Source organism: Mesorhizobium sp. CO1-1-11, from assembly GCF_020164995.1.
GTDB classification, from domain to species: Bacteria; Pseudomonadota; Alphaproteobacteria; order Rhizobiales; family Rhizobiaceae; genus Mesorhizobium; species Mesorhizobium australicum.
This window is the reverse complement of sequence record NZ_JAIUHE010000015.1, coordinates 115344-171465: the sequence shown is the minus strand read 5'-3', so window position 1 is coordinate 171465 and position 56122 is coordinate 115344. Positions and strand designations below refer to the sequence as shown.

Here is a 56122-nt window from a genome sequence, read left to right as displayed (position 1 = left end):
CCTCCGACCAGGCGGCGTCCTGCTGTTCGAGGTGGGGCTTGGTCAGGACCGCCAGGTCATAAGTCTTCTGGAGCGCAGCAAGGGCTACGCGCAGATACGCACCTTCGCCAACCATGCCGGTGAAGTGCGGGTGGTCCTGGCAGAGGCCAGGCGGCAGGCATGATTGCGTTCGGCCGGTACTGGGCTGACCGTCCAGATCATTGCTTCTTGCGCCAGATCATTTCTTCTTGCGAACGATGAACCGCGCGATTCCTTGAATCGAATCGAGGTTTTCCGGCAGGAGTTCACTGTCTTCCACTGTGATGCCGAAAGTCTCTTCGATGAACCCGATCACCTCGAGCACTCCGGTCGAGTCGACGATCCCCTGATCGAGCAATGATGCGGTGAGGGATAGCGCCTTGACGTCCGCGATGTAGAAATTCGAGGCCAGGAAGCTGCGGATCTGGTTGATATGAATGTCGTCGCTTTCCGCGGCCGATATCATGGAATCCATCTAATCCATCCTCCGTTGCAAAGGCGACTTGCGATCGCGCTTCTGAAACAATCTACGACAGGGCCGCTTTCTTGAGTTTTCCGGTATCGGTCATCGGCAGGCTGGGCACGATGACGATGGTCTTTGGCACCATGAAATTCTCCAGCCGTTTCCGGCACTCCATCAGGAGCTGCCTTTCGCCGACAATTCTTCCCTGCTCGATGACGACGAATGCTTTGACCGCTTGCCCGAGGAGGTCGTCGGGGACACCGATAACTGCGGCTTCCTTCACCCCAGGGACGTCCATAAGCACGCTTTCCACCTCTTTGGGAGCGACCTTTTCGCCTCGTGATTTTATGATCTCGTCACCACGGCCGACGAAGTACAAATAGCCTTCAGCGTCCATCCGGCAGTAGTCGCCCGTGTAGAGGACCTGCTCGCCCGGCAGCGGCCCCGGCTTCAGCTTCCTTGCCGTGGCCTCTGGCTTGCCCCAATAGCCTTTCATCACCGTTGCGCCGCGGACTACAAGTTGGCCAACGACGCCCGGACCGACCCGCCTGCCACTCTCGTCGACGATCCACACTTCTGTGTTGGGAATGGCAATGCCTACGCTGAGGGGCTTTCGCCCGAGATCGTCGGGCGGCAGATAGCTGCAGCGTTTGCATTCGGTGAGGCCGTACATGGAATAGATGCGTGCGCCCGAAAACAGCTCCCTGAGCATGGCAATCTGCTTGAGCGGCAGGGCGGCCGCCGTATTGGTGACATAGCGGATGCTCGCGAAATCGTTGCTCTTCAGCGATCTGAGCTCCGCAAGCGCCGCGAAGATCGTGGGCACGCCCGGAAAGCCTGTGATCTGCTCGTCCTTGATCACCTGAAGGATCTGCGCCGGAAAAGCGAAGGAGCGTTCGAGGACGAGCCGTGCGCCGGTGCGAATGGCCATGATCATTTGATAGAGCCCGTAGTCGAAGGCGAGGGGCAGGACGTTTAGGATCACCTCATCTTCACGCAGTTCCAGGTAGGAGGCGATCGATGCGCACGCGGCAGTCATGTTGCCGTGCGTCAACATGACCCCCTTGGGTTCCCCGGTGGATCCGGAGGTGTAGACGATGGCGGCGAGATCGATGTCGATCGATTTGCGCGGCGGCGCAACAGAGGGTCTTTCGACGATCGTGTCCCAGCGCACGGCGTGCGGCAATCGGTTGAACTCGGCCTCGTCGACCGGCCCAGAGACAACCACCGCCCGCAGCGAGTGACAGTCGCGCGACGGCTGGGAGAATATCGAGTGCAGATGGCTGTCCGTGATCAGCGCCGCTGGCAGGCAATCGTTGAGCAGGTAATGAAGCTTCTCGCTTTTCGTAAGCGGGTTGACGATGCAGACCACGGCGTTCGCCTTGAGGACCGCCCAGAAGCTGACGACGGTTTCGACCGTATTGTCGGCGAAGATCATGACGCGGTCGCCGCGCTCGACGCCGGCCGCGGCCAGGAAATGCGCGATCCTGTCGGAGCGCTCATCGATCTCCGCGTAGGTGACGCGTTGCTTGCCGGCCACCAACGCGACCTTGCCGCCAAGCCGGCCGGCGGAATGGATGAGGTAGTCCTGCAGGAGTGGTACGGCGCCGTGGATCATGCCAGGACCCTTTCCCGCTGTTCGTGATCAACGTCGATCCTGAGCTCGGCTTTGTCCGCTCCGCGTGGGCGGCTCGCGATGAACTGCTGATGCAGAAGCTGGGTCGACAACACGCCGACCAGTGCCATGTTGTCGGAGTTGGAGAGATCGCCGTCGCCGGCCTTGGACCGGCACTTTCCAAGCAGGAAAGCCACCGATTTCGGATCGAAGACATTTGCCGCGCGCAATGCCGTGTCCGACAGTGCTTCGCGAATGTAATCTGGTGCATCATGACCAACGAAACTAAGCGCGTTTGGCGCCCTGTAGGGCTGCTTCGTGCGGGCAACGACTTGCGGTGGCACGATCGGCTGCGCCACTCGCTTGAGCACGTGCTTTTCGTCGAGGACGCGCAGCTTGTAAGCATCCGGAAGCGAATTCGCGAGCGCCACGACATCGTCGTCGAGATAGGGGAAGCGCCCCTCGACCGAGTGTGCCATCAGCATCCTGTCGCCCTGCGAGGAGAGCAGGTAGCCCGACATCAGCGTTCGGATTTCGAGATACTGGTCCTGGGCAAGGAAGCTCCATCGCGAAAATTCGGCGGGGAGAGGGGCGAGCAGTTCGGAGACCGCATTGCGGTGCTGCGAGGCGCCGCGCATGTCGGGGCAGAATAGGCGCTTGATGGCGCTTGTGGTGCGCCAGCGCGTGTCATGTGCAAAGCCGGGCCTGTCGCAGGCATGAAGATCGCGCCCGAAGAACTGTCGCGCCATGGCCTGTTGGTGCACCGGTGAGCGCGACAGATAGGGGTAGAGACGCTCGAGCAGTCGCGCACGCCGGCTCGAAGCAGGTTGACGCCCCCAGAAGCGGCGAACCTTGCCTTCGCGGAAAAGGTCGTAGCCGGCGAACATCTCGTCGGCGCCTTCCCCTGTCAGCACAACCTTGATGCCGCGCTCGCGGACCAACTTGGACAGAAGGAAGAGCGGTGCCGGGGCCGTCCTCAGGATTGGCCGCTCGGTATGGTAGACGACCTCGGGAAAAACCGCTGCAATGTCGCGGCGGGAAATCACCACCTCGTGGTGCTCGCTCGCGGTCGCGGCGGCAACCAGGCGCTGGAAATAGGTCTCGTCGTATTCCTCGTCGGCAAAACGCAAGGAGAATGTCTGGAAGCGCTCCCCCGCGAAACGTCTCCCAAGCGCCGCGACAAGTGAGCTGTCGAGCCCACCGGACAAATAGCAACCCACCGGCACGTCGGCCTGCACCATCCGCAGCGCCGTCGCGGCTTCGAGCGCACCGCGGATCGCCTCGACGGCATCGTCGCACGAGCCGGTGAACCATTCAGGCTCGGAACCGGAAATTCGCGGATAATGCGGCTCCCAGAAAGCCGTCTCCCGGGCCACGCCACCCTCATAGAGCCGGATATGTCCAGGCTGCAGTTCCTTGACGCCTTCGAAGACGCTCTGCGGCGGGATCACCGTCCAGAATGTAAACGTCTGATCGATTCCTGTCGGATCAAAGGCGCGAGGAATCGCTGTTTCCGCAGCGAAAATGGCTTTGACTTCGCTTGCAAAGAAGACGCGGCCGCCGTGCTCGCAATAATACAGCGGGCAGATGCCGTAGCGGTCACGCGACAGGATCAGGCGGCCGGCAGCAGAGTCCCATATCGCGACTGCCCATTGACCATTCATCCGCCCAAAGGCGGCCTGGCCCCAGGCCTGGTAAGCATGGAGCACGACTTCCGTGTCGCTATGCGTGCGGAAGCGGTGACCAAGCGCGATCAACTTGTCGCGCAATTCGACGTAGTTGAAGATTTCACCGTTGAAGACGATCCATGTCAGGCCGCTCACGTCGGCGAGTGGCTGCTGGCCGTGCAGCAGGTCGACCACGGACAGGCGGGCATGCGCCAAACCCGCACGTCGGTCGCGGTACAGCCCCCGCTCGTCGGGTCCGCGGTGTGCGAGCGCGCCCACCATACGCAACAGCGCTTCCCGCGAAGGAGGTGGGGCAGTGGCGCTCAGCGCGACAATTCCGGCGATCCCGCACATCCGTCAGTCCACCGTCATTGGCACCGAAGGCAAAGGCTGGGCGTGCAGATAGCGCGCCGCTCGACGCTTGGCTTCGATATCCTTGAAGACCTTCTGGACCTCGTCTGGTGACAACCCGGCAACATCAGCGACTTCATCGGCGCAGATGCCATGGTTCACGCCGTAGAGGCATAGGTCCGTCTGATGATAGGGCAGGGCGAAGTAGAACTCCTCCTGGCTCTGCGCCATGGAGAAGGTGTCGGTCGTCGGCGGCCTGCGCCGGATCTCCCCGTCCACACCGAGATATTCCGCCAGTTGATAGACCTGCGTCTTGTAGAGGTGGACGATCGGCATCAGGTCAGCGATTCCGTCGCCTTGCTTGACGAAAAAACCCTGATCATATTCGAGCCGGTTAGGCGTGCCCGCCACCGCATAGCCGAGACGGTCCGCGTGATAGTACTCAGTCATCTTGCGAATGCGCTGCTTGTAATTGGTCGCGGCCACTATCTGCAGATAGGCCGCTCCTGACAGGCGCACGGTATCGATCTTCCCCTGGGGATCCTGAACGGTGAGACGGGTGATATTGAGGCCTTTGCTCTCCAGCACCGAGGTCAGCACCAGCTTGCATTTCCACCCTTCGCCGTAGTCCGGAACAACGGTGCGAATGGCCTCTATCTGCCGGCTATAGGCACCGATGGCGTCGAGCGCCGGCGCAATGTCCTCGGCGATGGTGTCGATGCCCAGCTGACCGGCGATAACGCGCCCCAGCCTCAGCGAGTCCCCGGACGAGTCACGCTCCGGCATGAAGATCCCGAGCACCCTGTCCTTGCCGAAGGCAGCCACGCACAACGACGCGACCACCGAACTGTCGATGCCGCCTGAGAGCCCGACCACCACTCCGCGCCGGCGGAGCGTGACCAATACCTGCTCGCGCACGGATGCTACGATGCGGTCGACCTCCGCGGCCGCATCCAGTGCCAGAACATCCTTGCCGAACCGCGAAGTCACGCGAAGCTGCCTTTCATGGTTGAAGACTCGGCCGGCGAATAAGTGCGAGCGACCGCCTCCTCGATCAGCGGACGATTGACGCCGATGTGAGGCTCGACGACCAGATCAATGTGGTTGCCGGCAATCGGGATGACCTGCAGGTCCGCGAAAACCCGATCCCATCCGATCGCAAGAGGCATTCCCGGTCGCGCGCAACGGAACAGCGTTCCGGTGATCGGGAGCACCGTTCTTGGCTGCTCCAACCAACGGAAGAAGGCCTGCGCACGCAAGACTTCCTGCAGCTCCAGCTTGATGCGGAAGCTGGTTGCGTTGAATTGTCCTCGGGAAAAGTGGTCGATGGCTTGGGCAAGACGAGCTTCCTGGCCGAGCTTGACCGTGAGCTTCGCCAAAACACGGCAGGCCATTCGATAGGGTGACATGCGGTTGGACCGGACCCGACGCAAGGTGCGGGTGATTGTCTCCCACGGACGGCTCCGCTCGCCAGCCAGGCTGGTGTCGAGGATACCGACAAACTTGACGGACCTTCCCTCCTTCAGCAGGCGCACGGCAACTTCGAATGCGACGGCTCCGCCGAGCGAGTGGCCGAGTAGCCTTACATGGCCTGACGGCTGGATGCGGTTGATCTGTTCAAGCGCGGCGTCCACCATGGCGGCAAGATCGTTCTGGCCGCTGAGAATGGTCGCGAGGCTGGGATATCTTATCGGACGGACCGTTGCGACTTTGCCCATGGCTGAGGCGAAGGCTGCAAGACTAGGCCCATAGCCCACGGAGCCGGGAAACAGAAAGAGAAAAGGCCGATCATGCTCCAGCACATGATCGGGCGCATTGCCGGCTTGTGCGGACGCGACCGCGCTGACCATCGCTTCGGCGCTCATCCCTACGGTAAATGCCTCAAGATCCAGTTCCTGGCCGATTTCGTTCTCGATCTCCATGACGCAGTGGAGCAGCTTCAGCGAGTCCCCTCCCGCTTCATCCCATCGCCCGACGGCTGCCCGCGTGTTGAGGACCCTGGTCCAGGCATTCTGCACTGCTTGATGGGCCTTGAGGTCGCTGCCTGAAATCGGTGGATCGGCAACTTGGGTAGGCTTCTTGGCCAGAAGATCCATTTTCCCGAGTTTCGCCACATCTATTTTTCCGCCCGCCAGGCGCGGAATGTCCTCTACCCTGTGGAGCCGAAGCGGCCGCAGTGGCGGCGGTAGCGTCTTTGCAAGCAGCTGGCGAAGGTCGTCGGCGAAGGCCGGACCGGCGGAATTCCTGGGGATCGCGAAAGCGACCAGTTCGTTGGCCTCGGTCACGATCGTCACCGCATCCTCGACTGACGAGGCGGAGCGCAGGATCCTCTCGACTTCGGCCGGCTCGATGCGCCGACCGTTGATCTTTATCTGCCGCCCCTTGCGGCCGACGATCCTCAGCAGGCCCCGATTGTCCAATTGGACGAGATCGCCGGTCGCGAATATCCGTTGACTTGGATCATCGGGATCCGCCTCGGCGGGGATGACGGTGCCGTTTTCCCAGTGGCCGAGCAAGACGTAGGGGCTCTTGATGACGAGTTCCCCGCTTCCGCCCCGCGGTACGCTGTCACCGTCCTCGTTGACGATCGCAAAAGCTATTCCTGGCAAGAGCCGGCCGACCGGCACGGACGTTTGGTTCTTTGGTTGAACGCGAGGCAGAAACCATTGTGACCCGGTCGTCTCGGTTGACGAGTAGCCGATCTGTACGAGGCAATGAGCAGGAATCGCCTTTCGCAAAAGGGCAATGTCGGTCCAAAGCACTTTCTCGCCGCCGACGCGGACCACCCTGAGCGACCCGAAGGCATCGGCGGGGGCATTGGCCATGAGGGCGCGAAGCAGCGCGGGCACGAGGTAAGTAAGCGTCGCGCCAACCTGCTGCATTCGCTCGCGAACCGCACGCAGGCCGATCGCTTCCACGTCGACCATATGCAAAGTGGCGCCGCACAGGACCGAAGTCAGGATTTCTCGACATCCGGCTATGGTGGCCGGCCCGGTCAAGGGGAGGAAGACATCGTCGGAATTGATGTGACACGCATCGGCATATTGGTGCACCCGCCAGAGCAGGCTGCGCTGGCTGTTGACTATGCCCTTTGGAGATCCGGTGCTGCCAGACGTGTAAAGAACCATCGCCGGTGCATCGACGGATACGGCAGGCAATTGCGTCGATGACAGCGGCGCCGTCGACGCGGGGCTGGCAGTCACATCGATCCACCGGATGTCCTTGGGTAAACCTGCATGCCGGTTTCCAACGCCAAGAATGGCGCGGAGCCGCGCGACGCCCACGATCTCGTTGACACGGGCGATTGGGTCCCGGGCGTTGAGCGGGACCGAAATCCTTCCCGCCGCCATGCTCGCCAGGACAGCAACGATGTACCAGACGGAGTTTGGTTGATAAATTCCGATCGGCTGCCCCTCGGGAACGACGGCAGCGATCCGGCGGGACAGGACTTCGACGGCAGTTGCAAGCTCGAAGTACGACAGTTGATTCACGCCGTCATGCACAGCGGCTTTTTCGGAAAATTGGGCCGCGACTTTCTTGAGCTGATCGGCAATCCCGACATCCGCAAATGCCGGGCCCAACTTCTGATGAAGGCGCAGCGCCGGGCCACCTTGATCCAGGGCGTAGGCCGGGACGTCTATCCATCTGCGGGAGGGCCGAGAATCCTGGTGACGGTCCTGATCCGCTGCTGGTGCATTCAAATACGCCGGGAGCATGGCTTGCCTGGGTTTGCGGTTGATACCCGGTTATGAGCTTGCAAGAGGGGGAATTCATCGATCATTCTGATGATGAACAAGGCACGGAAAGAGATTAGGCGTCGGGTTTCCTTGCCACGGGCGCGTATTGCGAAGCGAATGAACGGAGAGCAGCGTTGGAACCGATCCGCTGTTGATCTGTTGTTTACCCAGCGTGGAGATGTCCCCTCAACTCCTAGCCGATCGCCCGCTGCACTCCCCCGAGGCAGTGGGCTTTCTTTTTCAATTGGAAATCGCGGGCTCTCGCGAACAAGCCTGTCAGGCGAGATGAGCCGCTGCTGTAAATAGGCTTTTCAGGATTTAGCGTCTTCCCGAGAGACCTGGAGGCTTCCGTCAGGTGCTGTCCTTGTATGACTTCGCCGCCTCATCGATCTTGCGCCAATCGTTGCCGTGGCGACGTACCAGCTCCCTTGCCTGAGCGGGCGACAGGTCATGCGTTTCGACGACATGCCGGACCTCCGCGTCCTCGCCCTTCAAGGGACGTGTACGACGCCTCTTGGTCGGTTGATCCCCCATTTCTCCATCTCGCCTTGACACGATCGTTTCCTCCGGTGTCGCAAACAAGCTGCGAGTAGGGAAAAGGTTTCACTGTTGGGTGCACGAAGCCCCAATAGCCTCTGCGGTACGGCAGTTGTCTTGCCGAAGGCATCAATTCCGCCCAAGCGCGGCGTCCCGTAAAGCAACTGAAGCGGAGAGGGATTGGTGTGCCTCGGGCAGTGACCATTCACTTGCGATCCAGCACCTTACGGATCTTCTCTGCCAATTCGTCAATCGTGTAAGGCTTGGTCAAAAGCTCCGTTCCAAAATCAAGTGTGCCGTTGTGGACAATCGCGTTTCGTGTGTAGCCGGTGGTGTAGAGCACTTTTAGCGACGGGTGCATGCTCTTGACCTGATCCACCAGTTCCCGGCCGGACATCTCCGGCATGACGACGTCAGTGAACAGAAGCGACGGCACTTGCCCGCTTGCGACGGCCGCCAGCGCGTCCCGCGGCCCTTGCATTTCCAACACGGAATAGCCCAGTTCCCGCAGCGCCTCCGCAGCCATCAGCCGGACGCGATCTTCATCCTCGACAACCATGATGATCTCGTCCTCACTGCCGGGGTGCTCGCCCGCCACGGACTCGGCCGGGCTGTCGACCACGTCGCCGTGCGAGCGCGGCAGATAGATTTTCAAAGTGGTTCCGATACCCTGCTCGGAATAAATCTTGACGCTGCCACCGGACTGGCGAACAAATCCATAAACCTGGCTGAGCCCCAGCCCGGTGCCTTTGCCAACCCCCTTTGTGGTGAAGAACGGATCGAAGGCTCTGGCCAACACGTCAGCGGTCATGCCGGTTCCGGTGTCCGTGACAGCTATCATCACATACTGGCCGGAGGGTATTGCGTTTTCTCTCGCATACCGGTCGTCGACATGGGCATTGGATGTCTCGATGGTCAGCCTTCCACCAGCGGGCATGGCATCCCGCGCGTTGACGCAAAGGTTGAGCAACGCGCTTTCCAGCTGCCCTGCGTCGACTTCCACATGCCAAAGTCCCGCGGCGAGCACGGTCTCGATTTGGATTGTCTCCCCAAGCGTCCGGCTCAGCAATTCACTCATATCCGAGACGAGGCGATTTGGATTCAGGCGCTTGGGCGCCAGAGGTTGCTGGCGAGAGAAGGCAAGCAGCCGCTTGGTAAGTTCTGCAGCACGTTGGGCTCCATCGATCGCGCCGGTCACGAACTGGTGGACGTTGGTATCGCCGTTTCTGAGCTTGCGCTGCACAAGGTTCAGTCCGCCGATGATGACAGCCAGCATATTGTTGAAGTCGTGCGCGATGCCACCGGTAAGCTGTCCGACAGCTTCCATCTTCTGGGCCTGCCGCAGGTGCTCTTCTGCTCTGGTGCGTTCGGCGACTTCGTCCATGACACGTTGTTCAAGGGTGCCATTGAGCGTCTGCAGCGCCTTGAACAGTCGAGAATTGTCGATTGCCGTCGCGGCATGGCCCGCAAGCCCCAGCAAGGCCTTCTCTTGCTGTTCGGCGAAGACGCCGATCTCTGCATGACCAAAGAAGAGGCCGCCCAGCACCTCTCCCGAACGCGAGACGACCGGTACCGCAAGATAGGAACGCACTGGCAGATGGCCCTCCGGCATTCCCTTGCGGGGCCAGTTCTTGCCGTAGCGGGGGTCGGCGAGGATGTCGTCGGAGCGCACCACGCTTGTCCCGCGGAAAGTGGGGTCGAACACCGCCGTGTTGCGAGGCATTGGAAAATTTTCGAACGCGGAGCGAGGTGCGCCCGACAGAGCGTAGAGCATGTAGCTGTCGCCCTTGTCGTCGATCACATTGTAGAAGAAAGCTCCGAATTGTGCGCCCGACAGCGCTACGCCGGCATCAGTTACCGTTTGAACAATCCGCTCCACGTCGAGCTCGGCCGCTACCGCGGCAGCGGTGACGTTCATCATCTGAAGCTGATGCTCCACCCGCTTTCGCGCGGTGATATCCATGACGGTACCAATGAAGCGGACCGCACGCCCTGACTGGAAAAGCGACTCGCCCGCTGCCGCAATCCAGCGTTCCTTGCCGTCGTGCAAGCCGACCGTCCGATATTCGATGTCGTAGCGGGAAGACGTGCCCGGCGCGAGCGCCTGGCGTACGGCCTCGTCGGCGCGGGCCCGATCTTCTGGGTGAATACCCGCCAGGAACGCGCTTTCATATGTTACCTCCGCGTCTGGCGGGAGGCCGAAAAGGGCTTTGCACCGGTCATCCCACCGCAGCGCCTTGGTGACGGGATCGTAGTCCCAGGTCCCGATAGCGGCTGCGTCCGTGGCGAGCCGGAGGCGCTCCTCACTGGCCCGGGCCGCCTGTTCCGAGCGAACGCGCTCGATGTGAGCCCAGGACCGCTCCGTCACCTCCGTCAGCAAGGACAGTTCGCGCTGTGACCAGACGCGGGGCTGCTTGTCGTGAATGGCCATCAGGGCGGTCAGCCGGCCCTGTTTTACCAAGGGCATGCAGATGGTTGCCGTTATGCCGATGTCCTGAAAGGTCTTTGCCTCCTCGGGTGCAATTTCCTCGAGGTTGTTGTTGATGATGAGCGGCCGATTGGCGCTGAGATTGGTGACCGCCAGGCGACCAAAATCGGTAAGACTGTAATACCCTCTGATGCTGGGCGAGCCGGGTGCGCTCCAGTCGCCACGGATGGTGAAATGGTCCTGATCCTGTTCCATGTCGGCGTAGGCGCAAATCGAGACGGCAAGATGTTCGCCCAACAGACGAGTGGTGATCGCCATGACGGCGTCGGCGTCGGCCGCGAGGGCAATCTCCCTTCCAAGACGGTCGAGAAAAGCCAGGCGTTCGGCGTTCTCACGCAGCGCTCGCTCAGCGCGAAGCCGCTCGATGGCGGTACGCGTCCGGTCCGCCACTTCCGAAATAAGGGCAACCTCCTCCTTGGCCCAGCGTCTGGGCGCGGAGTGGTTCAGGTATAACAGCGCCACCAAACCGCCATGCTCGGTAACCGGCATGTTGATGACGGATTGGGCGCTGATGGCTTTGAGAGCCTCTGCATGATCCCTTGTTCGCGGGTCTGTCTCGGCATTTTCGAAGACAACGGTGTCGCCCCGCTTCAAGTCCTCGATATACGAGCCGTAGTTCCTGAAATTCAGGGTCCCAGCCAGGCTTTTGATGCCTGGCGCGTTCCAATCCCTCTCGATCGTGATGGTTTCTTTCTCAAGATCGATCGTGCCGTATCCGGCTCGGCTGACATCGAAATGTCTCCCTACCAGTTCCGCGGCAGCGTGGGCCAGTTCGGCAGGATCAGTAATCTCGCGAATCCGGTCGCCCAGCGCCGCCAACAGCTCGAAGCGCTGCAGTTCAGATTGACGATCGCCTGAAGTGACCCCCATATCGCCCCCGTTTTGCCCGGACTGGATAATGCAGTTGACGGCCAAGAGTTCCATTGCGGCCCGCACGCTTCTTTGACGGGCAGGCCGGCGGTTCGCGCGAACACCTTGAGTGACACACGACGAGACGCGGCTTGAACGGCAAGAAACATCTACGATGTCCCTTTGGTCGCCTTGAACTTTAGAACACTCGCGGTTCCAACGGTCGTGCGGCTTCCATTGGGCGTGGCGCTAGCCGCGTCGCTATACGCAATTGGATCTTTTGTGCGCGAACTTGCCTCGGTCCATCATAGGTTAGCGACACGTCGTGCGCTGTGCCGCATAAGCGAGAGGTCAGCGGGCATGTAACGGGCTCCGCTGCTTGGGAGACCATCGCACTCTCGCTCGTTTGGAGACGCTTGATGCTTGACCGACCCATTCGCACGGATACCCTCTACCCGAATGACCTGGACACGCTTCGCGCGGTCTTCGACGCGATGTGCCAGGAGTTTGCCATTTTGCCGGACACCGCGGCGGCTCACTCCATCGCGAGAGAGCTGATCAGGCTGTTCCAGACCGGGATCACGGAATCGGCCATGCTGATGATTGCCGTGCGCGCGCGTTGGCAGGACGACTGGCAAAAGGACGCCAGCAACGCTGCCTGACCTCCGGTGCAGGCACGCACAATCGGTGCATCCTTTTCGAAACGGTGGCGTTGACCGTGACCCTGCCAGCAATGGCCGATCCGTTATCACCACCGACAGGAGGGATCGATGCCGAAATTTCGTTTCGAGTTTATCGAGGGCATGTCCCAGCCTGCAATCTTCGCCGACATGGCTGATCGGGATGAGGCCATCAAAGAGGCGAAGCGCGCAGCCAAGGAGGCCATGCTTGACGGAATTATCGATGGCGCGGACCCGACCAGCTGGGTGACGAAAGTCTACGACGAGGCAGGTTATCTCGTCGTCACACTTGGATTCCAGGATCTGGTCGCCGCCCCCGAGGATTCGCAACGATTAAAAGAGGCGGACGAACCTGGCGTCATGCGGTCTGGCTGAAGCCCGATTTCTGAGTTCACCGGGGCCATTCGAGTTCGATCCAGGCTGGCGCGTGATCGCTTGGCTTGTCCCATCCCCGCACCGACTCATCCACACCCGCGCCGCCCAGGCTGTTCGTGAGCGAGGGGCTCACGAGAAGATGGTCCATGCGAAGGCCGGAGCTGCGGTCGTAACCGCCCCGATAGGAAAAATTCCAGTAGGTATAGACGCCTCTCTCGGGACGGATCAGCCTGACGGCGCCGGTCCAGCCATCGGCAAGCAGGTCGGCGTAAGCCTGTCGGCTCTCCGGGAAGTAGACGGCGTCGCCCAGCCATCGTGCCGGAACCGCGGCGTCGATCGGCGCCGGCACCACGTTGTAGTCGCCGCAAAGCAGGCTGGCGGGCGCGTCCTTGATCAGGAGCCGTCCGTAGTCGATCAGCCGCTCGAACCAGCGGAGCTTATAGTCGAACTTCGGACCAGGCGCCGGGTTGCCGTTGGGCAGGTATAGGCAACCAACGACGAGACCGTCGATCTCCGCCTCGATGTAACGGCTATGCGTGTCATCGGCGTCACCTGGCAACCCGCGCCGACGCTCATGCGGCTGCTTGCCCCGAGCGAGAATGGCTACGCCGTTGTACGACTTCTGTCCGTGCCATATCGCCCCGTAGCCGGCGTTGCTGATGGCATCGGCAGGAAACTTTTCGTCCGATGTTTTCAATTCCTGGAGACAGATGATGTCGTGGTGCGTCTCACCCAGCCATTTGAGCAGAACCGGCAATCGACCGTTGACGCCGTTTACGTTAAAGGTAGCGACCCGGATCATCTGAAGCCTTGAGGCATCCATTCATAAAATGGCGCTCCCCGTTTGAGCGAGTTCGGCAGCGCCCTTTGTCGGCGGCCTCAGCTCTTCACTCATATCATTCATGGCCTGCCAGCCGCCCGACGTCGTTTGAGGACGAGGTCAGCGGTTGTGTTTCGCAGGTGCTCACCTTGTCCGTCAGGATTAACCCCGAAGCGGTAAGAAGGTTTCGACGCCGAGCAGGACCGGTGTGACAACGAGATCGAAGCTCTCTGGCTGCGGCTGAAGCCGGCCGGGCTTATGCGGTCTCTCCGCGTGTCGTGCTGGAACATCGAACGAACCAGATAGTTCGCCGCTGATGGAGCAAACCTGCGGTGAAAGCCATGCCGGTCACCCGCTCGCCGACGCTGAAGATGTGCTGATCGTCGGAGGCGGGCCAGCGGGACTGACCGCGGCCCAATATCTCGCCCGTTTTCGCCATCGCGTGCTGGTGGTCGATGCCGGCCAGCCCCGTGCCGCTCTGATCCCGAAAAGCCATAACTGTCCGGGCTTTCCCGAAGGGATAAGTGGCCCTGACCTTCTCGATCGGCTTGGCCGCCACGCGAGCTTGTACGGAGCAACCTTGATGCGGGGGCAGGTGTTTTCGCTGGCCGCTGGCGAGGGAGGCTTTGATGCTGAGACCTCGATCGGCGCAATCCGCGCGCGTAAGGTTTTCCTGTCGACCGGGATTGTCGACACGACACCCGAATTGCCCCGCTTGGCGGAGGCAATTGCGGCCGGTGTCGTTCGGCTTTGTCCGGTGTGCGACGGATATGAGGTGATCGACCGGAAGATAGCGGTCGTGGGGCAGGGTGACAGAGCCTTGCACGAGGCCATTTTCCTCAGCCGATTCACACCACACGTAACGATGCTGGGGACCCACGCATCGGACTTTTCAACCAGCACGCGTCGCGCGGCGGGCGAAAGAGGGATAGTCATCCGTCACACTCTCGACAGGCTCAGCCCGGCTGCTGACGGTTGTGCGGCGATTTTGCAGGATGGAGCGACCTGCCGCTTCGATGCAGTCTACGCGGCCTTGGGATGCAAGGTGCGCTCGCACCTCGCCCTGACCGTCGGCGCGAGATGTTGCGCGGAGGGCTACGTCACGGTCGATGAGCACCAGCAGACTTCCGTCGCCGGCATGTACGCCATCGGCGACGTTGTGAAAGCGCTGAATCAGATTGCGGTCGCGTTTGGACAAGCTGCCATCGCCGCGTCCCATGCCCATAGAGAGCTTACCGCCTAGGCCGTTTGAGCCGGCTACAAAGCGTCGTCTTTGTCCAGCGGAACAAGCCGCCACTCCGAAGGTTTGGGCAAGCAGGGCACCGGGCAGGGCAGTTGCTGGCAGGCATGGGCATGGCGTTCGACAGGGATGGACCGAAGCTATCGACCGTGCTGCTCATCGCTGCATTGTCGGCACTTGCCGGGTACAATCACACCCGCGCCAAACGTGCGCTTGTTGGCCGGGCGCACGGCCATGTCATGGAGGTTGACGGTCTTCGCCTGCATTTTATCGAAGCCGGCACCGGCATGCCGCTCATTCTGCTGCATGGAAACGGATCCATGGCACAGGATTTCAAGTCGAGCGGCATCTTCGATCAGGCGGCAAAAACCTATCGGGTACTCGCATTTGATCGGCCGGGCTTCGGGCGAAGCACGCGGTCGCGCGGCCGGCGGTGGTCTGCCCGCGACCAAGCCGATCTCATACATGCCGCCGCCGGCAGGCTGGGTATCGAGAACTACATCGTGCTTGGACATTCGTGGGGCGCTTGGGTAGCCCTCGAATTGGCGCGCAGGCATTCTCGTTCGGTTGCCGGCGTCGTGCTGGTCTCCGGCTATTACTATCCGCCGCCGCGGCTTGATCTTGCGCTGGCCGCCCTCCCGGCTCTGCCATTCGTCGGCACCGCGTTTCGCCACACCTTGCTGCCGGTGCTTGTGAGGCTTGCCTGGCCTTGGACGATGCAGAAGATCTTCCACCCAGCGGATGTCGCTGCCGACTTCGCCGTTCTCGCAAAAGATATCGCCAGCCGCCCTTCCCAACTGCGGGCGGTATGTTCGGAATCGGCATCGATGCTGGCGGCGGCCCTGCTGACGAAGGCCAGCTACACGGACATTGCCGTCCCGACCGGCATCCTGGCGGGTTCTGGAGACCGGCTGTTCGACGCCGAGGGGGAGGCACGACGCCTGCATGCGGAGGTCGGTGGGTCCCTCCTCGACGTCGTTGAGGGCGCCGGCCATATGGTTCATCAGAGCGCCCCGGGGGCGGTGATCGCCATGGTGGACACGATTGCAGGACGGCACTCCTCGTCTGAAGAGACCGGCGGCCATGAGCCCGCGAGTTCAGGCGGTGCAGCCTCGCCGGACGTGCCAGGCGGGCGATGAGCAACGCTCGGATGACATTGGCCGCCAAACCGGGCTTTCAAAGATGAACGATCAGCATCCCGCCGACATGCAGTCGGTCCTTCAGCAGAACATACAGGCTCTGGTCGACCACAGGCGACAACAGGAGGAGCACCAAGGCGTTCAGGTGCGAATTGCCGGCATCATTTCGCGCTTCGCGGGAAGCATGCCTTTTGTCTATTTGCATCTCGCAATTCTGATCGCCTGGATCCTTGCGAACCTTGGCCTGATACCGGCCGTCCCAGCCTGGGACCCAACTTTTGTGATCCTGGCCATGGTGGCTTCGGTCGAGGCGATCTTCCTGTCCACCTTCGTGCTGATCAACCAAAACAGAATGGCCGAACACAGCGAGCGCCGAGCGGAGCTGGATCTGCAGATCAGCCTTCTCAACGAGCACGAAACCACGAGGCTCATCGAAATGGTGGCTGCTTTGACGGAGCGCCTCAATGTCTCCACACCGGCCGATCAGGAGCTGCCGCAACTGGCCGAGAATGTCGATCCCCGGCAGGTGATGACGGAAATCCAGCAAGCTTCTGGAGATCAGGAGAAATCTTAAGCAAAAACGAAATGCCCCGCATTGGAGGCGGGCTGCCGCGGAGGCTAATCGAATAAGAGCCTACATCCAGAGGAACATTCGCTGCACTTCAAGGTTCGGTCGCGGGCCTACAATCCTCCCTTGTCTTGGCCTTCGAGGCTGTCGAAGCAGCTTCAGCCCGTCTCGGCTTTCCGAGGCGGGCTTCTCATGACTCCGCCGCGAGGTCGCGGTGACAACAGGCCGATGCGTGTCATATGGAACCAAGTTGACGCCGAGATCGTAGTAGCGGTGGCGACTTGGGGATATCCCGGATGAGCGATGGCGTTGTTCTGATCGTCGAAGACGAGACGATGATACTGCTCGACCTCGAGTCAGCTTTGGAGGAGGCTGGCTTTCAGGTCGTCGGCGTTCGAAATGCTGCCGAGGCGCTGGCGGCCTCCGACCCCGATCCCACCAGGTTCAAGGCCGTGCTCACCGACATCCGTTTGGGGCCGGGACAATCCGGGTGGGAGATCGCCCGGCATTTGCGTAGGTCCAACTCGACCATCCCAGTTGTCTATATGAGCGGCGACAGCGCGGTACACTGGGGAGCGGAAGGAGTGCCCAACAGCATTATGATCACCAAGCCCTTCTTTCTGCCGCAAATCATAACCGCCGTTTCGCAGCTTTTAAACGCTCGGCAAGCCCCAGAAACTCACATCTAGCGCTGATAAGCTTTTTCTCCTTCCACGAAAATCCATGGAACATTCTGTCCCGACCAGCGTTAGGGCGCGCCGGAGAATCCTTATTGTAGGTTTCTTGCAGTGCATGGGCGGGATGAAATGCATAGGGATGCCTATACCCCATCGGAACTTGCCGTACTGAGCCGTGTTCTTGCACGCAGCAATCTCAAGAACGAGACTGAAGCCGAGAGAGAACGGCGCGCATCGCGCATCCTTGCTTACTACCAAGCCGGGATCACGGACGAGAACGAGCTTGAACAGCTGTCCCGGCAGCCGCTGGGAAGATGACGACTGAGCGTCCGTGTCTCGGCAAGCATGCATTTATTCGTCGAGCTTTCGGTCGAGTTCGTCGAGCAACGACCGATGCTCGCGCGGCATGTCCGCATCGGTCGGTAGGTCCAGCAACTGGCGAAGCTGGCGACGGCTGGCGTCCGATGCAATCCACTGACGTATGAGACGGGCTATGGCCTTCTGTTGCGCCTTGCCGATTTCTTCCATGTTGGGAACCCGAACTTGTCCGAGGGTCGAACTCGGCGGATCCCCTCATGGTTCCCTGTCATGCATAACAAACCTGCGGTTGAGCTATGGGCCACCTCAAGGCAAGCGATGTGTGGCTGCCTGAAAGGCATCCCGAATTTTTTGCCTTGAACACGGCCGCGCTTTGCTCACCATCAATTCGATATTTCAGGCGTGGCTTCCGCCGGGACACCCGACAGGACAGCCATTCTTGTCCTCGCATCCTGTATCCGGCCCTTGATGGTGGCTGTGTCGCAATCGCAGATGTCGGCGGCGTCTTCATAGGACAGTCCGAGCATGCAAACCAGAACGATGGCCTGCCGCTCCGGATCCGCCAGGAGGTCAATGGCACGCGCCACCCTGGGGCCGGCTTCCATCTGTTCCTGTGTGTCCGTGGCAAAAGGTTCTGACAGGCAGCTCGCCGGTCCTCGAGGCTGGGGGGCTGTGCCTTCAAGCCTGGCCAAGGAAGCCCTACGCATGGTGGCGAAGATCCAGGGCTTTACCCGGCTTCCGTCAAGACCATCGAGATCTGCAATCCCTTTGACCAGTGTTTCTCGGACAAGATTGTCAGCTTCGTCGATGCTGCCGCTGAGCGAACGTGCGAATGCCCGCAATGCGGGAACAAGGTCGACCAGGTTCGTCTGTTCGCCAGAACCTGGCAAGGACGATCCGCCAGGGTCGGTAGCGGGCTGTGTCTGCTCCGCAAGCGCCGGATCGGACGCGTTGAGCTTGCGATGGTGGTCAGCCATCACACCGATCCTCCAGGGACATGGGACCTCTTTCGTGTCGGTCTGATCTGGTGGGGTGAAGGGTCCAAGAAGCGACAATTGCCATGTTTTGCTCCAGGCTGATACTCGGGCCCGTCATCAGCAGGGTCCTGCGTGCGAGCAAGGATGCATTGTCCCCCGGCACGCACAGACCCAATTAATCCGGTCGCCGACTAGGCGCACTTACATAGATTAAAGCGCCCACCCGCTTGCATTCATGGATCTACTCCATGACCGAGCGCTGAGTGATCTATGGCTCGCGGCTTTGGATATATGTCGGCTCGATGCCCGTCCGATGGGCATGTTGAAGCTGGTTGGGTGGGGGGCTGATCCGATAATGGCGCGAAAATCGGCCGAATTCATCTCATCAATTTGATCTGAAGCGAGAGGCTTAGCCGCAGAACCTTGTCGCCATTTTCATCACGCACCTCGACAAACAATTTCTGGCCGTCGACGCTTTTCAATGCGTCTCTCGTAAGATCGATAAGGCCTTCGAATCCGACTCGGCGCACCTCTTCCAGGCCAGCGCATTCGACACCTATCTCATCCTGCAAGACCAAATCGCGATCGCCGGTGTCAAAGAAAAATCGTGCCATGGGAGAGCTTCCGTCACCACTAATCTGCCGGGTTCTTTTGATGCAGGTAAGTCGTGTCGAAATCCCCTGCGTGAGTGAGGCCGGGCCAGTCGATTGCATGCATTCTCGACCCCGTGGTGGCGATCAGGCCTTCACGTCGTAGTTCCTGAAGCATTCGGTTGACGTGGACCGTTGACAGACCCAATGCGTCGCCAAGTGCGGCTTGGGTTATGGGAATATCCGCAATGTGATCTTGAATGCGTCCCACCGCCCGCAAGCGAAATATGAGTTCGCACAAAATGTGAGCCATGCGGGTGTAAGCCTCACGTCTTCCAACGTTGGTGACCCACTCCCTGTACATCGCGGCGTCGATCAGCGTCGACCGCCAGAAAGCGGTCGCGATGCGAGGGTGCTGGTCACAGATGCTGCGTAGAACATCGTGTCGCATGAAGCCCACTCGGGCCGGCGTCATGGTCGAGAAATTACAATCCATGACCGACAGATGCAGCCCGTGCAGATCGGGAATGTCCCCGGCCACGAAGAAAGACGTGATCTGTCGCTTTCCTTCGCTTGTGTATTTGGTGGACCCGACCAAACCATCCAGGACGACAAACGAGTAAACAGGATGGTCACCCTCACGCACCAGGTCGTGGTTGGCCGAAAAATCTTTCTCCTGAATCGGTATGCTTTTCAAAACCGCGATTTCAGCTTCTCGAATGTCCGAGATGGTCTGAAGCTTGCGGATAAGTACATCCGAGGACGAAGAGGGGGACAAAATGGCTACCTAGCTGATGTTGCCCACCGAACTTTTATCCCAGCCAAAAGTTCCGGATGGCGGTGAAATCCGAATGAGCAGAACCTGGTTTGCCAAAGGCGCGATCAAAACCGCAGCCCATGGAACAAACGCACCCACGGCTTTGTACGTTTTCATACCTAACGCCGCTCCGCCGGAACGTAGGGTAGGCATTCGCGGTTACGTCGGACTCTTCGGGGAGTTCGCCATGGATGAGCCTAAGACAGCTTTCATTGATCGCCTGATCAAGGAAACCAGCGTCAGCGAAAAAGACGCCCGCGAACTGATAGCCCTGCTAGGGCTCAATTGGTCGTCCTTGGTCCGGGAAGCGAAGCTCCTGAAGCCACAGGCCCACGGTGCCTCTTATATGAGCGTGGACGGCGGCGGCGTCTCTGATTTCCAAACGAATTCTAACCAGGTCTCCGAGCAAGGCGGCCATTCTAGCCCGCTGGTCGGCAAGGCTGACACCTAGCGCCCGCTACAAGTTCGTTCAAGCATAGGGGAGGTCTGGAAGGATGGTCGCTAAACGGCCATCGTCCGCGACGGCACCGCTGCCAACAGAAGCGGCTCATCGAGAGGCGCATCTTTGGCGCGTCGCCAGATAAGAACGCAAGACCGCGCGCGCTGCCACTGCCTGCAACACTTTAATCCGCGCCTCAGGAACGGAGTGGTCCCACTGACGTTCTCGACGGTGGCAAGGTGAGACCTCAGTGAACAGACCCATTTCGCGGACGGAAATCATCGAAGAAGTCCATCACCCGTCGAATGACGGGGACCTCGCGAGAGACCAGGGCGCCTCGCCTTCCGCCGCAATCGCGGCGGCGCTGGCCGACTCCCTTGAGAGCGGTCCAAACAAGCATATTGTCCATATAGCCGCCTCGGAACGCAGTGCCGAAGAGACCGCTGCGGCTTTGCGTCAGTTTCTGCCGAGCGCGGACGTCATCTTCCTGCCGTCCTGGGATTGCCTGCCTTACGACAGGGTATGGCCGACACGCGCCAATATGGGGCGGAGGCTTCGCGCTCTGCGTGAGATCGCGAGCGAGCCAAAACGTCCGCGCATCGTGGTTCTGTCGATCGAGACTACTCTCCAGCGGGTGCCGCCCGCACCAGTCATTGCTGGCGGTTTTACAATGCTGGAACTCGGACAAGAGTTCGACCCGGATGGTTTCCGAACGAGAGCAGAGGCGATTGGATACGGTGTCGACGAAAGGGTCGACGAACCGGGCGAGATAGCCTTTCGGGGCGACCTCATGGACATATTCCCTGCTGGCGCCGATCACCCGGTTCGCGTCGTCATCGGTACAGATAGCTGCATCCGGGAACTCAAGACCTATGACCCCATAAGCCAGCTTAGCGAACAGTCGCGCGAGTCGGTCACGGTTGGGCCAGCATCCGAGCTGATTTTCGCAACGGGGGATCATCCTGAGTTGGCAGCGATGCGCGCGACGTCGATGGAAGAACGCCTCGTCGCGTTATACGGCAGCATGCCGTCGGTCTTCGATGTGGCATCCGGCGCCTGTGTCTCCATCGCGGAAGGTCTCGAAGGCGCGCCGCTCGACCGCTTCCTGGGCCTGATCGAAGATGCTCGTGGTGCAAGGCAGGAGGTTGCCGCGCCCGCCAAACCCTTGCCGGAACAGTTTTACCTGTCGCGTCAAGAATGGGACGTCGCAGTCCGTAAACGCCACGGCACGAGTCTCGCCGTTTCTGCCGCGCGAGTTCCCAAATTCTTCCAGCAGGCGCGATCCGGGGATCAGTTCGCCGAATTTGCGGAAAGGCAGACAAGGTCGGGTGTCACTGTGGCGTTCGCGGGCGAGGCCTCCGAACTGCGGCGAGCCGATCGTCTGCTCGATCGGAAGCTTGGTCGGCGAATGGGGGAAGTGGCGGACTGGCCGCGGATCCGTTCGGCCCCAAGGGGCTCTCTTCTCAAGGCCGAGATCGTTCTCGACGAAGGCTTTGTCGACGAGCAATCTGGCATCGCGGTGGTGGCCGCAGCCGACCTGTTTGGCCACGCCTTGAAAGCAAACGGCAGCGCGGCCACCAGCATACTCGAACCCGAGTTGCGCATTGGCGACGTCGTCGTCCATGAGGACCATGGCCTGGCCACGCTGGTGGCGGTCGAACAGGTCGAGTTGGCCGGTCAGCAGCAGGATGTCGTCAGGCTGGAATATCAGGACGGAGCTTCCTTGCTGGTCCCGGTCAATGAGTTTGGGCGGATATGGCGCTATGGCTCGGAACCCGGTGCGGTGCCGCTCGATCGCTTGAACAGCGATGGGTGGCTCAACCGACGCAAGGCGGCGCTGCGCGATATCGACAGGCTGGCCAAGCGCTTGAGGGACCTTGCCAATGCCAGGTCCAGCCAGCCTGCCGCGATCATAAAACCCTCTCGCGCGGACCTTGCCCGGTTCGCGGCGCGGTTTCCCTATACCGAGACTCCCGACCAGGCTGCCGCCATCCGCGACGTGCTCGGCGACCTGTCGTCGGGGAGAACAATGAATCGCCTTGTCTGCGGCGACGTCGGCTTCGGCAAGACAGAGGTGGCCCTGAGGGCCTGCGCCGCCGTGGCCCTCTGCGGGAAGCAGGTGGCGGTGATAGCGCCGACAACGGTGTTGGCACGTCAGCACTACGAGACGTTCAGCAGAAGATTTGCGGGAACCGGCCTCGACGTCGCCCACCTCTCGAGAATGGTCGGAGCGGCGGAGGCGAGAGCGGTGAAGGAGCGGCTGCGGAGCGGTCAGGTCGCGGTGGTTGTGGGTACCCAGGCCCTGGCGGCCAAGAGCGTCAGCTTCGCCAATCTCGGACTGCTGGTGATCGACGAGGAGCACCGGTTCGGCGTCAAGCTCAAGCAGGCGCTGCGGAACATGGCGCCCTGCCTTCATACGCTGAGCATGAGCGCCACGCCGATACCGCGGACGCTGCAATCGGCGATGTCAGGCGTCCAGGAGGCCAGCGTCCTCAACTCTCCGCCCGCCAAAAGACGTCCCGTTCGCACCATCCTGGCGCCCTTCGATCCAGCTTCGGCAAGAGCCGCCCTTTTGCGCGAGTTTCGTCGGGGCGGACAGAGCTTCCTGGTGGTTCCGCGCATCGAAGACATCGATCCGGTTCGCCTGCAGCTAAACAGACTGGTGCCGGAACTCGCGGTCAAGACGGCGCACGGCGAAATGAAAGGGAGACAACTGGACGACATCATGGTCGGGTTCGCTAACGGTGACGGCGACGTCCTGTTGAGCACTGACATCATCGAGAGCGGCCTCGACGTGCCGCGGGCCAACACCATACTGATCTGGCGAGCGGACAGGTTCGGTCTGGCACAGCTGCACCAGCTTCGCGGCCGGGTCGGAAGGGGGGCGGTGCAGGCTATTGCTCTTCTTCTGACCGAGCCTGGCATCGAACTGGCCGAAGGCACAAGAGCCCGACTTTCGACCATGATTGCGCTCGATCGGCTTGGCTCCGGCCTTGCGATCAGCCAAAGGGACCTCGACCTGCGCGGGGCAGGAGACCTTTTCGGCGAAGATCAAGCCGGACACATGAAGCTGATCGGAGCAGGCCTTTACCAACATTTTCTGCAGCGGGCGGTCTCGCTGGCTGCGGGAGGGGCCGATACCGACAAGCAGCTTGCCGACATCAACGGCGCCGGAAAAGGGGCCTTTCCCGAAAGTTACGTCAACGAGCCGACGGTGCGCGTCAGCCTCTATGCGAGGCTGTCTCGTTTAGCTGCCGAGACGGACCTCGATGCATTCGGCGAAGAGCTTGAGGACCGCTTTGGAGACATGCCCGGCGAAGTGGCGGATTTACTGGAACTGACCAGGTTGCGCATAGCCGCGGCGGACCTGGGCATCAGCAAAGTCGATGTGGGACCAGAAGGGATCGCGATTACCTTCCGCAAGAAGCCCGTGGCATCAAAATGGCGCTTTAAAAACGCACAGGGCTTCGAGTTCCGCAACGGCCGGCTGATTTTCAGGCCCCCGATCCAGTCTCGCGGCTCAGGTATCGATGCCGTCCGCTCGGTGCTCGGTGCCTTGCGTGCAGCCCGGCCGGCGCGGCGCCGCCCATGATGGGTTCGCTCGGATCACCGGTTCCAGATCGTGGGGAAAGTCCGGCGCTTCGATGGGCAGTTCGTCAGCCGGCGTTCTTTCCCTTTGAGTCACGGCCGGAAGCATTTCGGCGACCTCGATGAGGATATCCTTGACGAAGTGATTGATCTGGGCGTCCATCTACCGCGAGCCTGTTGTCTCCGATGGCGTCCGAACTTGCTGCCCGAACCAAAGTTCCCGCCTGAGACGCGTGACGAGGCGAGCGAAAGTCAGCTAATACCGTGTCCGGCGTGCGGTTCGCTCAAGGCATCACTCCGGCTTGATGGGCGGTCATGGCAGCCATATTCTGATCCAGATGGGCCATGATCCAGACTGAGCCCAGAACCACCAGCGCCACGATCAGCACGCCGAAGGCCAGGGCCAGGACGTTGTTGGTGTTGTCCCGTCCGGTCGTCAGGTGGAGAAAGAAGACAAGATGCACGCCCATCTGCGCGACAGCGAGCACCACCAGGGCCGAAATTACCGCCGGCTGGTAGATCAGGTTGGTCTGAGCCGCCAGGAACGAAGCGATCGTCAGCAGGATGGCCAGGCCGAAGCCAAGCAGGTAGCCAGAGAGGCCCCCCGCCATTTCGTGCTCGGTTATGCGTTCCTCGCCCGGTGCTGAATCGCGGCGGTCTGGCGTCTCGCCTGTCCCGCTCTCGCCCCCGATCTCGGTCATGGCGATGCTCCTAGCAGATAAACCAGGGTGAAGATGGCAACCCAGATGATGTCGAGCGCGTGCCAGAAGAGCCCGAAGCAGTGGAGCCGCCGCAAAATATCGGACCGAAAACCCTTGACCCACAGCTGCGCCATCATGGTGCCTAGCCAGAGCAGGCCGAGTGCGACGTGGGTCCCGTGGCAACCAACGAGTGCGAAGAAGGCCGAAAGAAATGCGCTTCGAGACGGGCCTGCCTGCTCGCCGGCCATCGCCGCGAACTCCTGCACCTCCAGGAGCAGGAAGGCTGCCCCGAGCAGGCCCGTAACCAGCAGCCAGAACTGGGTGGTAGCCATCGATCTGCGGTGGCTCGCGAGCGTTGCCAAGCCGCCGGTGAAGCTCGAACTGAGCAGAAGGCCCGTTTGCACCGCAACGCGCGTGGGCTCGAACAGATCCTTGCCGGCCGGCCCGTCGGCGATTGCCTTGGCGAGCACGGCATAGGCGGCGAAGAAGGCCGAGAACATGATGATGTCGGACAGCAGAAAGATCCAGAACCCGTAGGCAACGGTGACGAACTTCGACGCTGGGCCGCCCTGTCCGTGGCCCGTCGCGGATCTTGCACCATGGCTGCCGGTGCGATTGACCCGGTATTGGTCGCGTGTCTGGCCGTCGGCGCTGATGTCGGTGGTGAAGGCGTGATCGCTCATACCGGACGTTCCCAGCTGCGCAGGAAGGCAAGCCGCGCGGCTCGGCCGTTTCGGTCTATTCGCGCGACCTCATCGGCGGGGATCTCGTAGTCGCCATGATCGCGCCAGGCGAAGACGACGAAGGTGGCGTAGGCGCCGATGAAGCCGACGATCGCCAGCCACCAAATGTGCCAGATCAGCGCGAAGCCGATCAGCGTACTGAAGAAAGCGGTGACGAAGCCCGTCGGGCTGTTGCGCGGCATCTCGATAGGCTCGTACGCGGCCTCCGTCTCCGCGCTCTGCTCCTCGATCCCCCGCTGCTTGATGCTCCAGTAGGGTTCTTCGTTCTCGACATGTGGCAGCCGCGCAAAGTTGAAGGCGGGCGGAGGGGAGGGTGTCGACCATTCCAGCGAACGCCCATCCCACGGGTCGCCGGTCTCGTCGCGAAGCTTGTCGCGATGCCGGATCGAAACCACCAGCTGCATGATCTGCAGCGCGGCGCCGATAATCATCACCAGCACGCCGAACGCGGCCACCACCAGCCACGGTGCCCAAAGATCCATGTCGATGTGCTGAAGGCGCCGCGTCATGCCAAGCAGGCCGACGATATAGAGGGGCACGAAGACCAGCATGTAGCCGACCAAGGTGACCCAAAACGCCGCCTTCCCCCAACCTTCGTGCAACCGGAAGCCGAATGCCTTGGGGAACCAGTAGGTGAAGCCGGCGAAGGCGCCGAACAGCACGCCCGAGATGATGACGTTGTGGAAATGTGCCACGAGGAAAAGCGAGTTGTGCAGCACGAAGTCGGCGGGCGGGACGGCAAGCAGGACGCCGGTCATGCCGCCGACGGTGAAGGTGGTGACGAAAGCCAGTGCCCAAAGCATGGGCGTGTCGAAGCGAACGCGCCCGCCATACATGGTAAAGAGCCAATTGTAGATTTTTACGCCGGTGCCGACGGCGATGACCGAGGTGGCGATGCCAAACGCGGCATTGACGTCGGCACCGGCGCCCATGGTGAAGAAATGGTGCAGCCAGACCATGAACGAGACGATGCAGATGAACATCGTCGCCGCGACCATCGAACGATATCCGAACAGCGGCTTTGAGGAGAAGGTCGAGAAGATCTCGGAAAAAATCCCGAAGGCTGGAAGCACCAGGATGTAGACCTCGGGATGGCCCCAGGCCCAGATCAGGTTGACGAACATCATCTGATTTCCCCCGGCTTCGTTGGTGAAGAAATGGAAGCCGAGATAGCGGTCCAGCGTCAGCATCGCGAGCGTGGCGGTGAGGATCGGGAAGGCCGCGACGATGAGCAGGTTGGATGCCAGCGATGTCCAGCAGAACATCGGCATGCGCAGGTACCCCATTCCCGGCGCACGCATCTTGAGGATGGTCGTCACCAGGTTCACGCCGGTCAGCAGCGTGCCGACGCCGGAGATCTGGATCGACCACAGATAATAGTCGACACCGACGCCCGGCGAGTAGGTGGTTTCCGACAAGGGTGCATAGGGCAACCAGCCGGTGCGCGCGAACTCGCCGATGACAAGCGAGATGTTGACCAGCAGGGCTCCGGTAGCCGTCAACCAGAAGCTGACCGAGTTGAGTGTCGGAAAGGCGACATCGCGGATGCCAAGCTGCAGTGGCACGACGAAATTCATCAGTCCGATGATGAAGGGCATTGCCGCGAAGAAGATCATGATCGTGCCGTGCGCCGAAAAGATCTGGTCGTAATGCTCGGGCGGAAGATAGCCTGGACCGTGGATGGCCAGCACCTGTTGCGTGCGCATCATGATGGCATCGATGAAGCCACGCAAAAGCATGAGCATCGCGAGCACGATGTACATCACGCCGATGCGTTTGTGGTCGACCGAAGTTATCCACTCGCTCCACAGATAGGGCCAATATCCCTTGAGACCTATCCAGCAGAGCACCGCTGCCGCGGCGAGGAACACCGCGAAGGCCGCACCGAGGGGGATAGGTTGGTCGAACGGAATCGCCGACCAATCGAGCTTGCCGAGCATCGTCATTCTCCCCCTTCTGCCTGCTGGTGGTGCGCCATGGTCGCCGCTCGTAACGCCTTCGGACTGACCTGTGGCTCACCGCTGCCGCCACTTTCAGCGGGGCCGGGGCCGGGCGGCAGCGTCTGCTGAACAACCGCTTCGAACAGCCCGGGCTGCACGTGGCCGAACGAAGCCGGCGGCAGGTTTGTGCTTTGCCGGGCGAGCTCGCGGTAAGCGTCGGCGTTGAGCACGCCGCCGCCACCACGCAACGATGACGTCCAGCGGGTGAACGCATCAGGCGAAACCGCGGTCACGCTGAAGTTCATGTCCGAGAAGCCGTCGCCGCTGAAATGCGCCGACTGACCGAAATAGCTCCCCTCGCGGTCGGCCTGCAGATGCAACTCGGTCTGCATGCCGTTCATGACATAGACCATGCTGCCAAGCTGAGGCACGAAGAACGTGTTCATCACGCTGGCCGAGGTCAGCTTGAAATGCACGGGAACGCCGGCCGGGATGACCAGCTGGTTGACCGCCCCAACTCCCTGCTCGGGATAGAGGAACAGCCATTTCCAATCGAGCGCCACCACTTGGATGTCGAGCGGTGGCCGCGCCGAGGCGATCGGTTTGCGCGGATCGAGGTGATAGGAACCGTAGTAGATCAGTCCGCCAAGGAAGAGGATGGTAAGCGTCGGGATCGACCAGACGATCAACTCGATCCGACCGGAATAGGTGAATTCCGGGTCGTAGCGGGCATTGCTGTTGGAGGCGCGGAACTTCCAAGCGAAGGCCAGCAGTGCGATCAGCGTCGGAATGACGATCACCAGCATCACCGCCAGCGAGTTCAAAAGGATCGTGCGATTGCCCGCGCCAATTGGCCCTTGCGGGTCGAGCACGCCCCCCGCGCAGCCGGGCAAGAATGCGGCTGCGGGTATCCAGAGCAGCGAACGCGCCGACTCGGGGGTGAATGGCAATAACAGTGGCTGCGCCACGCATCTCGGGGAGGACGCGTCGTGAGGGCACGCGTTCTTCGCGTTTTCCATCTAAGTCTTCCCTGACGCAGAATTCGAGATACGCCCGGTGTCGCCTGCCGCCCAACGAACGCCTAACTGGCGCCCGTGGCGTTTGTTCCGCCGCCGCCCGTCTTGGGCCGCCCGGGCGGCAAAGCCGGCGCGTTTTTGACAGATCTTGAGAACCGCAGCAGAGCGCTGCGCTCGGACAGGCTCAGCTATTTGGAACCGTCGCCGGCTCGCGCACGAATTTCATTTTCGGCGGCACGGCAAACTCCGTGAACCGATCAGCCAGGCTGTCAAGAGCTTGACGCATGCCCATGCCGGCCGCCGCCGCCCCATGTCCACTGATGACCATCTGCGGCTTCAGCGCGGCCAGGCGCTTCACCGATCTTTCCGCCGCATCCCAGTCCGGCGTGAAATAGCGTGGCGGACCGTGCATCTCGAGATCCTGAACGGCGACCTCATAGACCGACTCCTGGCCTGTGGTGATGAAAGCGTCCCCTACGATCAGCGAGCGGTCCTCCTCGCGCCAGAGCGAGATATGCCCCGGGGCGTGTCCTGGCGTGTGCAGCCACTGCCATCCGGGCATTCCGGGGATCGAACCGTCGGCCGGCAAGAGTTCCAGACGGTTGCCAAGATCGATCGGCCCGCGTGGAAATAGCGGCGAGAGCAGCGCCATCAGTCCACCCCCGACCCAGGGGTCCGGCGGCGGATAGGATGTGGTCCCGTCCAAATAGGGGCGCTCGAGCGGGTGCGCGAAGACAGGCACGTCCCACGTAGTCGCCAGGTCCAGAACCGTTCCCACATGGTCGAAATGGCCGTGCGTCAAGATGATCGCAGCCGGCCGCGCGTCAATCCCGAAGCGCTTCTCCGCCACAGCAAGGATGCTGCTCCGGGACGTCGGCAACCCGGTATCGATCAGCACCCATTTCCGGTCTCCGCTGCCCGGTGCGCCGAAGAACACGACATTGACGATTGCCAGCCGCAAATAACCCAGATCCGGTGCGATGCTCCAAGCACCGTCGCCACGATCCTCGCGCCTGGCGTGGTCGATATCGGAAAGTTGAATTTGAACGGTCATGTGATCCCGTGCCTCTGTTGTTTGCCGGGCAGCCGGTCGAGTTAAGCGACGCCGGTGCTACATCGCCCCGAACTTGGCTCGAGCCTCCTTGTTCCTGATGTCGCCAATCGCCACCCAGCTCGCGGCTGGTCGACCACCGGAACAAAGGCTCGGCCAGTCGGTTCGGCTTTACCCCGCTCAGGCAGGATGAGGGGTCAGCTGAGCTGAGCAATGGAACGCGGCTTGCCTGATCGGATACGGCGTTTCGCCAAGGCAATTCGCGGTCCAAACAGGGCGGCCGAGTTTGAAACCGACTGCCCAAAGGAGACTTCGAATGGACGAAGTGGAACGCACGGACGGGCACGAAGTGGGTGAGTCGGCTCCGAAAGCTTCGCGCTTTGCCAGTTTTTTCATGGCGGGCTTTGAGTGCTCCTCGCATCGGCGCAAGGATGGCGTCCGCCTCGACCTTATTCGTGCGACTTCGCATAATTTGCATGCCCTCGGCGATTACCGGGCCTGCGCCGAACTCGGCCTGCGCACCATTCGCGATGGGCTACGCTGGCACCTGATCGAAACCGCTCCTGGAACCTATGACTGGTCAAGTTGGATGCCTATGGTCGAGGCAGCCCAATCGGCAGGGGTCCAGGTCATCTGGGACATCTTCCATTATGGATCCCCGGATCATGTCGATCAGGGGTCCATCCAGTTCATCGATGCCTATGCCTCGTTCGCGGCGGAAGCCGTGAGGGTGTACCGTTCGATAACCGGAACATCGCCTCTGTTGTGTCCGATCAACGAAATCTCCTTCTTCGCCTGGGCCGTCGAGGTCGGCTATTTCCCGCGCGTAGGGCCGAACAAGCGGGGATGGTTCAAGCGGCACCTCGTCAAGGCTGCCATCGCCGGTGTTCGTGCAATGCGGGAGGTCGATCCGGCATGCGGATTTGTCTGGGCCGAGCCGCTCATCCACATCGCGCCTCGCGACCGGACCCGCGGCGAACGGCGCCGCGCCGAAAACGCCCGACTGGGACAGTTCGAGGCCTACGACATGTTGCTGGGCCGCGTCGAACCGGAGTTGGGCGGCAGCGAGGATGTTGTCGACGCCGTGGGCCTGAACTTCTACCCACACAATCAATGGTACATAAATGGACCGACCATTCCGATGGGGCACCACGAGTACCGTGCTCTGTCGGAAATGCTGATCGAGGTCGCTCATCGATACGGCAAGCCGATGTTCATTGCCGAAACCGGCTCGGAGGGATCGGGCGGGGCGGCTTGGCTCCACTATGTCTGCGACGAGGTGCGTGCGGCGATAAAACTCGAAGCGCCGATCGACGGTATTTGCCTGTATCCGATAACCGCTTACCCCGGGTGGGATAATTCCCGACATGCGGAGGTGGGATTGTTTTCCGTCATCCAGGCGGATGGCACGCGACGCCTCCGCCAGCCCGTCGCGGACGAACTGGTTCGGCAGCAAGATCTGTTCGCACCAAACCGGACGCGTTGAAGGAGCGGCCGGCAACCAGGCGGGGGCGGCGTTGTGGATGCCGCCCCTGGCCGTTGGATCAGCTTTTTGCAGTCTCCCCCGCCGCGCGCAACTTGGCGTACCGCAGGGTCACGTCGCTCAGATTTTCCTTAAGCCAATCGGCCATCGCTTCCTCTTCGCTCAGATTTTGCTTGAGGACCGTTTCGGCATCCTGGAAGCCGCCGGCCTCGGCGAGCACCAGGAGCGAATTGTAGGCAGCGATCTCGTAGTTCTCGAAGGCGAAATTCGCCAGGCTGTTCTTGATGATCTCGTCGCCTGCCATCGAGTGTCCCATGGCAGCCATGCTGCCAACCATCGACAGGGCCGTGTCCTTGAGAGTCGAGTGCTCTTCATCGAGACCCTCCAGGACCGTCTCGAGCCGAGTGATCTGGCCCTCGGTCTCTTGAATATGCCGGCGCAAGCGATCAGCCACCTCAGGATAATTCTCGATACGCTCGACCTGTGGTTTCATGATCGACAGCGCTTGGTTCTCCATGGCATGGGCGTTGCGCAAGCCAACAATGAATATCGAACGGCTCTCCGAGTTGAAGTTTGTATCCATCGCAATTCTCCTTCTGTTTTCTGCCGCGGTTAATTCAGCTCCCATGTGCGGGAGAACTCGCCACCAGTCCGGCCAGGGACGTCCTTCCAGTGCCCGCCCATTCCGGCAGACTTTTCTGGATGCGAGCGAAAGTGGCCAGAGCCTGTCCGACCACCTGGTCCATGTTGTAGTAGCGGTATGTTGCCAGGCGGCCGACAAACCACACGTCGGGACAGGTTGCGGAGAGTGCTTCGTAGCGCTTGTAGAGCGCTTCGTTTTCGGCTCGCGGCACCGGGTAGTACGGGTCGCCGATATCCGTCGGGTATTCGTAAGTCAGGCTGGTCCGCGCGTTCTGCTGGCCGGTCAGATGTTTGTATTCCGTGATGCGGGTGTAATCTTGCGTCTGCGGATAATTGACGACGGCAACCGGCTGAAACTGCTCGCGGTCCAGGGTGACGTGCTCGAAACGCAGCGAGCGATAGGGAAGATGCCCAAGCTGCCACCCGAAATATTCGTCGATTGGACCGGTATAGATCATCCGCCTGAACGGGATCTTCTCACGGATTTCGCGGAAATCGGTCTGCAGCATGATCTTGATGTTCGGATGGTCGAGCATGCGTTCAAACATCCTGGTGTATCCGCCGGCCGGCATTTTCTGGAAACTATCGCTGAAATAGCGGTCGTCACGGTTGGTCCTGGTCGGCACTCGTGCCGTCACCGACTTGCTCAGTTGACTGGGATCGACGCCCCATTGCTTCCTGGTGTAGCCACGGAAGAATTTTTCGTAGAGCTCGCGGCCCACCGTGCTGACAACGACATCCTCGGCCGTGCGAACGTCCTCCACAGTCTCGCGTCGCGACGCGAAGAATTCCTCCAACTGGGCCGAGGTCAGGTCCAGTCCATAAAGGCTGTTGATCGTGTCGAGATTAATCGGGATGGGAACGAGTTTCCCGTCCACCGCCGCCAACACCCTGTGCTCGTATGACCGCCACTCGGTGAACTGCGACAGGTAGTCCACGATTGCCTGGCTGTTGGTGTGGAAGATATGCGGACCGTAGCGGTGGATCAGGATGCCGGCTTCATTGTAGCAATCATACGCATTGCCGCCGACATGGCCGCGACGATCTACCAGCAGGACGCTTTCGTGACGCTGCGAGGCTATCCTTTCGGCAAGCACGCTGCCGGCAAAACCCGCCCCGACGACCAGCCAGTCGAACATGGCTAAGCGCTCCTGCGAAGAGGGACGATTTTCTTGCGTTCATGGGCGCGCTCGATGTGAGCCGCCATGGCATTCCATGTTCGCTCCCAGGAGGTATCCGCAAGGTAGGCGTCGACTTGTTGCCGGAGCATCTGGCGCGGTCGCGAAAGAGCCGAGCGGAGCTTGGTTTCCAGATCGTCGCTGTCGGCGATTTCCACCAGCCCGGCAGCGCCGTAGCTGCGCACCACGTCCACGATCGCCGTCGAGACTACCGGCAGCCCCGCCGCGAGGAACTCCGGCGTCTTGGTCGGGCTGATGAAGCGGGTCGCTTCATTGAGGGCGAACGGCATCCAGCCGGCATCCCAATGGCGCAGGTAGTCGGGCAGATCGCGGTAGGCTTTCCCGCCCAGCCAGTGAAGGTTCTCGGCGCGCGGCAGGCTTGCAGCGTCGATCTTGACCACCGGGCCCAGCATGACGAAATGCACGTCCGGCATGGTCTCCGCCGCCTGGGCCACGAGATCGACGTCCAGCCGCTCGTCGATGACGCCGAAATAGCCGACCCTCGGGTGAGGAATGCCGGCCTGATCGGCCGGGTCTTTTCCCGGCTTCCTGGCCTTGTGAAAGTGGTTCACGTCGATGCTGCTCGGAAAGGGATAGATCGCGTGATGCAGGTGGCGCTTGGTCTCGAACAAGCTCAGGCCGCCGGTGAAAACAAGATCGGCGCGGTGCAGAAGCACCTTTTCCATCTGCCTCAATTCAGGCGGCGCATTCTTGAACGCCGAGAGTTCGTCCATGCAATCATAGACACATATGTCAGGCTCAAGGTACTCCGTGAAGCGGAGAGCCATTGGCGTATAATACCAGGCGATCAGCCGGCTGTGCGGCATAGACGCGATTGTCTGCTGAACAAATCTGCGCTGCGTCGCATCTGCTTTCGCGGCCGACGTGCCGACCGGGAGCACTGGTGTCACAATCAGAATGTTTGGCGAGGCCTCGCTCGTCCGCATTAGCGGCTGCGGCAGTTCTTCAAAGACAGGTTCTTCAAAGTAGACAACCCTCTGCTGCATGGATGCGAGTGTGAGGATATGCTGCGGGCGTTGATGAACGAAGTTCCACCTTAAATGAGAGAAGCAAACCAGTAGATTTTGCCTGCCAGCCTGTTTACTGACGGTGACCCTGCCCAAGGCTGCTTCCATTGAGATATTCCTTTTATAGACGGTGGTTATGTTTCGACTAACATTTGTTAATCGGGGATGAGGGAGAACTAGACTTCGGTTTCAGCTCCTAACTTTCGGGTAGGTGAGTTGTTCCAAGGTGAAACGGAGAGCCTCGGTCGCCGCTTCGGATTGGACGAATGCAAAGCGCCGGCTGCGCGGAGGCAGACTGGCTGTCTCAAATGGCGGGTCATCGAAACTGCCCCCGACCAAGTTTGCTGGTGGAGAACCGCCTTCGCCGTATTTGCGTTGAACTTGCTGGCTATAAAATGTGCCGGACATCAACTTGATTCGCCCGCAGCTTGGGCGGGTCCGGGGCAAGGGCAAATTCCGGGGCTAAGATGAAGATCGACTTCGATACCAACGTGTTTCCGCTGTTCCATCCGCAAAGCGTGGATGATCTCAAGGACCCATGCCCCGTCTTCGATGGCAGGCTGTGGCATGTGTTCGGCTCAAGCGGGACGGTGACGACCGAGACGTGGAGGATCCTGCACGCCACGGCCCCCGACCTCTATGGGCCTTGGACCGAGCACGAAGCGATCGAGCTTCCCATCAACGGGACCGGGGTCGCGGCTCCGGGCGTCATCCACGAAAGTGGCGTCTTCCATATGTTCATCCAGACCGAGTTCATGAAATCCGGGGGCCGCTGCGAGCATGCGGTTTCCAACGACGGCTTCCATTGGGTGGTTCTCAGCCCGGCCATTCTCGCCATCCCCGACACGGAAGAGGATGGCATCTACGATCCGCATCCGGCCGTCATTGGTGGCAGGCGCTATCTCGTTTACTCTGCCATGCCGAAATTCAACAGGGTGCCGCAGCCCGACATCTATCTTGCACGCAGCCAGTCCGACTCGTGGTTCGGGCCGTGGAAGCGGATCGGCAAGATCCTCGATCATGCTGATGTCCCTCATCACAATACGAGAGAGGACCCCGACTATGAATGGGGCATAGAAGGTGCCCAACTGGTCGAGTTGCCGGATGGCCGCGTGCTTCTGAACGCCACTTGCTTTCTTCCAAATGGCCTTCGTGGGAATCGCCAGCGCGTGTTTTTTGCCGTCGCTGACGAGGTTGCCGGACCTTACGTGTCGATAGGCCCGGTACTCGAACCAGGCCAGCCGGGCGAGAACGGTCATTCAACGGTGATGATCGAAGGCAGCCAGCTTTCCCTGTTTTACCAAAGCCGGGTTGCCGCGACCGACCACCGGTGGCGCTACGGCTTGGCCCGATGTGACGTGGCTCTGTTTTCCAAGGTTGCATGATCCTGGTCTGCCGGCCGGCACGACTGCGTTCGACCGGCCGGAGCGGCTGTCGTCGTCGTGCAATTGAGTTCCGTTGACACGAGGCGATCCGTTGCCAGTTCTTTCCAAATTAAACGCCTGCCCGGGCGGAACAATGCTTCCGGGCTGAGGTTCGGCTGACTTCAAACGGAGAGTCAGCCATGTATTACACCGACAAGAAATTGCAGTTCCCGGTTCGAGTCGAGACGCCGAACCCAATCTTTGCACGCGCCTTACAGCAGGCCATAGGCGGAGTGGAAGGCGAAATTCGTGTCGCCTTGCAGTATTTCTTTCAGGCGTGGGGGTGCCGTGGACCGGCCAAGTACCGCGACCTGCTGTTGAACACAGCCACCGAGGAGCTCGCCCATATCGAGATGCTGGCGACCGCGGTCGCGCTCAATCTCGAAGGGGCACCGCTTTCGCTGCAGGAGGACGTGTCGTCCGATGCGGTCGGCGGCTCTGTCCTCAACGGGATGAATTTCCGTCATATCTTGTCGACTGGGCTCGCCGCCCTGCCGGAAAACTCCAACGGTGTTCCCTTCAATGCTTCGCATGTTTATGCCAGCGGCAATCTTGCCGCCGATATGGTCGCCAACGTAACCGCGGAAGGAAGCGGACGCGTGCTTGCGACCCGCCTCTACAACATGACCAACGATGCCGGAATGAAGGACATGCTGTCATTCCTCATTGCGCGCGACACCATGCATCAGCAGCAGTGGCTGGCGGCGATCGAGGACATGGGGGGCCTGACTGCGTCTCTGCCGGTGCCCAATTCCTTCCCGCAGGAGAAAGAGCGTCAGGACGTATCCTATGCCTTCATCAACTGTTTCATCGAAGGTGTAGCACCGGCGCAGGGACGCTGGAGCGAAGGCCCGTCGATGGACGGCAAGGGCGAGTTCTCCATGGTGCCCGGCGCACCGATGGGCGAGGAGCCAATGCTTTCGCCGCCACGGCCAAGCTCTGGTGCGCAGAGCGAGCAGATGTTCGACAGGAAGGCAGCCGAATAGTCATAGTCGCAGCCGAAGGCGGCGGCCAAATGGGGGCCGCTTCCGCTTTGTGCCGTTCGTACTTGTCAGGTCGCGTCGGGCCGAAGGATCCTGGCGCAGACATCGCGAATGAGCTGCGGCAGGACGTCGAACGCATAGCCGACATGCAATCGTTCGAGCGGCGTGTGATAATCGCGTCCCCACGGACCGATGTTGATTGTCGGTATGTTGGCCAGGGCTCGCGTGAGGGGCCAGCGCACGCTGTCTTTCCAGGCTGGTGTGTTGCGGGCGACGACGTCGAGGGAGGACTCGGCCGCTTCGCCAAAGAAGCTCATGTCCGAAATCCCGGCGAAATAGTCCGCGCAGGTGACCACGCTGCCATAGCGAGCCGCTGCCTCGTCGGCCACCTCGACGGCAGCGGCTCGCAGCCTGGCGGCTGCCGGCTGCGCGGAAAGGTTCGTCGGCAGATAGGGAATGGATCCGAAGCCCGTCACGATGGCTGGTCCGGCCAAGCGGCTGAGTTCCCAGGCCTGCTCGGTTATCAATCGGCACTTCTCGGGCAGGGGCTGGTCGCCGGCGGCGATCGAAGCGGAAACAGCTTCGAGCCGCATCCGCTCCGGTTCTTCGGGACGCGCCAGCAGAGTCTCATACCGATGGACCGGGATCGATTGCACCATCTCCAGCAGACCTGTTTCGTGCTGAGCGGAGACGCGCCGCCGGAGCTCCTGTAAAAGACGCGAGGCCGCTTCGGCGCATAGGCTGTCGAACCGGTCGAGCACCTCACTGGGCGCCCGGCGATAACTCAGCACATTGAAAGTGGCATGGGCGGTCCGCGGTGTCGTGACATCATACCCCGTCTTTCCGTCCCGAATCCCGAGCAGGCTGGGCGGGGTACCGGGTCCGGTGCCGCACATGTCGGTGAGTTCGGGCGCCCATTCGATCCGCGCGGCGATTGCCGCGGCGATCGCGCCGGCATTGAGGCCATTCAAGGGAAAGCCGCTATGTGTGGGAACACCAACCACGCAGGCGGCCGGAAGCAGCTTGCCGACGGTTCCCAGAGCGATGACGCGACCCTTGCTGCCGTCGCCATCATCCGCGATCGCATCGAGATTGATCACCGCGAGCAAATCGAGGTCGCGCTCTTTACAGAGTCCAGGCAGCATCTGCGCCGCCTTGCGGGCGCCGGCGGAATTGTTCTCCTCGTCCGGCACTGCGATAAAAAGCAGATTTCCAGCCGGCTTTGCGCTTTCGGCAAATTCGGCGCATACGGCCAGCCCGGCTGCAAGGCCCGCCTTCATGTCGAGAAGACCGCGTCCGGCAAGGAACTCCCCGCCCGCGAAATCATGGTGGGCCAGAATGGCGGCTGGAGCGTTCGCGGCGACGAGGGAACCGTGCAACGCCTTTGTCAACGCGTCGGGCCGAGTGGCCAGAGGCTCCAACTGTCCGTAGTCGCTTGTCCCGACAGTGTCGTAGTGACCGGTCAAGAGCACGGTCGAGCGACCAGTGCCGCGCAGGAGCATCGCCACGCAGTGACGGCCGTCCTGGGGTCCGACCTCGATCGTCCAGACCTCCGCGTTCTGAAATGCCGTCTCCTTTCGGAGTTCCGCCGCCAACCAAGGGCCGAAGGCAGCCTCGCCGTCCGTGCCGGTGATGCTCTTCTGCTCGGTCAACCCGATTGCCCATCGCCGCGCGCGACTGGACAGCGTCTCGATAGGGTTGCGGGTCATTGCGATCCTGCCATTCGGGTGGGAACGGTGGATCCTATCCTGGTCAAGCGATTTCTCTCAAGCGCACTTCGGCGGTGGCTCAGTGGAATCCACTTGGAAGGTATTCGTGCTCAGAGGGGAACTCCCGGGCCGGGCAACTCGTCTCGATGACGGACTGGCGACGCTCTGGACCGGTTCTTCCTGCATTGCTCTTGGATCGCAAAAAGCTCTTCGCCGACGGAACATCGCAGGGTCCATGAAGTTGGGCTGCCAAGGAGGAACGTGCCATGAACGGTGTCATTTATCTTATCGGCCTCGTCGTTGTCGTGCTCGCGGTCCTCTCCTTCCTCGGTTTTCACTAGGTGACCCATGCAACGTAATGACGGCCAGGGCCGTAAACCCACTGATTTCGACAAGGCGACAAGCGACGTCTCCGACAGACTTGGCCGGGAAAAGGAGCGCGCGAGCGAGTTGCTTCACGATGCTCGCGACGGACTGACCCGCAAGGCTGGCGACTACGCGACAGAAGCCACGCAGGTTATTTCGGACAAGGCGGAGGAGACGCAGCGCGACATCGGATCAAGCTTGGCGGCGCTGGGCGGCGCGTTACGCGCGGCCAGCGAGCATCTGGCCAACAATGATGAAAGGACCGCGTCGAAATTTGCCCTGGACGCCGCCGGCGGGCTGGAGCGGCTTTCCTCCTCGTTGAAACAAAAGCCGTTCGGCCAGGTGCTTGAGGATGTGCAGTCCTTCGGCCGGCAAAACCCCGGTGTCCTGCTTGCCGGGTCTGTACTGGCCGGATTGGCGCTGGGTCGGTTCATCAAGGCTTCCCCGCCCAGAAGCCCCGAAGCATCTCGAAGTGCCTCGGGTGGTGCAAATTCGCAGACCGGCGAAGCTGCTGGTTGGTCGGCCGATGGGGCGCAAGGATTCGGCGGCGGTGTTGACGATCTGGCCACGCAGTATGGGGAGCAAGACAGATGAACACTCAAGATAATCCCAGCCTCGCGACCCTGGTGACCGACTTGGCGCAAAACGTCACCACGCTGGTGCAAACCGAAGCCAGGCTTCTGCGGGCGGAGCTCTCTGAAAAGTTTACCAAGACGGGAGCTGGCGCCGCCGAGGTGCTGGGCGGGGCCATCTGCCTGCTCGCGGCTCTGCTCGTGCTGCTTCAGGCACTGGTCATCGCATTGACGCGGGCAGGGCTGGGGGCCGGGTGGTCCTCCCTGTTGGTCGGCGTGGTGGTGGCAATTCTTGGCGTCATTCTGCTGCGCACCGGCATGGCAAGCATGGCGCCTTCCGAACTTACTCCCGACCGAACCCAGGAACAGCTCAGGCGCGACGCGACTGTGATCAAGGAACAAGTGAGATGACCGAGAAATCCGCAGCCGAACTCGAACGCGAGGCCGAGGCCGCGCGCGCCAGGGTGGTGGAGACCGCCGAATCCATTCGAGGCAAAATGACACCGGGACAATTGCTGGACGAATTCACCGGCATCTTCTCTGGAGGAGAGAGTTCGGCAATGCTCAACAACCTGAGAACGCAGGTCAGGGACAATCCCTTGCCCGTGACCATGGTGGGCGCCGGTCTGGCTTGGCTGATGCTGGGCAGCGGTCCGTCGAACGGCAGCCGTCGCCCGGCCGGCTATACGGCGCCAACCCCGCCCCGCGGGGGTGACGAGGCGGAGGGCGGCGGCTTGGGCAGCACGCTCTCCGGAACCGCTGAATCGCTCACGTCGGCCGCAAGCAGCGCTGGCGCAGCCATATCGGGCGCAGCAAGCGGCGTCGCCGAAGGGCTGACGAGCAACGCCGCCAGCGCAGGATCGACGGCTGGCGCCATGGCTGCGAAAGCCAGCCGCTCGGCACAGGAACTGTTGAACGATCAGCCCCTCGCCGTTGCGGCGGTCGGTCTCGCCATCGGCGCCGCGATAGGCGCCATGCTGCCCCATACCGCAATGGAGGATGAGCAGCTGGGCGGCTATGGCGAGAAGCTTCGCAACACCTCGGAGACCATGCTCGAGCAAGGCCTCGATCAGGCCAAGCAGGTTGCCGCGGACGCCTATGAGACAATCAAGCAGCAAGCTGGACGGCAGGACACGCAAGCAGGCACGGTGGCCGACCAGATTGGTGAAATCGTCAAGTCCGCCGCCGACACGACGGAGCAGTCCCTACGGGAACGGATCTCTCCCCCGTCGGAACAAAAATCCTAGCCGAGGATGCTGGAGCCGCCGTAACGATGTGCGCGATTCTTGCAGGGCAAGGCGGGAGCTTCAACCCGATTGGCAGTGGGGGCTCCGCCACTTCAGCAACCACGATCGGGCGCTTCGAATGAAGCGCCGCCTTCGATACAACAGCTCGCCAAAGGGTTGTCGCGCCAATTTTCAGAGCTCTTTTCGCAGGAAGACGCGCGCCGCGCCAGGAATGCCAAATTCAACCCTGCCAAATTCCTCGTATCCGTGGCGAACATAGAAGCCAGGTGCTTGGAAGCTGCTGGTCTCGACCACGGCGCGCGCGCAGCCACGCTTTCTTGCCTCTGTTTCAACGGCTGACAGGAGCCGGCTGCCATACGACTTTCCTCGTACATCCTCAGCCACGAAAAACATGTCCAGGAACAACAGTCCAAGCTCAGTCCTGCCCCACAAACCCCCAACGACCTTTCCCGAGGCATCCCGCACTATGGCGCCGATCGGCATTCGATCCGCGACGCCGGACTTGGCCACATTGTAGCGATAGAGCGCAGCGCCAGCTTCTGCCTTGGCATCCCCGCCGGTTTCAACCAACTCGATCAGGAGATCCGGCTTCCGTGCTGCGCGGCTCGCTGAACATGCCCAGCCTGAAACCTGCTTCGATCTTGTCATGGTTGGATCTGCGGAGGAGACTTTCGTTTCACTTGCCGGCCCCGCCGCCCACAACCATTCGAATGCCAAGGCCGACAATGAAGCAGCCGGCTATCCGTTGTTGCCAAAGTCGCACGCGGGGTCGACGCATGACCCATTCGCCGAGCACACCAGAAGCAACCGCATAGGTCCCCAGGACCAAGACGCCAGTCAGTTTCTGGGTCGCGCCGAGCATCAGCATCTGGAACCAGACAGAGCCACGGTTCGGATCGACGAACTGAGGCAGGAAAGCGATCATGAAAGTCATGGGCCAAGGATTGATGAGGTTGGCTATCATACCTTCCCGTATCGCGGCGAGCGGCCCGACGCGCTTGACGCAATCGAGATCCAGATCGCTTTTCGTGTCCGAGAGCAAACTTATGCCCAACCAGACAAGATAGGCTGCTCCAGCCCAACGGAGCGCGTCAAATGCCAATGGCGATGCACGCAAGAGCGAGGAGACACCCAGGGCGATCAGCGGCAGTTGCACCATGCCTGCGCCCAATGTCATTCCCACGACCGTGAACAACGCCACGCCACGGCCTTGCCCGATGCCACGTGCCATGACCAGCATGCTGTCGGGCCCAGGCGGCATCTGCAACAGGATCACGGTGCCGAGAAAGGCGAACCACAGATTGGGATCGATCTTACACCTCCTTGGCCCAAGCCTATTTGGTGCGTTCAATGCTGGCCCCCTGTCCCGGCAAGCGGCGACATCCTTGCCGACGCGATCGCCCCTGGCGCCGTCTAGCCGGCCTTGTCAAACCGTATGGCGAGCCCCTGCTCGATGAGAACTCCGTCGCAAGGCGATATTTCCGGCCGGAGCATCCGGTATTCTCCTCGGCGTCACAATTTTCCAACGGGAGATTTGTTCCCGGGGAACGAACGCTGCGTGTCATCCGGCAGCGGCTGTTCAAGCAAGGAAGTCCAGGATCGCCTTTGCCAACAGGTCCGGAGCTTCTTCGGCGACATGGTGGCCGCTGTCGATGCCTCGGCCCTGCAGGTGCCGGGCCCATGGGCGCCAGATCGCCAGCACATCACCATAGAGCCGTTCAAGATCGTCGCGCAGCGACCACAGGACAAGCGTTGGGCATTCGACCCGGAGCCCTCGGGCGCGATCCTCCGCATCGTGCCGGCGATCGATCGTGAGCCCGGCCCGGTAGTCTTCCAGCATGCCATGCACGACATGCGGACTGCTGATCGCCGCCTGATAGTCCTCGAAGTTTTCTCTGCCCATCGCCTCGGCCGATCCGCCATACCAGGCCTGCGGATCGACATTGATGGCGCGCTCCGGCTTGTCTGGCTGGGCAAAGAAGAACCAATGCCACCACTCTGTCGCGAAGCGGCTGTCGCAACGCTCCAGATGCTCAAGGACCGGAATGCCATCGATTTCGACAAGGTGCGAAATACTGGCAGGATGATCCATCGCCATCCTGAACGCGGTAAGGGCGCCACGGTCATGCCCGGCGACGGCGAAACGATCAAAACCAAGCCTGTGCATGAGAGCCACGCAAATGCCGGCCTTTGCCCGCTTTGAAGATCCCGCGCTTTCCCAGGCATCGGCCGGGACGGACGATTGCCCGAACCCCGGCAGGTCCGGGCAAATGACGGTGTGATGTCTTGCCAGGATCGGCGCGACGCGATGCCATGTGGTGTGGGTTCGCGGGTGCCCATGCAGGAGCAACACTGGCGGGCCAGCCCCACCATGGCGCACGCGCAATGTCGCATCCGCAAGCTTGACGATCTCCAGGCTAAAGCCGTCGAACATCATTTTTGCCGAGGATCGGTCAGCGACTGTCCAGCGGCGACGAAAGTGCCCTCCTTCCGAGCGACCGCAGCGGCCAGAAGCGTACGCGCCGCGTTTCGGACTTCTTCCTGCAGGTCCATGTCGTCGTCGAGCTCGTTGTGGCTGGTAGCGTATGGCTTCCAATAACCGGTGTAGCGGTCGAGTTCGGCCTTCGGCCCCGCCGGGACCATTTCGATCGATTTCAGCCAATCCGATAAAGAGCGCCGGACGTTTTCGGCTCCCTCGGTATCGCCGTGCACGATTACCGAGAAGAGCCGGCCGGCAAGGTGCCGGGGATAGTCCCATCCCTCGAGTTCCAGCGCCTTCGCCTCCCGCGCCTCCTTGCCGTGCGTGGAACTAGGATCGGGATTGCCGCCATCGGCGCATACCAGACGGTCCATCATCAGCTTCAGCGGCGAGGTGGCCTGATACCAGTGGACAGGCGTTATGATCATCACCGCATGGGCGGCAACCCACATTGGATAGATCTCGTTCATCCAGTCCTGCGTCTGGCCGAGCGAATGATTTGGATAGCAGGAGCAAGGCCAGTGACAAAGCGCGGCAGCGGTGGAGAAGCAGGCCTTGCAAGGGTAGATTTTGCGGCCGTATTCGGCGGCCAGCCGGGACAAATCCAGGATCTCGACTTCCGCGCCGCCGGCCTTGAAGATCTTCCGGGCGATTTCGACAAAACGATAGGATTTGGACATCTCGCCGGGGCAGGTGTGCTCGCTGCGCGGCGATCCGTTCACGATCAGGACGCGGCGTCGTTTGCTCCGTTCATTCATGCTCTTTGCGCGCTCGATTGCTTGTCTGGCCTCGAGCCAATCGACCGCCAGATCGTAATCGGGATCGGCAAAGCCATGTCCCGCCTTTCGCGTCCGCGGGCTCTTTCTGGAATCCCTATAGGCTTGCCAGGCGACTTCCGTTATCCGCTCGATGTCGGCGGCCAGGGGCTCGAACGCCGGATCATTGAACTGTTCGCCATAGCGACGCTTGAAAGCCTGTTCGTCCAGGCGGGGGCTGGGCATGCCCTTGCGCGGTTCTGGCGCGCCGCGCTTCAGCCAATCGAACATGGGGTTTCACCTCTGCATGGAAAGCGATCCAAGCTCAAACGCGGCAAACAGGCGCGGCGTTCCGAACGCGCGATAGCCATGATCTGCAAGGACTTTTGGGCGAGTACAAAACAAGGCGCGCCGGAATCACCCGAACCGGCGTGTTTCGAATTGATTCGCCAAGTTCGGTACGAAGGCGTACACAAAGAGGTCGTCAGCAGCACGATCCGGGCGTTGACGCTTGGGAGCGACCATCGCACTCCTGCCCCAGCGTGAGGCTAGGATGTCATGACGAAAGACCCTGAGCGCCCCGGTCTGGCGCCCGAAGCCGTTCGTACACTTGCCCGGGAATCGGGCGCTACGGAACAGCAGATACGTGACATAGTGTTGCTGGTAGGGTTCGACCGTGCCTCGATCCTCAGGGAAGCTCGTCTTCTGGCGAAGGATGGATAGCCGACAAAACTTGCGATTTGTCCACAGCAGCTATTGTCGGTTTCATACCGACGCGGCCGCCTGCCTAGTGCTGGCCGGGTGGGACAGTTTATGTTTTGCCACCGTCCCCTCGTTCGAGGGGCACGGCCGGCCGAGAGATCCCAGTGCTCTTGCCCAAGTGGAGAGCGTCTCGTGGATCCCAAGATTCTGCAGGCCAAGAGCGAGTTGTTGCGCCGAATGAGCGCGGCCGATTTCGAGCGCCTGCGGCCGCATCTCGAAAGTGTTTTTCTGGAGTTGCGCTCGCCGTTGGAGATCGAAGGCCAAAAGATCGAAGCTGTCTATTTCCTGGAGAGTGGCATCGCATCGGTCGTCGCCAAGACTGCGGGAACGGCTGAATCGGAGGTGGGAATAATCGGCTTCGAAGGCATGACCGGTTCGGCGCTGATCATGGGCGACGATCTGGCAAGCTTCGATTGTTACATCCAGTCGACGAGCGAGGCGATACGGATGAGCGCCGCGCCGTTCGTCGAAGCCTTGGAAGAGAGCCCTACCTTGCGGCCGTTCCTGTTGCGCTACGTACAGTATCTCCACGTCCAGACCAGCTACACGGCATCGATCAATGCGCGACACAGCCTGGAGGTCAGGCTGGCGAGATGGCTTCTGATGTGCAGCGACCGGACCGTTGGCGACAGGCTTATGATAACCCACGAATTCCTTTCCGTCATGCTGGGCGTCAGGCGCCCCGGGGTTACCGTGGGGCTTCAGACAATCGAGAGCCATGGCTACATCCGTGCCCGCCGCGGCGAAATCACGATCCGGGATCGGAAAGGTCTCGTGGCGCTGGCACGGGAATCTTACGGCCCTCCCGAACTGCAATACCGTCGGCTGGTCGGGGACCTCGGTTCAAAGAACCCTTCGAGGCAGGACCGTCCGCCCACCTGACCGCCACCATGCCGGCATTGCAGGGCGAGGATCGCGGAAGTGGCCGACGCGACGATGCCGGTGACGGCACATTGCCTAAGCCCGCATCGGCCACTGCGGCATGATTTGGAGATGCCGCCTGGTTAATCTAGGCATCTGCCAATGACTGACAATAAAGGGCCAAGGCTCGGTAAGAAACGTACGAAGCCGAACCTAATCTCACTGGCGGGAGGCGATACGGGCCCTGCTCATCTCGCACACGGAATGGAACTGGCGTCCCACCGCTTGCCAGGCAATGTTACTCGCGGCGCGGACATTGCGAACTTGAATTCCCGGAGCACACCGCGCTTCGCGCCATTCACCGGCGACAGCGATCGGCATTGGTCAGGGCAATCACAAGTCCTTGAACGCGAACAGTTCCCGGAACATCTCAACTTCAGGTTTGTTTGAAGCCCAGATGCCATCTGGAGCAGGGGCGGAGAAGATCCGTGGCCAATTCGCGATCGATACCGGTGGTCGTCGGCCGTCCGATCCATCGGACACCGATGGCGGTCGCCAATGCCTGTTTCATCGGCACGCTGCTGACCGACCTCACCTATTGGCGAACGGCGGAGATGATGTGGGCCGATTTTTCCGCATGGCTGCTGTTTGCCGGCCTCGTGATGGGCGCTCTTGCGGTGCTTGCGGCGCTTTTCGATCTCTTCACCCGTCGAATTCTCCGTAAGCACGGAGCCCATCTGCTCGGCGGCCTGGTGGTGCTTGTGCTGTCGTTCTTCAACGCGCTGGTGCACAGCCGTGACGCCTGGACGTCGGTCGTGCCGACAGGGCTCATCCTCTCCGCGGCGGCCGTGATCGTCTTGGTTCTCGTGTGGTTGCTGGAATGGAGCACCGGCCGCACCCGCGTCGAGGTGCTCGAGTGAACGCCCTGCGGGTTTCGAACACTCACATCCGGCGTGCCCTTGGGTTCGGTCTGTTGTGCGGATCGCTTTTGGCATTGCCCGCCTGCAGCAACGACGACCCGGACCCAAGCGGCCAGGTCGGGCCAAATCCGACACTGCCTGAACCAACGCAATATCTTGTTCCGCCCATGCATGTCGCTTCGGTCGTCGGCTGGGAGCAGGACGAGAAACCAACGGTCGCGAAGGGTTTGCAGATCCAGGCATTCGCCAAGGGATTGAAGCATCCACGCTCGCTCTACACCTTGCCGAACGGTGACATTCTCGTGGTCGAGTCCGTGGCGCCGCCCGGCGCCGCGATCAAGCGTCCGAAGGACCTGATCATGGGCTGGATCGAGTCCATGGCGACGTCGGGCGGCGGCACCGAGGGAAGCAACCGCATCACGCTGTTGCGTGATACGAACGGCGACGGCGTGCCCGACGTGCAGGATGTCTTCCTCGATCATCTCAATTCGCCCTTCGGCGTAGCCCTGGTCGGCAACGATCTCTACGTCGCCAACACGGATGCGATCGTGCGTTATGCCTACACATCCGGCGAGACCAAGATCACCGCGCCAGGCACCGTGCTGACGCCGCTGCCCGGCGGCCCGATCGATCATCACTGGACCAAGTCTCTCGTCGCCAGTCCGGACGGATCGCTGCTTTATGTCGGCGTCGGCTCCAACAGCAACATCACCGAGAACGGCATCCAGGCGGAAAAGGATCGCGCCGCGATCTGGGAGGTCGACAGGGCGACAGGCCGTTCGCGCATTTTCGCAGGCGGGCTGCGCAATCCCAACGGCTTGAGCTGGGAGCCGCAGAGCGGAGCGCTGTGGGCCGTCATCAACGAACGCGACGAACTCGGCCCCAATCTGGTTCCCGACTACATGACTTCGGTCAAGGACGGCGCGTTTTATGGCTGGCCCTACAGCTACTATGGCCAGCATGTCGATCCGCGGGTGATGCCGCGGCGGCCGGACCTGGTCGCCAAGGCCATCCCTCCGGACTATGCACTGAGTTCCCATGTCGCGCCCCTGGGACTGGCATTTTACACCGGCACCAACCTGCCCGAATCCTATCGCAATGGCGCCTTTGTCGGCGAACATGGCAGTTGGAACCGCAAGCGCTTCAACGGCTATAAGGTCGTTTTCATACCGTTCAATGGAGGTCATCCTGACGGTAAGCCTCAGGACGTCGTCACCGGTTTCCTTGACAATGACAACAAGGCACATGGGCGGCCCGTGGGCGTTGCCGTCGACAAGGCGGGCGCGCTGTTGATTGCGGACGATGTCGGAAACACGGTCTGGCGCGTGACCGCAGCTCGGTAGTTATCGGATTGTATGCGCAGGAAGCCCGGTAGTGAAACTGATCCTCACGCTGTTATCGGCGGCGTAACCTATACTGAGGATTCAAAGCATGCGTTACCCGGCACTCGCGATAAGTCGAGAGGAACAAAGGTCGCGCCGCCTTGTTAGCGATGATGGCGCGCTATTATTTTGATCTAGTCGACAACGGAACCTCCTTCCCGGACACTGAAGGAACCGAGCTTCCGAGCTTGGAGGCAGCTGAGGATGAGGCGGCAAAGGCGTTGCTCGAAATAGCAAAGGACCAGATGCCTGAAGGCAATTTCCGAGAGGTTGCCCTGCATGTCCGTGCTGGTGCTAGCAAACCCCTCGTTATGGTGAAGGTAACGTTCGAACTGGTGCGCAACGGACCTGATCGCGATGGACCCGTGGGAACCTGACTACTTCCTCAATGAAAGTGCGCGCCTATATCAACGGAGGGCGGCGGCACAGATTGCCGATCTTCGCTCGAATATTGAAGACACGCGGCGCGTAATCGAGGAATCGCGCAAGCTGCTGGACCGGCTTTCCGCCAAATCAGGCGCTATCCACCCGTAGGGAATGACAAGGCCCGCTCGTAACGCGGGCCGCTTGAGTTGTGGTGGAGCAATCCGCCTCATAACTGAGTTTAAGGCTGCTCATCTCGGTTCGTTGTTGATGCTCAGATAGGTAGGGTCGAACTCGGCAAGCCTGGCAAGCTGGTCCCAGTCCAAAATGGTGACCATATGGTTCGTCCAGGTGATTACCTTGATCTTCTTCAAGCCTCCGATCACCCGGTTCATGTGCACGACCGACAACCCAAGCACGTCGGCCATTTCAGTCTGTGACAACGGTAGATGGAAACTCATGCCGCTGGTGCGTTTCACCGCCTGCAGCCGTACGAACAGTTCGCAGATGAGATGGGCCAGATGCGAGGTCCTGGAGCGGCGGCCCATTGCCACGATCCATTCGCGATGTATGGCCCCATCGACCAGCGTATCGAGCCACAACAGCCGGGTCAGGTGAGGGGCCTGTTCCGTAATGGCTTTCAGCTTGTTGTGGTCCGCGTACATCACCCGGCAAGGTGACAGCGCGACGATACCGTGATCCATGGTCTTGAGCAAAAAGGCGTGGAGATCGACGAAGTCGCCGGGCACCTGCAAGGACGTGAACTGCCGGCCGCCGTCCTCGAGCACCTTGTAGCGTGCCGCCAGGCCATCCAGCAGCATGGTGCTATAGGTTGGCCGGGACCCCGCTTTGACCACATCTTGCCCCTTTTCGAACTCGCGTCCGAAAACAACCGTTTCGGCCAGCAAGACCTTCTCGACGTCCGAAAGAGTGTCGTGCTGGCCGAGTTGCAGATAGAGGGACTCTAACATCATAGCCTCAAGGCGATCGGGGTTGAAACGCCGATCGCCAGATGTCCTGGACGCAAGGATAGCAGCCGGACCTTAGGCCTTCGGAAGATGGCGGACCCTATCATCGGCAGCCTGCGCGTATTCTGGCGCAAGCGCCGGAGCGGGAACCACCAGTGTCGCTGGGTATTAACACGCTAGAGGTGTCCAAGGCTGCCCCGAAAATGAAACGGTGTCATTTCGATCTCTATAACGGTGATGGCCCCGTACCCAACGACGGCCAGCCATTTGAATCGCGAGAACAGGCGAGGGCAGAAGCCATTCGCATTTCGCAGGAAGTCGCTCGCGATGAAATGCCGGATCGCGACTTGGTCAACATACCGGCAAGGTGCGCAATGAGGCGGGCGCCCAGGTGTTCGAGGCATCGCTTGTCCTGACCGCCGGGTGGAGCGCGTGACCTTGATGCGGTCAGCGTAGGAGTCGCTGTGGAATTTGCACCACATTTTCCGATCCGGGCAGTTCAAAGGCCATGGCCAACCGACGCAAGGAAGCCATTTCCACGATCAACTCTTCGATCGAACGATCCGGCAATCCCGTCTTCACTTTCTGCCTTACCCTTGCTGTGAGTTCATGAACGCGGACAGGCACGAAAAGCGCGCTGTCGTCCAGCAATCTGCTGATTTCGATCACCACATCGGCGTCAATGTCTTTCGGCAATTCCCGCATGGGCGTCACCTTGGTCTCGAAGCGATCCGAAGGCAGCCAGGCATTGCGCATCAGAGGGCATGCCGGACGCGGATCGATCATCGGATTCATAAAACCACCCACCCAGCGTGTCACTAAAAACGTTGGTACGAAAATTACCAAACGGGTTGGTTCCCGTAATCCATGTATTTTGGCATCGCGCGACTACAGGCATCGTCCAGTGGCGCTTGTCGCATGCCAGGACGCGATTGCCGCCAGCATCCCGGCACTCACTTGGTGAACTCGTCGTCAAGAATGCGCAATGCTTCTTCATACTTGGCCGTGGATGCTCCGATCTGCTTTGATTGCCAGATATTGTCGGCCAGATCCGCCCGTTTTACCGGCAGCGCCAATGGGTTCGAGGCGGCCCGGCGTACGAATGCGAAATAGTCCTCGCCTTCTCTGCGTGTCATGGCGTCGACCGCGGCGGCGATCGTCGGTCCAAAGCCCGCCTCTTCGAGCTTGGCCCGGCTCCAGCCTTCGCTTTTTTCCAGGACATCGTGCAGATAGGCGACGACTTTCTGATCTATCGTTTCGACGGCGTCGACCACTCGACGGCAATGGTCGATATAGGGGCCTCCTGTCTTGTCATGCTGCGATGCATGCGCCTGCTCCGCAATCTTGGCCGCCCGATAGAAAATACTCATCACATCCATCTCCGCCTTTTCGCCAGCGAGCTGCGTTGCTTTCAGGCGCCTACCAGCGTTCCTCGGTTTCGCGGTGCGGCAAGTCCACGCCGCAGCAGACCCAGCCAAGCCGCTGCCCTGATCCGTAGTTGTAGCGAGGCTCCAGCCGCGCTGGATCGTCGAATGTGCCGACATGCAGCGCGATTTCCCCGGGCGAGACGTCATAGGCAAGGCTGAGCGGCGATCCGCAGGCGGGACAGAACCCCCTTTGGGCGATTGGCGAAGATCGGCGATAGGCGGGAGTGGCGTCGATCCAGGTCAGGTCTGGCGAAGGCACCCACGCCAGGACCGCAAATGCACTGCCGGTCGCGCGCCGGCACATATCGCAATGGCAATAGTGCACTCTCGGTTCGCTTGTGACGTTGAAGCGAATCCGGCCGCAAAGACATCCGCCGTTCAGTTCCACCTTGGCTCCAGTCCGATGAGCCTGCGTTTCGGCAGGCTCTCCAATCTCGTGCGGGCAGCTTCGTTCATCTGGCGAAAACGTCGGCCGCCCTCGTCGGTTCCTATGCCCCGCAGGAGGGGTTCGCGCACGGGGCTCTCGTCTTTTCGAGCGCCGTGGCATTGAGGCCGCTTCTGTCGGCGACCCTGCGGAAAATGGCCAGCCAGGTCCAGAGCCAGGCCGCCGATCGGCTATCGAGCCGCTTCGGTTTCGACGAAGCAATGGGCAGAAAAAGACTTCTTTTTGCGATCCGGCCCGGATGCTCTGTTGCAAACCTTAGAACACGCAAGGCTCGCTGGGAGGCGACGCCCAAACAAGAGCGGCTGCCGAAACGCAACCGGCATAGGCCGCGAGAATGAGGCCGATGCCGGCAACAGCCATAGGGGAACCACGACAATGAAGACATTTCGAAACTGCCTGATGGGCGCGGTCGGCGCAGGCCTGCTGGGCCTGGGGCTTGCAGCTCCCGCCAATGCGGGCGCCATCCGTCTCGGCATGACGACCTGGGTAGGTTACGGGCCGCTGTTTCTTGCCCGCGACCTCGGTTACTTCAAGGAGGCCGGCGTCGACGTCGACCTGAAGGTCATAGAGGAATCAGCGCTTTACATGGCTGCGGTCGCCGGCGGCGATCTCGATGGCGCCGCCTCCACCGTAGACGAGCTGATGAAGTACCGCTCGGACGATCTCTGCTTCAAATACGTCCTTGCGCTCGACGACAGCCACGGCGGTGATGGCGTCGTCACGCAGCCCGACATCAAGTCGCTCAAGGATCTGAAGGGCCAGCAGGTGGCCTTGAACGAGGGCTCCGTTTCCGAATTCTGGTTCAACGTGCTCCTGAAAAAGGAAGGCATGACCGAGGACGACGTTACCATTACCAACATGACCGCCGATGACGCGGCGACCGCCTTCATCGCCGGCCAGGTTCCCGCCGCCGTGACGTGGGAGCCGCACCTCACCGAGGTCCGCAAGGGCGGCAAGGGAAAGGTGTTGATCGATTCCACGACCACCCCTGGCTTGATCGTGGACGTGATCGCCCTCAAATGCGATCTGATCGAAAAACATCCCGAGGACGTAAAGGCCCTCGTCAAGGGCTATTACAAAGCGGTTGAATACATCAAGACCAATCCGGAAAAGGCCTATGAGATCATGGCCAAGGGCATTGGCGGCTATCTCGAAAAGCCCGAGGATTTCGCCGCCGGTGCCAAGGGCGTGCGCTATTACGATCGCGATCGCAACCTGGAATTCTTCGGTACGCCGGAAAAGAGCGAGGCGTCCGAGCTGGTGAATTTCGCGCAGGACATCTGGGGCAAGGCCGGCAAGCTCAAGATGACGATCGACGCGAAAACCATCCTCGATACCGACTTCATCAGGGAACAATGAGCCTTCGAGAAACCGGGGTCGGTCCGCTTGGGCCGACCCCGGTTTACCGACAGGCCGGAGTCTTCTCGCTTCAGAAAATCAACGGAGGCCATGCCATGGCACAGAGGCGGACGGCGTGGACACGCCTGACGACCCCATTCGCCAACATTCCCGCCAGCACGGCAACGGCACTCGCGCTGGCGATGTGGGTGGTCGTGATCGGCGGCTGGGCGCTGCTGTCCTATGGCCGCGTCGTGCCGAACATGTTCCTGCCGACGCCCGGAACCGTGCTGCAGACGACCTATCGCATGTCCCAGGACGGCAGCCTTTTCTACCACACTTTCACCAGCGCCAAGGTGGTGATCCTGGGCTTCATCGTCTCCTCGCTGATCTCGGTGCCGCTGGGGCTGTGGATGGGGACCTATCGGGTGGTGCAGGCGCCGCTGGAGCCCTTGGTCAACTTCATCCGCTACCTGCCTGTGACCTCCTTCGTGCCCCTGTTCATCCTTTGGATCGGCATCGGTATCGAACAGCGCATAGCGGTCATCTTCTTCGGCACCTTCTTCCAGCAGCTCGTGATGATTTCCGACTGTGCGCGCAGCGTCTCCAGGGACCTGGTCAACGCCTCCTACACTTTGGGCACCAAGCGGAGCGAAGCGGTGTGGCACGTCATTTTCCCGGCCGCGCTTCCAGCCATCCTCGACACGCTTCGCGTCACCATGGGCTGGGCCTGGACCTATCTGGTCGTGGCCGAACTCGTCGCCGCGTCGAGCGGCCTCGGCTATATCAGCCTGAAGGCGATGCGAGGCTTCCAGGTCGATGTGATCTTCATGGCAATCGCCGCGATCGGGCTTCTGGGCCTTATCACCGACACGGCGTTCCGCATTATCAGGGCCAGGGTCGCGCCATGGGCATCCTGATTTTGAACGCAAGCTCGCAAACCGCAGTCGGATCAAGGGTAGCAATGAGCGAGACCATCAAGGCGAACGATCTGGCCGGCACGGCCGCGACGACCGGCGATCCGCGCTCGACCGGCACGACGATGGCCGTTGAGGACGTGACATTGCGTTACGGCGACGCCAACGGCGTGCTGGCGCTGGACGATGTGTCGCTGAAGGTGGCCAAGAACGAATTCTGCGTCATCGTCGGCCCTTCGGGATGCGGCAAATCGAGCCTGCTCTACCTTGCGGCCGGCCTCAACGACGCGACTTCAGGCAGCATCAAGGTCGATGGCAGGGAAGTGATCGAACCGGGTCCAGACAGAGGCATGGTGTTCCAGAGCTACACCTTGTTTCCCTGGCTCACCGTGCGCGCCAACATCGAGTATGGACCCAAGCGCAAGGGCCTGCCGGCGGGGCGGCGCAAGCAGATCGTCGACCAGTATCTCGACGAAGTCGGCCTCGCGCCGTTTGCCGACCACTACCCCACCCAGCTTTCCGGCGGCATGAAGCAGCGCGTGGCGATCGCGCGCGCCCTTGCCAACGATCCGGCCGTTCTGTTGATGGATGAGCCGTTCGGCGCCCTCGACAGCCAGACGCGCGGCACCATGCAGAAACTGCTTTTGCGCGTCTGGGAGCGGCAGCAAAAGACGGTGCTGTTCGTTACTCACGATATAGACGAGGCGCTGGTCCTGGGCGATCGAGTCTTGGTGATGACGGCCCGGCCCGGCAAGATCAAGGCCGAGATCAAGGTCGACATCCCAAGGCCGCGTTCGATGGATGTGATCCTCGAACCCGAGTTCATCGCCCTCAAGCGCCGCATCCTCGGCCTCTTGCACGACGAGATCGATGAGGATCATTGAGAGCAATCTCGAGGAAACACAAACGGTCGTCGGCAGGTCGGCGTTGCCAACGCTGAACTGCCGACGATGTTGAAAGGCGGAGCGGGTCCTTACCTTTCGCCGCGATACGCCGAGCCCAGGATCATCTCCGAGCACTTCTGTCCGATCATCATGCTTGGCGCGTTCGTGTTGCCGCCGATCAGCTTCGGCATGACTGACGCATCGGCGACCCGGAGCCCGTCCATGCCTCGCACTTTCAGCGTCGCCGGATCAGCGACCGCCATAGCGTCCGTCCCCATCTTGCAGGTCCCGACGGGGTGGTAGACGGTCAGAGCTTCGGCGCGCAGATAGGCCAGGATCTCGTCGTCGCTGCTGACATCCTTGCCCGGAAGCATTTCCTTGCCACGCACCGCATCGAACTCGGATGCGGCCAGGATCCTGCGCGCGATCTTGATGCCTTCGACAAGCACCATGGCGTCGTCCTCGTTGGCGAAGAAGCGGTGGTCGATGAGAACGTCACGGCGAGAACTGTCCCGTGACAATCTGATCTCGCCAACGCTTTTCGGCCTGAGAACGCAGGTGTGAATGGCGTAGCCGTGGCCATATTCGATGAGCCTGCCGCGATGGCTGCGATAGCCCGGCACGAAGTGGAACTGAACATCGGGCAGGCCGTTCGCGTGCCTGGTTTTGGCAAAGCCACCGGCTTCGACATAGTTGGTGGTGAGGATTCCCTTGCGGCGCGCGAAATACTGGAAAGGCGCTGCCGCGATGCGGGGCAGGTTGGCAAACGACAGGCCGAGCGTCCTGGTGCTCCTGGAGCGCACGGTGACCATGCCGTCGACATGGTCCTGCAGGTTCTTGCCGACACCAGGCAGATCGAGAATCGGCGTGATGCCGATCTGCCGCAGCTCGTCCGCGGGGCCGATGCCGGATGCCATCAGGATCTTGGGCGAGTTGATGGCCCCGGCACAGAGCACGATCTCGCGGCTGGCCGCGAGTATTTTTTGCTCGCCATCGTGGCGCACCCGCAGGCCGGTGGCACGCCTTTCGGCGATGACAAGGTCGACTACCTCGCATGCACTGAGCAGCGTCAGGTTTCCGCGATGGAGCACCGGACGCATGAAGGCGGTAAAGCTGCTGAAGCGCTGGCCCCGGTTCTGGGTGACGTTGTAGATGCCGAGGCCGAACTGGCTCTCGGCGTTGAAGTCGTCGTTGGCGGGCAGGCCGGCATTTTTGCCGGCCTTGACGAACATGCTGGAAAGCATGTTCGGATCGCGCGGATTGTCGACCATGAGCTCGCCGTCCGTGCCGTGATAGTGTGGGTCCTGGGCGATCAGGTTGCGCTCCAGCTTCCTGAACACCGGCAGCACGTCGCTGTAAGCCCAGCCGGCGCAGCCGAGCCCGGCCCACTCGTCATAGTCCTGCGCGGCGCCGCGAATATAGACCATCGAGTTGATCGAACTCGATCCGCCCAGCGCCTTGCCCCGGTTGACCGGAATGCGGCGGTTGTTGAGATGGGGCTGCGGCACGCCGACGAAACAATAGTCGTAGTTCGGGTTGCCATAGAGCGACAGAATGCCCGCCGGAATCCTTACCCGCAGGCTGTTGTCGCTGCCGCCTGCCTCTACCAGGCACACCCTGACCGACGGATCGGCGCTCAGCCGATTGGCCACCACGCATCCGGCCGAACCCGCGCCGACGACAATGTAATCATAGCTCTCAGTCTTCATGCCAGCCCCTCGAGAATGCCGGCTCGTGGCATTGCCGAACGGGCCGCTGCGAGGCTGCATCCTGTTCCGCAACAATTCGGTGCCGACACGTGCCCGGCTTCGCGGCCAGCTCATGCGGCGCTGCGGATCCGGCCGCTGAAACTGTAGATGCGTCCATCGGCACGAGAAATTCGGAAATGGTTACGCGTGACTTCGGAGATTCGTTATGGGCGCCAACCGGCACGTGCTGCTACTTGTGAGCGCCAATGGGGAGGCGACCGGATGGCGCACGGCCTGTCCGGAACACGGAGAAATTGATCTCCGGGGCTGCGTTTGCCGGCCGGCGGAAATCGGTTTCATCGCGTGCGGCGGGAGCTGTCGGATGGTCAGAAAAGGACTGGGCATGTCGGTTGAGACGATAGACACGCTTGTCGTTGGTGGCGGCCAGGCTGGGGTGGCCATGAGCGAGCACCTGAGCAAATGCGGGGTGCCGCATCTCGTTCTCGAACGCGGCCGCATCGCCGAGCGCTGGCGCTCGCAGCGGTGGGACTCCCTGGTTGCCAATGGCCCGGCCTGGCACGACCGCTTCCCGGGCATGGAATTTCCTGTGACAGGCCCCGATGGCTTTCCCTCCAAGGAAGAGGTCGCCGACTATTTTGTCGCTTACGCAAAGCAGATCAATGCGCCGGTCCGCTGCGGCGTCGAGGTCAGGCTTGTGCAAAGAAACATAGGGCGGCCCGGATTCCGTGTCGAGACGTCCGATGGCGTGATCGAGGCCAACAGCGTTGTCGCGGCGACCGGCCCTTTCCAGGTCCCGGTCATCCCGCCCGTCGTTCCTGCCGATGCCGGCATCCTGCAAATCCACTCCAGCGCCTACCGCAATCCCGCGCAGTTGCC

55 protein-coding genes (2 of these 55 only partly in view) are annotated in these 56122 nt (G+C 61.1%); 24 read left to right on the top strand and 31 right to left on the bottom strand.

Features of this window, described 5'->3' with window-relative positions:
* Positions 1–163, top strand: the 3' end of a protein-coding gene (locus LB554_RS19325) for a N5-glutamine methyltransferase family protein (RefSeq protein ID WP_224586258.1). It extends 530 nt beyond the left edge of the window; 163 of the gene's 693 nt are visible here — the last part of the coding sequence; its start codon lies beyond the left edge, outside the window; the stop codon is at positions 161–163.
* A gap of 54 nt (positions 164–217) precedes the next feature.
* On the opposite strand, the gene LB554_RS19320 is transcribed toward LB554_RS19325, so the two are convergent.
* The 7 genes from LB554_RS19320 to LB554_RS19290 form a co-directional block, all read right to left on the bottom strand.
* The gene (locus LB554_RS19320) at positions 218–493 is read right to left on the bottom strand and encodes an acyl carrier protein (RefSeq protein WP_015316399.1); all 276 of its coding nucleotides are present in this window, start codon (positions 491–493) and stop codon (positions 218–220) included.
* Positions 494–545: 52 nt separating this feature from the next.
* Positions 546–2099, bottom strand: coding sequence for a class I adenylate-forming enzyme family protein (locus tag LB554_RS19315; protein WP_224586256.1), 1554 nt, complete (start codon positions 2097–2099; stop codon positions 546–548).
* On the bottom strand, positions 2096–4117 hold the full coding sequence (gene asnB / locus LB554_RS19310) for an asparagine synthase (glutamine-hydrolyzing) (RefSeq protein ID WP_224586254.1): 2022 nt from the start codon (positions 4115–4117) through the stop codon (positions 2096–2098). Before asnB ends, LB554_RS19315 begins: the two co-directional genes overlap by 4 nt.
* Positions 4118–4120: 3 nt before the next feature.
* The gene (gene nadE / locus LB554_RS19305; RefSeq protein ID WP_015316402.1) at positions 4121–5104 is read right to left on the bottom strand and encodes an NAD(+) synthase; all 984 of its coding nucleotides are present in this window, start codon (positions 5102–5104) and stop codon (positions 4121–4123) included.
* On the bottom strand, positions 5101–7830 hold the full coding sequence (locus tag LB554_RS19300) for a non-ribosomal peptide synthetase (RefSeq protein ID WP_224586252.1): 2730 nt from the start codon (positions 7828–7830) through the stop codon (positions 5101–5103). Before LB554_RS19300 ends, nadE begins: the two co-directional genes overlap by 4 nt.
* Before the next feature lie 372 nt (positions 7831–8202).
* Positions 8203–8346 carry a hypothetical protein gene (locus tag LB554_RS19295; RefSeq protein WP_167331116.1) on the bottom strand — a complete coding sequence of 48 codons (144 nt, stop codon included), beginning with the start codon at positions 8344–8346 and terminating at the stop codon, positions 8203–8205.
* Positions 8347–8593: 247 nt separating this feature from the next.
* A complete protein-coding gene (locus LB554_RS19290) occupies positions 8594–11800 on the bottom strand; it encodes a GAF domain-containing protein (RefSeq protein WP_411961404.1) in 3207 nt (1068 codons plus the stop codon).
* 344 nt (positions 11801–12144) lie between these two features.
* On the opposite strand from LB554_RS19290, the gene LB554_RS19285 reads away from it, so the two are divergent.
* Both LB554_RS19285 and LB554_RS19280 read left to right on the top strand, forming a co-directional pair.
* Entirely contained in the window at positions 12145–12387 is a 243-nt protein-coding gene (locus LB554_RS19285) for a hypothetical protein (RefSeq protein ID WP_140725748.1), read from the top strand.
* A gap of 108 nt (positions 12388–12495) precedes the next feature.
* Entirely contained in the window at positions 12496–12780 is a 285-nt protein-coding gene (locus LB554_RS19280) for a DUF6894 family protein (protein WP_023771439.1), read from the top strand.
* A gap of 16 nt (positions 12781–12796) precedes the next feature.
* Here LB554_RS19280 and xth read toward each other — a convergent pair whose 3' ends face one another.
* Positions 12797–13582: an exodeoxyribonuclease III gene (gene xth, locus LB554_RS19275; RefSeq protein WP_224586289.1), complete on the bottom strand. Its 786-nt coding sequence runs from the start codon at positions 13580–13582 to the stop codon at positions 12797–12799.
* A 334-nt stretch (positions 13583–13916) separates the two neighbouring features.
* On the opposite strand from xth, the gene LB554_RS19270 reads away from it, so the two are divergent.
* The 4 genes from LB554_RS19270 (at position 13917) to LB554_RS19255 (ending at position 17236) form a co-directional block, all read left to right on the top strand.
* The gene (locus tag LB554_RS19270; RefSeq protein WP_140790223.1) at positions 13917–14843 is read left to right on the top strand and encodes an NAD(P)/FAD-dependent oxidoreductase; all 927 of its coding nucleotides are present in this window, start codon (positions 13917–13919) and stop codon (positions 14841–14843) included.
* A gap of 104 nt (positions 14844–14947) precedes the next feature.
* Positions 14948–15979, top strand: a complete 1032-nt coding sequence (locus LB554_RS19265) for an alpha/beta fold hydrolase (protein ID WP_224586250.1) — start codon at positions 14948–14950, stop codon at positions 15977–15979.
* 43 nt (positions 15980–16022) lie between these two features.
* Positions 16023–16553: a DUF1003 domain-containing protein gene (locus LB554_RS19260; protein WP_041163348.1), complete on the top strand. Its 531-nt coding sequence runs from the start codon at positions 16023–16025 to the stop codon at positions 16551–16553.
* A 290-nt stretch (positions 16554–16843) separates the two neighbouring features.
* Positions 16844–17236 carry a response regulator transcription factor gene (locus tag LB554_RS19255; protein WP_224586248.1) on the top strand — a complete coding sequence of 131 codons (393 nt, stop codon included), beginning with the start codon at positions 16844–16846 and terminating at the stop codon, positions 17234–17236.
* 339 nt (positions 17237–17575) lie between these two features.
* Here LB554_RS19255 and LB554_RS19245 read toward each other — a convergent pair whose 3' ends face one another.
* The 4 genes from LB554_RS19245 to LB554_RS19230 form a co-directional block, all read right to left on the bottom strand.
* On the bottom strand, positions 17576–17752 hold the full coding sequence (locus LB554_RS19245; protein ID WP_157163632.1) for a hypothetical protein: 177 nt from the start codon (positions 17750–17752) through the stop codon (positions 17576–17578).
* A 173-nt stretch (positions 17753–17925) separates the two neighbouring features.
* Complete coding sequence (locus LB554_RS19240) at positions 17926–18519, bottom strand: sigma factor-like helix-turn-helix DNA-binding protein (RefSeq protein WP_140876720.1); 594 nt, start codon at positions 18517–18519, stop codon at positions 17926–17928.
* A 377-nt stretch (positions 18520–18896) separates the two neighbouring features.
* On the bottom strand, positions 18897–19133 hold the full coding sequence (locus tag LB554_RS19235) for a DUF6894 family protein (protein ID WP_015316415.1): 237 nt from the start codon (positions 19131–19133) through the stop codon (positions 18897–18899).
* Positions 19134–19152: 19 nt separating this feature from the next.
* Entirely contained in the window at positions 19153–19887 is a 735-nt protein-coding gene (locus tag LB554_RS19230; RefSeq protein ID WP_015316416.1) for a Crp/Fnr family transcriptional regulator, read from the bottom strand.
* A 73-nt stretch (positions 19888–19960) separates the two neighbouring features.
* Between LB554_RS19230 and LB554_RS19225 the strand changes: the two genes are divergently transcribed.
* Together LB554_RS19225 and LB554_RS19220 are read left to right on the top strand one after the other, a co-directional pair.
* A complete protein-coding gene (locus LB554_RS19225) occupies positions 19961–20377 on the top strand; it encodes a hypothetical protein (RefSeq protein ID WP_041163349.1) in 417 nt (138 codons plus the stop codon).
* A gap of 238 nt (positions 20378–20615) precedes the next feature.
* A complete protein-coding gene (locus tag LB554_RS19220; protein ID WP_224586247.1) occupies positions 20616–23957 on the top strand; it encodes a DEAD/DEAH box helicase in 3342 nt (1113 codons plus the stop codon).
* Here LB554_RS19220 and LB554_RS19215 read toward each other — a convergent pair.
* The 6 genes from LB554_RS19215 to LB554_RS19190 form a co-directional block, all read right to left on the bottom strand.
* Positions 23886–24116: a hypothetical protein gene (locus LB554_RS19215; RefSeq protein ID WP_015316419.1), complete on the bottom strand. Its 231-nt coding sequence runs from the start codon at positions 24114–24116 to the stop codon at positions 23886–23888. The genes LB554_RS19220 and LB554_RS19215 overlap by 72 nt on opposite strands.
* Before the next feature lie 121 nt (positions 24117–24237).
* A complete protein-coding gene (gene cyoD, locus LB554_RS19210) occupies positions 24238–24654 on the bottom strand; it encodes a cytochrome o ubiquinol oxidase subunit IV (protein WP_015316420.1) in 417 nt (138 codons plus the stop codon).
* Positions 24651–25337 (bottom strand): cytochrome c oxidase subunit 3, encoded by a 687-nt coding sequence (locus tag LB554_RS19205; protein WP_224586245.1) that lies wholly within the window; start codon positions 25335–25337, stop codon positions 24651–24653. Before LB554_RS19205 ends, cyoD begins: the two co-directional genes overlap by 4 nt.
* On the bottom strand, positions 25334–27337 hold the full coding sequence (gene cyoB / locus LB554_RS19200; protein ID WP_224586288.1) for a cytochrome o ubiquinol oxidase subunit I: 2004 nt from the start codon (positions 27335–27337) through the stop codon (positions 25334–25336). The genes LB554_RS19205 and cyoB overlap by 4 nt, the downstream gene beginning before the upstream one ends.
* A 2-nt stretch (positions 27338–27339) precedes the next feature.
* A complete protein-coding gene (gene cyoA, locus LB554_RS19195) occupies positions 27340–28356 on the bottom strand; it encodes a ubiquinol oxidase subunit II (RefSeq protein ID WP_224586235.1) in 1017 nt (338 codons plus the stop codon).
* A 181-nt stretch (positions 28357–28537) separates the two neighbouring features.
* Positions 28538–29407 carry an MBL fold metallo-hydrolase gene (locus LB554_RS19190; RefSeq protein ID WP_140821167.1) on the bottom strand — a complete coding sequence of 290 codons (870 nt, stop codon included), beginning with the start codon at positions 29405–29407 and terminating at the stop codon, positions 28538–28540.
* A 313-nt stretch (positions 29408–29720) separates the two neighbouring features.
* On the opposite strand from LB554_RS19190, the gene LB554_RS19185 reads away from it, so the two are divergent.
* Positions 29721–30890, top strand: coding sequence for a beta-glucosidase (locus LB554_RS19185; protein WP_224586234.1), 1170 nt, complete (start codon positions 29721–29723; stop codon positions 30888–30890).
* A 58-nt stretch (positions 30891–30948) separates the two neighbouring features.
* Here the strand turns inward: LB554_RS19185 and LB554_RS19180 are convergent, their stop codons facing one another.
* From LB554_RS19180 to LB554_RS19170, 3 genes are read right to left on the bottom strand one after another with little or no spacing between them, the layout of a single operon-like run.
* Positions 30949–31470, bottom strand: coding sequence for a ferritin-like domain-containing protein (locus LB554_RS19180; RefSeq protein ID WP_015316426.1), 522 nt, complete (start codon positions 31468–31470; stop codon positions 30949–30951).
* 34 nt (positions 31471–31504) lie between these two features.
* Positions 31505–32668 (bottom strand): UDP-galactopyranose mutase, encoded by a 1164-nt coding sequence (gene glf / locus LB554_RS19175; RefSeq protein ID WP_140614620.1) that lies wholly within the window; start codon positions 32666–32668, stop codon positions 31505–31507.
* A 2-nt stretch (positions 32669–32670) separates the two neighbouring features.
* Positions 32671–33843, bottom strand: a complete 1173-nt coding sequence (locus LB554_RS19170; protein WP_224586232.1) for a glycosyltransferase — start codon at positions 33841–33843, stop codon at positions 32671–32673.
* A 359-nt stretch (positions 33844–34202) separates the two neighbouring features.
* Between LB554_RS19170 and LB554_RS19165 the strand changes: the two genes are divergently transcribed.
* A complete protein-coding gene (locus LB554_RS19165) occupies positions 34203–35120 on the top strand; it encodes a hypothetical protein (RefSeq protein WP_224586230.1) in 918 nt (305 codons plus the stop codon).
* A 179-nt stretch (positions 35121–35299) separates the two neighbouring features.
* A complete protein-coding gene (locus LB554_RS19160; protein ID WP_224586228.1) occupies positions 35300–36145 on the top strand; it encodes a manganese catalase family protein in 846 nt (281 codons plus the stop codon).
* 65 nt (positions 36146–36210) lie between these two features.
* Here the strand turns inward: LB554_RS19160 and LB554_RS19155 are convergent, their stop codons facing one another.
* A complete protein-coding gene (locus tag LB554_RS19155; RefSeq protein WP_224586226.1) occupies positions 36211–37794 on the bottom strand; it encodes a M20/M25/M40 family metallo-hydrolase in 1584 nt (527 codons plus the stop codon).
* A gap of 405 nt (positions 37795–38199) precedes the next feature.
* On the opposite strand from LB554_RS19155, the gene LB554_RS19150 reads away from it, so the two are divergent.
* From LB554_RS19150 to LB554_RS19140, 3 genes are read left to right on the top strand one after another with little or no spacing between them, the layout of a single operon-like run.
* Entirely contained in the window at positions 38200–38811 is a 612-nt protein-coding gene (locus LB554_RS19150) for a hypothetical protein (RefSeq protein ID WP_224586224.1), read from the top strand.
* Positions 38808–39200, top strand: a complete 393-nt coding sequence (locus tag LB554_RS19145; protein WP_015316434.1) for a phage holin family protein — start codon at positions 38808–38810, stop codon at positions 39198–39200. The genes LB554_RS19150 and LB554_RS19145 overlap by 4 nt, the downstream gene beginning before the upstream one ends.
* A complete protein-coding gene (locus LB554_RS19140) occupies positions 39197–40036 on the top strand; it encodes a hypothetical protein (protein WP_224586222.1) in 840 nt (279 codons plus the stop codon). The genes LB554_RS19145 and LB554_RS19140 overlap by 4 nt, the downstream gene beginning before the upstream one ends.
* A 171-nt stretch (positions 40037–40207) precedes the next feature.
* Here LB554_RS19140 and LB554_RS19135 read toward each other — a convergent pair whose 3' ends face one another.
* The 4 genes from LB554_RS19135 to LB554_RS19120 all read right to left on the bottom strand — a co-directional run bounded on the left by LB554_RS19135 (position 40208) and on the right by LB554_RS19120 (position 43561).
* Positions 40208–40684: a GNAT family N-acetyltransferase gene (locus LB554_RS19135; RefSeq protein WP_224586220.1), complete on the bottom strand. Its 477-nt coding sequence runs from the start codon at positions 40682–40684 to the stop codon at positions 40208–40210.
* A 28-nt stretch (positions 40685–40712) separates the two neighbouring features.
* The gene (locus LB554_RS19130; protein WP_140715602.1) at positions 40713–41387 is read right to left on the bottom strand and encodes a LysE family translocator; all 675 of its coding nucleotides are present in this window, start codon (positions 41385–41387) and stop codon (positions 40713–40715) included.
* Positions 41388–41615: 228 nt separating this feature from the next.
* Positions 41616–42470: an alpha/beta fold hydrolase gene (locus LB554_RS19125; protein WP_041163351.1), complete on the bottom strand. Its 855-nt coding sequence runs from the start codon at positions 42468–42470 to the stop codon at positions 41616–41618.
* On the bottom strand, positions 42470–43561 hold the full coding sequence (locus LB554_RS19120; protein ID WP_224586218.1) for a flavodoxin family protein: 1092 nt from the start codon (positions 43559–43561) through the stop codon (positions 42470–42472). Before LB554_RS19120 ends, LB554_RS19125 begins: the two co-directional genes overlap by 1 nt.
* 603 nt (positions 43562–44164) lie before the next feature.
* Between LB554_RS19120 and LB554_RS19115 the strand changes: the two genes are divergently transcribed.
* The 4 genes from LB554_RS19115 to LB554_RS19100 all read left to right on the top strand — a co-directional run bounded on the left by LB554_RS19115 (position 44165) and on the right by LB554_RS19100 (position 47572).
* Positions 44165–44914 carry a Crp/Fnr family transcriptional regulator gene (locus tag LB554_RS19115; protein ID WP_140790251.1) on the top strand — a complete coding sequence of 250 codons (750 nt, stop codon included), beginning with the start codon at positions 44165–44167 and terminating at the stop codon, positions 44912–44914.
* A 467-nt stretch (positions 44915–45381) separates the two neighbouring features.
* Positions 45382–45813 carry a DUF2231 domain-containing protein gene (locus LB554_RS19110; RefSeq protein ID WP_224586216.1) on the top strand — a complete coding sequence of 144 codons (432 nt, stop codon included), beginning with the start codon at positions 45382–45384 and terminating at the stop codon, positions 45811–45813.
* Between the two features lie 5 nt (positions 45814–45818).
* Complete coding sequence (locus LB554_RS19105) at positions 45819–47156, top strand: PQQ-dependent sugar dehydrogenase (protein WP_411962638.1); 1338 nt, start codon at positions 45819–45821, stop codon at positions 47154–47156.
* A 152-nt stretch (positions 47157–47308) separates the two neighbouring features.
* Positions 47309–47572: a DUF6894 family protein gene (locus tag LB554_RS19100; protein ID WP_041163723.1), complete on the top strand. Its 264-nt coding sequence runs from the start codon at positions 47309–47311 to the stop codon at positions 47570–47572.
* A 237-nt stretch (positions 47573–47809) separates the two neighbouring features.
* Here LB554_RS19100 and LB554_RS19095 read toward each other — a convergent pair whose 3' ends face one another.
* Entirely contained in the window at positions 47810–48529 is a 720-nt protein-coding gene (locus tag LB554_RS19095) for a Crp/Fnr family transcriptional regulator (RefSeq protein WP_140790257.1), read from the bottom strand.
* A gap of 200 nt (positions 48530–48729) precedes the next feature.
* Between LB554_RS19095 and LB554_RS29640 the strand changes: the two genes are divergently transcribed.
* A complete protein-coding gene (locus LB554_RS29640) occupies positions 48730–48942 on the top strand; it encodes a DUF6894 family protein (RefSeq protein ID WP_411962637.1) in 213 nt (70 codons plus the stop codon).
* 31 nt (positions 48943–48973) lie between these two features.
* Here LB554_RS29640 and LB554_RS19090 read toward each other — a convergent pair whose 3' ends face one another.
* From LB554_RS19090 to LB554_RS19080, 3 genes are all read right to left on the bottom strand, one after another.
* Entirely contained in the window at positions 48974–49321 is a 348-nt protein-coding gene (locus LB554_RS19090) for a hypothetical protein (protein WP_224531261.1), read from the bottom strand.
* Between the two features lie 158 nt (positions 49322–49479).
* Positions 49480–49896 (bottom strand): HD domain-containing protein, encoded by a 417-nt coding sequence (locus LB554_RS19085; protein ID WP_015316448.1) that lies wholly within the window; start codon positions 49894–49896, stop codon positions 49480–49482.
* A 49-nt stretch (positions 49897–49945) separates the two neighbouring features.
* Positions 49946–50257: a GFA family protein gene (locus tag LB554_RS19080; RefSeq protein WP_140725916.1), complete on the bottom strand. Its 312-nt coding sequence runs from the start codon at positions 50255–50257 to the stop codon at positions 49946–49948.
* A gap of 516 nt (positions 50258–50773) precedes the next feature.
* On the opposite strand from LB554_RS19080, the gene LB554_RS19075 reads away from it, so the two are divergent.
* The 3 genes from LB554_RS19075 to LB554_RS19065 all read left to right on the top strand — a co-directional run bounded on the left by LB554_RS19075 (position 50774) and on the right by LB554_RS19065 (position 53537).
* On the top strand, positions 50774–51757 hold the full coding sequence (locus tag LB554_RS19075) for an ABC transporter substrate-binding protein (protein ID WP_015316450.1): 984 nt from the start codon (positions 50774–50776) through the stop codon (positions 51755–51757).
* Positions 51758–51852: 95 nt separating this feature from the next.
* Positions 51853–52656, top strand: coding sequence for an ABC transporter permease (locus LB554_RS19070; protein WP_015316451.1), 804 nt, complete (start codon positions 51853–51855; stop codon positions 52654–52656).
* A gap of 122 nt (positions 52657–52778) precedes the next feature.
* Positions 52779–53537 carry an ABC transporter ATP-binding protein gene (locus LB554_RS19065; protein WP_224586278.1) on the top strand — a complete coding sequence of 253 codons (759 nt, stop codon included), beginning with the start codon at positions 52779–52781 and terminating at the stop codon, positions 53535–53537.
* Between the two features lie 89 nt (positions 53538–53626).
* Here the strand turns inward: LB554_RS19065 and LB554_RS19060 are convergent, their stop codons facing one another.
* The gene (locus LB554_RS19060) at positions 53627–55246 is read right to left on the bottom strand and encodes a GMC family oxidoreductase (RefSeq protein ID WP_224586212.1); all 1620 of its coding nucleotides are present in this window, start codon (positions 55244–55246) and stop codon (positions 53627–53629) included.
* Positions 55247–55628: 382 nt separating this feature from the next.
* On the opposite strand from LB554_RS19060, the gene LB554_RS19055 reads away from it, so the two are divergent.
* Positions 55629–56122, top strand: partial view of a flavin-containing monooxygenase gene (locus LB554_RS19055; RefSeq protein WP_224586277.1) — the 5' portion only. 781 nt of this gene lie beyond the right edge of the window; only the first 494 of its 1275 coding nucleotides appear in the window; the start codon lies at positions 55629–55631; its stop codon lies off the right edge, out of view.

What these genes read in the sequence shown, in the direction of transcription:
- LB554_RS19320 (WP_015316399.1), bottom strand. Translation starts at nt 493, where the DNA reads ATGGATTCCATGATATCGGCCGCGGAAAGCGACGACATTCATATCAAC.
- LB554_RS19315 (WP_224586256.1), bottom strand. Translation starts at nt 2,099, where the DNA reads ATGATCCACGGCGCCGTACCACTCCTGCAGGACTACCTCATCCATTCC.
- asnB (WP_224586254.1), bottom strand. Translation starts at nt 4,117, where the DNA reads ATGTGCGGGATCGCCGGAATTGTCGCGCTGAGCGCCACTGCCCCACCT.
- LB554_RS19300 (WP_224586252.1), bottom strand. Translation starts at nt 7,830, where the DNA reads ATGCTCCCGGCGTATTTGAATGCACCAGCAGCGGATCAGGACCGTCAC.
- LB554_RS19290 (WP_411961404.1), bottom strand. Translation starts at nt 11,800, where the DNA reads ATGGAACTCTTGGCCGTCAACTGCATTATCCAGTCCGGGCAAAACGGG.
- LB554_RS19285 (WP_140725748.1), top strand. Translation starts at nt 12,145, where the DNA reads ATGCTTGACCGACCCATTCGCACGGATACCCTCTACCCGAATGACCTG.
- LB554_RS19280 (WP_023771439.1), top strand. Translation starts at nt 12,496, where the DNA reads ATGCCGAAATTTCGTTTCGAGTTTATCGAGGGCATGTCCCAGCCTGCA.
- xth (WP_224586289.1), bottom strand. Translation starts at nt 13,582, where the DNA reads ATGATCCGGGTCGCTACCTTTAACGTAAACGGCGTCAACGGTCGATTG.
- LB554_RS19270 (WP_140790223.1), top strand. Translation starts at nt 13,917, where the DNA reads ATGGAGCAAACCTGCGGTGAAAGCCATGCCGGTCACCCGCTCGCCGAC.
- LB554_RS19265 (WP_224586250.1), top strand. Translation starts at nt 14,948, where the DNA reads ATGGGCATGGCGTTCGACAGGGATGGACCGAAGCTATCGACCGTGCTG.
- LB554_RS19260 (WP_041163348.1), top strand. Translation starts at nt 16,023, where the DNA reads ATGAACGATCAGCATCCCGCCGACATGCAGTCGGTCCTTCAGCAGAAC.
- LB554_RS19255 (WP_224586248.1), top strand. Translation starts at nt 16,844, where the DNA reads ATGAGCGATGGCGTTGTTCTGATCGTCGAAGACGAGACGATGATACTG.
- LB554_RS19245 (WP_157163632.1), bottom strand. Translation starts at nt 17,752, where the DNA reads ATGGAAGAAATCGGCAAGGCGCAACAGAAGGCCATAGCCCGTCTCATA.
- LB554_RS19240 (WP_140876720.1), bottom strand. Translation starts at nt 18,519, where the DNA reads ATGGCTGACCACCATCGCAAGCTCAACGCGTCCGATCCGGCGCTTGCG.
- LB554_RS19235 (WP_015316415.1), bottom strand. Translation starts at nt 19,133, where the DNA reads ATGGCACGATTTTTCTTTGACACCGGCGATCGCGATTTGGTCTTGCAG.
- LB554_RS19225 (WP_041163349.1), top strand. Translation starts at nt 19,961, where the DNA reads ATGAGCAGAACCTGGTTTGCCAAAGGCGCGATCAAAACCGCAGCCCAT.
- LB554_RS19215 (WP_015316419.1), bottom strand. Translation starts at nt 24,116, where the DNA reads ATGGACGCCCAGATCAATCACTTCGTCAAGGATATCCTCATCGAGGTC.
- cyoD (WP_015316420.1), bottom strand. Translation starts at nt 24,654, where the DNA reads ATGACCGAGATCGGGGGCGAGAGCGGGACAGGCGAGACGCCAGACCGC.
- LB554_RS19205 (WP_224586245.1), bottom strand. Translation starts at nt 25,337, where the DNA reads ATGAGCGATCACGCCTTCACCACCGACATCAGCGCCGACGGCCAGACA.
- cyoB (WP_224586288.1), bottom strand. Translation starts at nt 27,337, where the DNA reads ATGCTCGGCAAGCTCGATTGGTCGGCGATTCCGTTCGACCAACCTATC.
- cyoA (WP_224586235.1), bottom strand. Translation starts at nt 28,356, where the DNA reads ATGGAAAACGCGAAGAACGCGTGCCCTCACGACGCGTCCTCCCCGAGA.
- LB554_RS19190 (WP_140821167.1), bottom strand. Translation starts at nt 29,407, where the DNA reads ATGACCGTTCAAATTCAACTTTCCGATATCGACCACGCCAGGCGCGAG.
- LB554_RS19185 (WP_224586234.1), top strand. Translation starts at nt 29,721, where the DNA reads ATGGACGAAGTGGAACGCACGGACGGGCACGAAGTGGGTGAGTCGGCT.
- LB554_RS19180 (WP_015316426.1), bottom strand. Translation starts at nt 31,470, where the DNA reads ATGGATACAAACTTCAACTCGGAGAGCCGTTCGATATTCATTGTTGGC.
- glf (WP_140614620.1), bottom strand. Translation starts at nt 32,668, where the DNA reads ATGTTCGACTGGCTGGTCGTCGGGGCGGGTTTTGCCGGCAGCGTGCTT.
- LB554_RS19170 (WP_224586232.1), bottom strand. Translation starts at nt 33,843, where the DNA reads ATGGAAGCAGCCTTGGGCAGGGTCACCGTCAGTAAACAGGCTGGCAGG.
- LB554_RS19165 (WP_224586230.1), top strand. Translation starts at nt 34,203, where the DNA reads ATGAAGATCGACTTCGATACCAACGTGTTTCCGCTGTTCCATCCGCAA.
- LB554_RS19160 (WP_224586228.1), top strand. Translation starts at nt 35,300, where the DNA reads ATGTATTACACCGACAAGAAATTGCAGTTCCCGGTTCGAGTCGAGACG.
- LB554_RS19150 (WP_224586224.1), top strand. Translation starts at nt 38,200, where the DNA reads ATGCAACGTAATGACGGCCAGGGCCGTAAACCCACTGATTTCGACAAG.
- LB554_RS19145 (WP_015316434.1), top strand. Translation starts at nt 38,808, where the DNA reads ATGAACACTCAAGATAATCCCAGCCTCGCGACCCTGGTGACCGACTTG.
- LB554_RS19140 (WP_224586222.1), top strand. Translation starts at nt 39,197, where the DNA reads ATGACCGAGAAATCCGCAGCCGAACTCGAACGCGAGGCCGAGGCCGCG.
- LB554_RS19135 (WP_224586220.1), bottom strand. Translation starts at nt 40,684, where the DNA reads ATGACAAGATCGAAGCAGGTTTCAGGCTGGGCATGTTCAGCGAGCCGC.
- LB554_RS19125 (WP_041163351.1), bottom strand. Translation starts at nt 42,470, where the DNA reads ATGTTCGACGGCTTTAGCCTGGAGATCGTCAAGCTTGCGGATGCGACA.
- LB554_RS19120 (WP_224586218.1), bottom strand. Translation starts at nt 43,561, where the DNA reads ATGTTCGATTGGCTGAAGCGCGGCGCGCCAGAACCGCGCAAGGGCATG.
- LB554_RS19100 (WP_041163723.1), top strand. Translation starts at nt 47,309, where the DNA reads ATGGCGCGCTATTATTTTGATCTAGTCGACAACGGAACCTCCTTCCCG.
- LB554_RS19095 (WP_140790257.1), bottom strand. Translation starts at nt 48,529, where the DNA reads ATGTTAGAGTCCCTCTATCTGCAACTCGGCCAGCACGACACTCTTTCG.
- LB554_RS29640 (WP_411962637.1), top strand. Translation starts at nt 48,730, where the DNA reads ATGAAACGGTGTCATTTCGATCTCTATAACGGTGATGGCCCCGTACCC.
- LB554_RS19090 (WP_224531261.1), bottom strand. Translation starts at nt 49,321, where the DNA reads ATGAATCCGATGATCGATCCGCGTCCGGCATGCCCTCTGATGCGCAAT.
- LB554_RS19085 (WP_015316448.1), bottom strand. Translation starts at nt 49,896, where the DNA reads ATGAGTATTTTCTATCGGGCGGCCAAGATTGCGGAGCAGGCGCATGCA.
- LB554_RS19080 (WP_140725916.1), bottom strand. Translation starts at nt 50,257, where the DNA reads ATGTGCCGGCGCGCGACCGGCAGTGCATTTGCGGTCCTGGCGTGGGTG.
- LB554_RS19075 (WP_015316450.1), top strand. Translation starts at nt 50,774, where the DNA reads ATGAAGACATTTCGAAACTGCCTGATGGGCGCGGTCGGCGCAGGCCTG.
- LB554_RS19070 (WP_015316451.1), top strand. Translation starts at nt 51,853, where the DNA reads ATGGCACAGAGGCGGACGGCGTGGACACGCCTGACGACCCCATTCGCC.
- LB554_RS19065 (WP_224586278.1), top strand. Translation starts at nt 52,779, where the DNA reads ATGGCCGTTGAGGACGTGACATTGCGTTACGGCGACGCCAACGGCGTG.
- LB554_RS19060 (WP_224586212.1), bottom strand. Translation starts at nt 55,246, where the DNA reads ATGAAGACTGAGAGCTATGATTACATTGTCGTCGGCGCGGGTTCGGCC.